54 protein-coding genes and 2 pseudogenes (1 of these 56 cut by a window edge) are annotated in these 56,566 nt (G+C 70.9%); 35 read left to right on the top strand and 21 right to left on the bottom strand.

What is annotated here, in order from left to right; all coding sequences use genetic code 11:
* From ACFHWY_RS21415 to ACFHWY_RS21350, 14 genes are all read left to right on the top strand, one after another.
* Nucleotides 1-242, top strand: the final stretch of a protein-coding gene (locus ACFHWY_RS21415) for a class I adenylate-forming enzyme family protein (protein WP_416582012.1). Its footprint begins 1,189 nt before the window's first position; 242 of the gene's 1,431 nt are visible here — the last part of the coding sequence; the start codon falls outside the window, past its left edge; the stop codon is at nt 240-242.
* Between the two features lie 96 nt (nt 243-338).
* A complete protein-coding gene (locus ACFHWY_RS21410; protein ID WP_416582011.1) occupies nt 339-731 on the top strand; it encodes an SCO5389 family protein in 393 nt (130 codons plus the stop codon).
* Nucleotides 732-946: 215 nt separating this feature from the next.
* Complete coding sequence (locus tag ACFHWY_RS21405) at nt 947-1,915, top strand: ATP-binding protein (protein WP_416582010.1); 969 nt, start codon at nt 947-949, stop codon at nt 1,913-1,915.
* A 325-nt stretch (nt 1,916-2,240) separates the two neighbouring features.
* A complete protein-coding gene (locus ACFHWY_RS21400; protein ID WP_416582032.1) occupies nt 2,241-2,873 on the top strand; it encodes a choice-of-anchor M domain-containing protein in 633 nt (210 codons plus the stop codon).
* Nucleotides 2,874-2,900: 27 nt separating this feature from the next.
* A complete protein-coding gene (locus ACFHWY_RS21395; protein WP_416582009.1) occupies nt 2,901-3,557 on the top strand; it encodes a choice-of-anchor M domain-containing protein in 657 nt (218 codons plus the stop codon).
* Nucleotides 3,558-3,705: 148 nt separating this feature from the next.
* A complete protein-coding gene (locus tag ACFHWY_RS21390; RefSeq protein WP_416582008.1) occupies nt 3,706-5,283 on the top strand; it encodes an anchored repeat ABC transporter, substrate-binding protein in 1,578 nt (525 codons plus the stop codon).
* Between the two features lie 44 nt (nt 5,284-5,327).
* The gene (locus ACFHWY_RS21385) at nt 5,328-6,245 is read left to right on the top strand and encodes a choice-of-anchor M domain-containing protein (protein WP_416582031.1); all 918 of its coding nucleotides are present in this window, start codon (nt 5,328-5,330) and stop codon (nt 6,243-6,245) included.
* Nucleotides 6,242-6,985 (top strand): anchored repeat-type ABC transporter ATP-binding subunit, encoded by a 744-nt coding sequence (locus ACFHWY_RS21380; RefSeq protein ID WP_416582007.1) that lies wholly within the window; start codon nt 6,242-6,244, stop codon nt 6,983-6,985. Before ACFHWY_RS21385 ends, ACFHWY_RS21380 begins: the two co-directional genes overlap by 4 nt.
* Nucleotides 6,985-7,911, top strand: a complete 927-nt coding sequence (locus tag ACFHWY_RS21375) for an anchored repeat-type ABC transporter permease subunit (protein ID WP_416582006.1) — start codon at nt 6,985-6,987, stop codon at nt 7,909-7,911. The genes ACFHWY_RS21380 and ACFHWY_RS21375 overlap by 1 nt, the downstream gene beginning before the upstream one ends.
* Nucleotides 7,912-8,003: 92 nt before the next feature.
* Nucleotides 8,004-8,267 (top strand): hypothetical protein, encoded by a 264-nt coding sequence (locus ACFHWY_RS21370; protein WP_416582005.1) that lies wholly within the window; start codon nt 8,004-8,006, stop codon nt 8,265-8,267.
* 74 nt (nt 8,268-8,341) lie between these two features.
* Nucleotides 8,342-9,499 (top strand): WxL protein peptidoglycan domain-containing protein, encoded by a 1,158-nt coding sequence (locus ACFHWY_RS21365; RefSeq protein ID WP_416582004.1) that lies wholly within the window; start codon nt 8,342-8,344, stop codon nt 9,497-9,499.
* A gap of 22 nt (nt 9,500-9,521) precedes the next feature.
* Nucleotides 9,522-11,174: a TIGR03773 family transporter-associated surface protein gene (locus tag ACFHWY_RS21360; protein ID WP_416582003.1), complete on the top strand. Its 1,653-nt coding sequence runs from the start codon at nt 9,522-9,524 to the stop codon at nt 11,172-11,174.
* A 571-nt stretch (nt 11,175-11,745) separates the two neighbouring features.
* On the top strand, nt 11,746-12,744 hold the full coding sequence (locus ACFHWY_RS21355) for a glycoside hydrolase family 11 protein (protein WP_416582002.1): 999 nt from the start codon (nt 11,746-11,748) through the stop codon (nt 12,742-12,744).
* Between the two features lie 189 nt (nt 12,745-12,933).
* Nucleotides 12,934-13,437, top strand: a complete 504-nt coding sequence (locus ACFHWY_RS21350; protein ID WP_416582001.1) for a VOC family protein — start codon at nt 12,934-12,936, stop codon at nt 13,435-13,437.
* Here the strand turns inward: ACFHWY_RS21350 and ACFHWY_RS21345 are convergent.
* A complete protein-coding gene (locus ACFHWY_RS21345) occupies nt 13,402-14,106 on the bottom strand; it encodes a hypothetical protein (protein WP_416582000.1) in 705 nt (234 codons plus the stop codon). The two genes, ACFHWY_RS21350 and ACFHWY_RS21345, sit on opposite strands and share 36 nt — an antisense overlap.
* Before the next feature lie 21 nt (nt 14,107-14,127).
* A complete protein-coding gene (locus ACFHWY_RS21340; protein ID WP_416581999.1) occupies nt 14,128-15,234 on the bottom strand; it encodes a branched-chain amino acid ABC transporter substrate-binding protein in 1,107 nt (368 codons plus the stop codon).
* A gap of 158 nt (nt 15,235-15,392) precedes the next feature.
* Between ACFHWY_RS21340 and ACFHWY_RS21335 the strand changes: the two genes are divergently transcribed.
* On the top strand, nt 15,393-15,893 hold the full coding sequence (locus ACFHWY_RS21335; RefSeq protein ID WP_416581998.1) for a hypothetical protein: 501 nt from the start codon (nt 15,393-15,395) through the stop codon (nt 15,891-15,893).
* Here ACFHWY_RS21335 and ACFHWY_RS21330 read toward each other — a convergent pair.
* The 8 genes from ACFHWY_RS21330 to ACFHWY_RS21295 all read right to left on the bottom strand — a co-directional run bounded on the left by ACFHWY_RS21330 (nt 15,844) and on the right by ACFHWY_RS21295 (nt 25,139).
* Nucleotides 15,844-17,169: a sensor histidine kinase gene (locus ACFHWY_RS21330; protein ID WP_416581997.1), complete on the bottom strand. Its 1,326-nt coding sequence runs from the start codon at nt 17,167-17,169 to the stop codon at nt 15,844-15,846. The genes ACFHWY_RS21335 and ACFHWY_RS21330 overlap by 50 nt on opposite strands.
* Nucleotides 17,166-17,837 (bottom strand): winged helix-turn-helix domain-containing protein, encoded by a 672-nt coding sequence (locus tag ACFHWY_RS21325; RefSeq protein WP_416581996.1) that lies wholly within the window; start codon nt 17,835-17,837, stop codon nt 17,166-17,168. Before ACFHWY_RS21325 ends, ACFHWY_RS21330 begins: the two co-directional genes overlap by 4 nt.
* A 217-nt stretch (nt 17,838-18,054) precedes the next feature.
* Complete coding sequence (locus ACFHWY_RS21320) at nt 18,055-18,612, bottom strand: hypothetical protein (RefSeq protein WP_416581995.1); 558 nt, start codon at nt 18,610-18,612, stop codon at nt 18,055-18,057.
* 51 nt (nt 18,613-18,663) lie between these two features.
* Nucleotides 18,664-19,995 (bottom strand): hypothetical protein, encoded by a 1,332-nt coding sequence (locus tag ACFHWY_RS21315; protein ID WP_416581994.1) that lies wholly within the window; start codon nt 19,993-19,995, stop codon nt 18,664-18,666.
* Nucleotides 19,996-20,172: 177 nt separating this feature from the next.
* Nucleotides 20,173-20,769, bottom strand: coding sequence for a hypothetical protein (locus ACFHWY_RS21310; RefSeq protein ID WP_416581993.1), 597 nt, complete (start codon nt 20,767-20,769; stop codon nt 20,173-20,175).
* Entirely contained in the window at nt 20,748-21,230 is a 483-nt protein-coding gene (locus ACFHWY_RS21305) for an MIP/aquaporin family protein (protein ID WP_416581992.1), read from the bottom strand. Before ACFHWY_RS21305 ends, ACFHWY_RS21310 begins: the two co-directional genes overlap by 22 nt.
* Before the next feature lie 44 nt (nt 21,231-21,274).
* Nucleotides 21,275-22,879: a xylulokinase gene (locus tag ACFHWY_RS21300; protein WP_416581991.1), complete on the bottom strand. Its 1,605-nt coding sequence runs from the start codon at nt 22,877-22,879 to the stop codon at nt 21,275-21,277.
* Between the two features lie 4 nt (nt 22,880-22,883).
* Nucleotides 22,884-25,139, bottom strand: coding sequence for an aminotransferase class III-fold pyridoxal phosphate-dependent enzyme (locus ACFHWY_RS21295; protein ID WP_416581990.1), 2,256 nt, complete (start codon nt 25,137-25,139; stop codon nt 22,884-22,886).
* A 126-nt stretch (nt 25,140-25,265) separates the two neighbouring features.
* On the opposite strand from ACFHWY_RS21295, the gene ACFHWY_RS21290 reads away from it, so the two are divergent.
* Entirely contained in the window at nt 25,266-26,447 is a 1,182-nt protein-coding gene (locus ACFHWY_RS21290; protein WP_416581989.1) for a PucR family transcriptional regulator, read from the top strand.
* An 11-nt stretch (nt 26,448-26,458) separates the two neighbouring features.
* Here the strand turns inward: ACFHWY_RS21290 and ACFHWY_RS21285 are convergent, their stop codons facing one another.
* Nucleotides 26,459-27,442, bottom strand: a complete 984-nt coding sequence (locus ACFHWY_RS21285) for a GlxA family transcriptional regulator (protein WP_416581988.1) — start codon at nt 27,440-27,442, stop codon at nt 26,459-26,461.
* Nucleotides 27,443-27,513: 71 nt separating this feature from the next.
* On the opposite strand from ACFHWY_RS21285, the gene ACFHWY_RS21280 reads away from it, so the two are divergent.
* The 4 genes from ACFHWY_RS21280 (at nt 27,514) to ACFHWY_RS21265 (ending at nt 31,943) form a co-directional block, all read left to right on the top strand.
* Nucleotides 27,514-28,887, top strand: a complete 1,374-nt coding sequence (locus ACFHWY_RS21280; RefSeq protein WP_416581987.1) for an APC family permease — start codon at nt 27,514-27,516, stop codon at nt 28,885-28,887.
* A gap of 100 nt (nt 28,888-28,987) precedes the next feature.
* On the top strand, nt 28,988-30,625 hold the full coding sequence (gene abc-f / locus ACFHWY_RS21275; protein WP_416581986.1) for a ribosomal protection-like ABC-F family protein: 1,638 nt from the start codon (nt 28,988-28,990) through the stop codon (nt 30,623-30,625).
* 347 nt (nt 30,626-30,972) lie between these two features.
* Nucleotides 30,973-31,515, top strand: a complete 543-nt coding sequence (locus ACFHWY_RS21270; RefSeq protein WP_416581985.1) for a hypothetical protein — start codon at nt 30,973-30,975, stop codon at nt 31,513-31,515.
* Entirely contained in the window at nt 31,512-31,943 is a 432-nt protein-coding gene (locus ACFHWY_RS21265) for a J domain-containing protein (protein WP_416581984.1), read from the top strand. The genes ACFHWY_RS21270 and ACFHWY_RS21265 overlap by 4 nt, the downstream gene beginning before the upstream one ends.
* 16 nt (nt 31,944-31,959) lie before the next feature.
* Here the strand turns inward: ACFHWY_RS21265 and ACFHWY_RS21260 are convergent, their stop codons facing one another.
* Genes ACFHWY_RS21260 through ACFHWY_RS21250 form a run of 3 tightly spaced genes read right to left on the bottom strand, consistent with a single transcriptional unit; the run spans nt 31,960 to nt 34,984 of the window.
* A complete protein-coding gene (locus ACFHWY_RS21260) occupies nt 31,960-34,059 on the bottom strand; it encodes a M48 family metalloprotease (RefSeq protein ID WP_416581983.1) in 2,100 nt (699 codons plus the stop codon).
* The gene (locus ACFHWY_RS21255) at nt 34,056-34,763 is read right to left on the bottom strand and encodes an RNA polymerase sigma factor (RefSeq protein ID WP_416581982.1); all 708 of its coding nucleotides are present in this window, start codon (nt 34,761-34,763) and stop codon (nt 34,056-34,058) included. The genes ACFHWY_RS21260 and ACFHWY_RS21255 overlap by 4 nt, the downstream gene beginning before the upstream one ends.
* Complete coding sequence (locus tag ACFHWY_RS21250; RefSeq protein ID WP_416581981.1) at nt 34,760-34,984, bottom strand: hypothetical protein; 225 nt, start codon at nt 34,982-34,984, stop codon at nt 34,760-34,762. Before ACFHWY_RS21250 ends, ACFHWY_RS21255 begins: the two co-directional genes overlap by 4 nt.
* A 180-nt stretch (nt 34,985-35,164) precedes the next feature.
* Between ACFHWY_RS21250 and ACFHWY_RS21245 the strand changes: the two are divergent.
* From ACFHWY_RS21245 to ACFHWY_RS21230, 4 genes and pseudogenes are all read left to right on the top strand, one after another.
* Nucleotides 35,165-35,335: pseudogene (locus ACFHWY_RS21245) on the top strand (helix-turn-helix domain-containing protein); the annotation flags it as partial.
* Nucleotides 35,336-35,368: 33 nt separating this feature from the next.
* Nucleotides 35,369-35,842, top strand: a complete 474-nt coding sequence (locus ACFHWY_RS21240) for a hypothetical protein (protein ID WP_416582030.1) — start codon at nt 35,369-35,371, stop codon at nt 35,840-35,842.
* A gap of 133 nt (nt 35,843-35,975) precedes the next feature.
* Entirely contained in the window at nt 35,976-36,893 is a 918-nt protein-coding gene (locus tag ACFHWY_RS21235; RefSeq protein WP_416581980.1) for an ATP-binding cassette domain-containing protein, read from the top strand.
* On the top strand, nt 36,890-38,548 hold the full coding sequence (locus tag ACFHWY_RS21230; RefSeq protein WP_416581979.1) for an ABC transporter permease: 1,659 nt from the start codon (nt 36,890-36,892) through the stop codon (nt 38,546-38,548). Before ACFHWY_RS21235 ends, ACFHWY_RS21230 begins: the two co-directional genes overlap by 4 nt.
* Before the next feature lie 144 nt (nt 38,549-38,692).
* On the opposite strand, the gene ACFHWY_RS21225 is transcribed toward ACFHWY_RS21230, so the two are convergent.
* Nucleotides 38,693-39,262 carry a nucleosidase gene (locus ACFHWY_RS21225; protein WP_416581978.1) on the bottom strand — a complete coding sequence of 190 codons (570 nt, stop codon included), beginning with the start codon at nt 39,260-39,262 and terminating at the stop codon, nt 38,693-38,695.
* A gap of 107 nt (nt 39,263-39,369) precedes the next feature.
* On the opposite strand from ACFHWY_RS21225, the gene ACFHWY_RS21220 reads away from it, so the two are divergent.
* Genes ACFHWY_RS21220 through ACFHWY_RS21210 form a run of 3 tightly spaced genes read left to right on the top strand, consistent with a single transcriptional unit; the run spans nt 39,370 to nt 41,572 of the window.
* On the top strand, nt 39,370-39,609 hold the full coding sequence (locus ACFHWY_RS21220) for a hypothetical protein (RefSeq protein WP_416581977.1): 240 nt from the start codon (nt 39,370-39,372) through the stop codon (nt 39,607-39,609).
* Nucleotides 39,606-40,463 (top strand): PP2C family protein-serine/threonine phosphatase, encoded by an 858-nt coding sequence (locus ACFHWY_RS21215; protein ID WP_416582029.1) that lies wholly within the window; start codon nt 39,606-39,608, stop codon nt 40,461-40,463. Before ACFHWY_RS21220 ends, ACFHWY_RS21215 begins: the two co-directional genes overlap by 4 nt.
* A gap of 26 nt (nt 40,464-40,489) precedes the next feature.
* Nucleotides 40,490-41,572, top strand: coding sequence for an NYN domain-containing protein (locus tag ACFHWY_RS21210; protein ID WP_416581976.1), 1,083 nt, complete (start codon nt 40,490-40,492; stop codon nt 41,570-41,572).
* Nucleotides 41,573-41,722: 150 nt separating this feature from the next.
* Here ACFHWY_RS21210 and ACFHWY_RS21205 read toward each other — a convergent pair whose 3' ends face one another.
* The 3 genes and pseudogenes from ACFHWY_RS21205 to ACFHWY_RS21195 all read right to left on the bottom strand — a co-directional run.
* Complete coding sequence (locus ACFHWY_RS21205) at nt 41,723-41,848, bottom strand: hypothetical protein (RefSeq protein ID WP_416581975.1); 126 nt, start codon at nt 41,846-41,848, stop codon at nt 41,723-41,725.
* A gap of 67 nt (nt 41,849-41,915) precedes the next feature.
* Nucleotides 41,916-42,563 carry an alpha/beta fold hydrolase gene (locus ACFHWY_RS21200; RefSeq protein WP_416581974.1) on the bottom strand — a complete coding sequence of 216 codons (648 nt, stop codon included), beginning with the start codon at nt 42,561-42,563 and terminating at the stop codon, nt 41,916-41,918.
* 502 nt (nt 42,564-43,065) lie between these two features.
* Nucleotides 43,066-44,457 (bottom strand): annotated as a pseudogene (locus ACFHWY_RS21195) (LVIVD repeat-containing protein); the annotation flags it as partial.
* Between the two features lie 227 nt (nt 44,458-44,684).
* Here ACFHWY_RS21195 and ACFHWY_RS21190 point away from each other — a divergent pair.
* The 6 genes from ACFHWY_RS21190 to ACFHWY_RS21165 all read left to right on the top strand — a co-directional run bounded on the left by ACFHWY_RS21190 (nt 44,685) and on the right by ACFHWY_RS21165 (nt 50,652).
* Nucleotides 44,685-45,413 carry a DUF305 domain-containing protein gene (locus tag ACFHWY_RS21190; protein WP_416581973.1) on the top strand — a complete coding sequence of 243 codons (729 nt, stop codon included), beginning with the start codon at nt 44,685-44,687 and terminating at the stop codon, nt 45,411-45,413.
* Between the two features lie 123 nt (nt 45,414-45,536).
* On the top strand, nt 45,537-46,067 hold the full coding sequence (locus ACFHWY_RS21185) for a PadR family transcriptional regulator (protein ID WP_416581972.1): 531 nt from the start codon (nt 45,537-45,539) through the stop codon (nt 46,065-46,067).
* Entirely contained in the window at nt 46,064-46,759 is a 696-nt protein-coding gene (locus ACFHWY_RS21180; protein WP_416581971.1) for an ABC transporter ATP-binding protein, read from the top strand. Before ACFHWY_RS21185 ends, ACFHWY_RS21180 begins: the two co-directional genes overlap by 4 nt.
* Nucleotides 46,756-49,050: an FtsX-like permease family protein gene (locus tag ACFHWY_RS21175; protein WP_416581970.1), complete on the top strand. Its 2,295-nt coding sequence runs from the start codon at nt 46,756-46,758 to the stop codon at nt 49,048-49,050. Before ACFHWY_RS21180 ends, ACFHWY_RS21175 begins: the two co-directional genes overlap by 4 nt.
* Before the next feature lie 353 nt (nt 49,051-49,403).
* On the top strand, nt 49,404-49,598 hold the full coding sequence (locus ACFHWY_RS21170) for a hypothetical protein (RefSeq protein ID WP_416581969.1): 195 nt from the start codon (nt 49,404-49,406) through the stop codon (nt 49,596-49,598).
* A gap of 250 nt (nt 49,599-49,848) precedes the next feature.
* A complete protein-coding gene (locus tag ACFHWY_RS21165) occupies nt 49,849-50,652 on the top strand; it encodes a TOPRIM nucleotidyl transferase/hydrolase domain-containing protein (protein ID WP_416581968.1) in 804 nt (267 codons plus the stop codon).
* A gap of 196 nt (nt 50,653-50,848) precedes the next feature.
* Here the strand turns inward: ACFHWY_RS21165 and ACFHWY_RS21160 are convergent, their stop codons facing one another.
* Nucleotides 50,849-52,945 (bottom strand): N-6 DNA methylase, encoded by a 2,097-nt coding sequence (locus ACFHWY_RS21160; protein WP_416581967.1) that lies wholly within the window; start codon nt 52,943-52,945, stop codon nt 50,849-50,851.
* Between the two features lie 95 nt (nt 52,946-53,040).
* On the opposite strand from ACFHWY_RS21160, the gene ACFHWY_RS21155 reads away from it, so the two are divergent.
* Nucleotides 53,041-53,211: a hypothetical protein gene (locus tag ACFHWY_RS21155; RefSeq protein WP_416581966.1), complete on the top strand. Its 171-nt coding sequence runs from the start codon at nt 53,041-53,043 to the stop codon at nt 53,209-53,211.
* Between the two features lie 48 nt (nt 53,212-53,259).
* Nucleotides 53,260-53,973, top strand: coding sequence for a hypothetical protein (locus ACFHWY_RS21150; RefSeq protein WP_416581965.1), 714 nt, complete (start codon nt 53,260-53,262; stop codon nt 53,971-53,973).
* Here the strand turns inward: ACFHWY_RS21150 and ACFHWY_RS21145 are convergent.
* Nucleotides 53,912-55,144 (bottom strand): serine/threonine-protein kinase, encoded by a 1,233-nt coding sequence (locus ACFHWY_RS21145; RefSeq protein ID WP_416581964.1) that lies wholly within the window; start codon nt 55,142-55,144, stop codon nt 53,912-53,914. The genes ACFHWY_RS21150 and ACFHWY_RS21145 overlap by 62 nt on opposite strands.
* Nucleotides 55,090-56,397, bottom strand: coding sequence for an FAD-binding oxidoreductase (locus ACFHWY_RS21140; RefSeq protein WP_416581963.1), 1,308 nt, complete (start codon nt 56,395-56,397; stop codon nt 55,090-55,092). Before ACFHWY_RS21140 ends, ACFHWY_RS21145 begins: the two co-directional genes overlap by 55 nt.
* Nucleotides 56,398-56,566 lie beyond the last annotated feature (169 nt).

The following is a 56,566-nucleotide window of genomic DNA, read 5'->3' as shown; positions in this document are numbered from 1 at the left end:
TCGCCGATCCCGCCGTAGCCGAGGCATACGTCGTTGGCCGGCCCGATGACGTCACCGGAGAGGCGGTGCACGCCTATGTGGTTCCCGCGGCCGGTCACTCACCGGATGCCGGACGGCTGCGTGCTCTGGTGGCGGAGGCGCTGGGGCAGGCCGCGGCCCCGCAGACGATCCAGCACATCGATAGGGTCCCGGTGGGGCCGAGTGGCAAGCCGGACAAGCGCGCCCTGGCCCACGGCGGATGAGTACCTTCCTGTGTCGATGCATTGACGCAGCGTCATTCGCGTGGTGTGCTCGGCGGTGACGACAGTGACAACCGTGATCGTTAAACGAGGAGTAGCATGTCTCTCACCGTGCCGCCGGATCTGCTGCGGGCCGCCGAGTCCGGGCCGGTCGACGATGAGTCGTTCGTGGCCTGCGTCCGTGAGTCGCTGCCGTACGCCTGGCAGACCGTCAGTCGGGTCGCGTCGGACCTGGCCGGCTCCGACGCCGCCTTCGCCGACAACGAGATCCCGCCACCGAGTGAGGCCGAGCGGGGTCAGTTGCTGCGGGCCCTGGCCAGCGACGCGATCAGGGCCAGCCTGGAGCGGCACTTCGGCGTGAAGCTGGCCTTCCAGAACTGCCACCGGGTTGCGGCGTTCCGGCCCTCCGCAGTGGACTCCGAGACCTATCGCCGGTTCACCTCGGTGCGTGGGCAGCTGCTCAACCAGTCGCCCGAGCTGCGTGACTGCTGATCCGACCGAGGCTCGGCGGGCCGGGCGGGCGTAGGCGGGCACCCGTTTCTGTTCGCCGGGCAGCGACCGGCGGCGACCGCGCGTCGCGCGGACCTTGTCCAATAGATGACCTGTTCCTGCGCAATCGGCGGGTTCGACGGCAGGCGGGCGAAACGGTCCGTTACCATGCCGACTATGGAAACGGTTACCATTAGCGACGGCTTGAGGTGGCGGCGATGAAGGTCGCGTTCGTGGGTAAGGGTGGCAGCGGGAAGACCACCCTTGCCGCGTTGTTCGCCCGTCACCTCGCCGACGGGGCCCGGCCGGTGTTGGCTGTCGACGCCGACATCAATCAGCACCTCGCGGTGGCCCTCGGTGGGCCGGCGCACGCCGCCACGGCGGCCAGATCGCTGGGTGAGCACCTACCGGAGATCAAGGAGTACCTGCGCGGCGACAACCCCCGCATCGGGTCGGCGGCCGAGATGGTGAAGACCACCCCGCCGGGCCGGGGCTCGCGGTTGCTGCGGGTGCTGGAGGACAACCCGATCTACGCGGCGTGCGTACGTGACGTGGGCGGGGTGCGGATGGCGGTGACCGGCGAGTTCACCGCCGAGGATCTCGGCGTGTCCTGCTACCACTCGAAGGTTGGTGCCGTCGAGTTGCTGCTCAACCACCTGCTCGACGGCCCGGGTGAGTATGTGGTGGTGGACATGACCGCGGGCGCCGATTCGTTCGCGTCGGGTTTGTTCACCCGCTTCGACCGCACGTTCCTGGTGTGTGAGCCGACTGTGCGCAGCATCAGCGTCTACCGGCAGTACGCCGGCTACGCCCGCGACTACGGGGTGGCGCTGTCGGTCGTCGGCAACAAGGTCGAGGACGCCACCGATGTGGAGTTCCTGCGCGAACACGTCGGCGCGGACCTGCTGGGTTGGGTGGGCCGCTCGGCGTACGTGCGGCGGGCTGAACGTGGCACGGTCGGGCCACTGGAGGAGTTGGAGGAGGCGAACCGGGCCGTGCTCGGACGGTTGACCGACGTCGTCGACCGCACCGCGCAGGACTGGGCGGCGTTCACCCGGTTGGCCCAGGAGTTTCACCGGCGTAACGCCGAGGCGTGGGCCAGCGACCGCGCCGGAGTCGACCTCACCGGGCAGATCGACCCGGAGTTCCGGGTGGAGCCCGCTGCCGCCTTCACGGTCACCGCCTGAGGGAACGGTGAAGCGGACCGGCTTGCCTCGGGCGGGGCCCCGGGTCAGCCGCGCAACGATTGACCGGACGCCGGGTCGAGGCCCTGACGCCGACCCTGGCGGGCGTTCGCTGGTGCGAAGCAGGGGACCATGGCTCAACCGGAGCCTTGGTCCCCTGCTCGTCTGGTGTCCGAACAACCTCGGCCGCGGCACCTCTATCGCCACCTGATGAAAACGAATACCATTATGCCCAGGTGGTCCGCCAGGGGCCACTGGGAGAGGAGTCTGTCTCGTGTTGACCGCAACCCGCCGTCGCGCCACGGGTGCGCTGGTGGCCGGTGCCGCGATGATCGCGGCGCTCGTCGTTCCTGCCGCGCCCGCGCAGGCCCACGGCCTGACGGTGCCGGTGGTGCTGTCCTCCGGCCACGTCGACGTCATCGAGGTGGAGTACGAGGACGGCGAGCTCGAACTCGCCGTGCACGACGACACCGTCGAGCCCGGTGTGCACCGGCACCACTCCGAGGTGATCTTCGTCGTCAAGCCGGCGGCGAAGACCACGGTGCCCGCCGATCCCGCCTTCGGTTTCCTGGGCAGTGCCGGTTCCCCGGTGTGGGTCCTGCCGCAGGTGCAGAACGAAGACCTGCTCTGGGCCGGCATCGCCACCGAGGAGTTGGAGGCGGGAGTCTTCGCGGGCGACTCGGTAGACCTGACGGTGCAGCAGCTGATCAGCGCCCCCAGCTCCGGGCAGGTGGCCATCTACACCGAGAACCTGTTCGGCCTGCCGACGGTGCTGGCCAACAGTCGCGACGGCCTGCCGGACGTGGTCGACCTGCCGGTCGGCGACCACCTGCACGCCAACTGGGCCTTCAGCAAGGCTGGTGTCTATCTGTTGAAGGTCAAGGCCAGCGCCACCCTGGCCGGCACCACGACCGTTGTCGAGTCCGACTCGGTCTACCTGCGCTTCGTCGTCCTGCCCTGACAGCCGGTAGACACATAGGAGAATGGCATGTGGAGCACCCACACCCGTCGCTGGCTCGCTGGTGCCACGTCGGCGCTGATGGCGGGAGCGCTGTCGCTCGCGGCTGCCACGCCGGCCACGGCTGCGGTCATCGAGCTGACCAGTGGGCATGTCGACGTCATCGACGTCAACCACGCCGCCGGTGGTCCGATCGTGGTCAGTGTCCGTGACGACACCGGTTCCACACCGGTCGGGCGCGATCCGTCCACCGTCGTCTTCAGCGTCCCGGCCGCGGCGTTCACGCCGGTGCCGTCGGCTTCGGCGTGGTCGTTCCTGGGCAGCGGTGGCTACGCGTACGTCCTGCCGCAGACCAACACCGCCGGGCTGCTCTGGGCTGGCTGGAACACCACCGAGGTGGCCAGCGGCGCCCTCCAGAACAACCGGGTGGTGTTCCGGCTGACCAATGTGCAGGGGCCGGGCGGCTTCAGTATCTTCACCGCCTCGGGCAGCACTCCCACGGTGTTGTTCGACAGCGGTGACGGCCTGCCGGACAGCCTGAACGTCAACCGCAACGTGCACGCACACGCCAACTGGGGCTTCGACGTGGCGGGCACCTACGTGGCGACCTTCCAGGTGAGCGGGGTGCGGGCCGCCAACGGACAGACCGTGAGCACCACCGAACAGTTCACCTTCCAGGTCGGTTGATCCGCCGTACGCCTCGTCCGTGCCGCGCCCGGTCCGCATCGCCTGCGGATCGGGCGGGGCCGTTCGTCAGGCCGCCGACGACTCACATGATAATGATTCCCGTTAGCGTGGTAGCCTGCTGCTCCGCGATCCTCGGAGGGGGGGAACCGTGCGTTCTGCGCGTTGGCTGGTCGTGCTGGTCGTGCTCGGCGTCGGGCTGGCCGGGTGCGCTCGCGTCGACGTGCTCAGCGATCGTGACGGGCGCATCCAGGTCGTGACGACGACCGGCATCCTGCAGGACCTGGTGCGCAACGTCGGCGGCGACCGGGTCGTGGTCAGCTCGCTGGTGCCCGACGGCGCCGATCCGCACGCGTACGAGCCCTCCCTGCGCGACGTGCGCAACGTGGTCTACGCCGATGTTGCCTTCAGCAACTACATGCTGCTGGAGGAGCACGCCATCATCAAGGCGCTCGACGCCAACCTGCGCGACGGGGTGCCGAACATCTCGCTGGCCGAAGGCGCTGTCAAGTACGCGGCCGAGATCATCCCGCTGGTGGAGAACATCGCTCTGGACGCCATCTGGCTCGGCATGCGGGTACGCGGCGCCGGTGCCAGCTACGGCGCCAACCGCGCCTCGGATGTCCTGCTCAGCGCGACAGCGGTGACCGGTCCCGGTGTCATGGCGGCCTACCTGACCGAGTCGTTCGGCAGACCGACCTTCTATCTCAACTCGGCCGACGGCTTCGAGGCGGCCAACGGCTACCGGGACGACACCGCGACCCTGCCGCCCGATGCGCACACGCACATGAGTTGGGCGTTCGCCGAGCCCGGGGTGTACCGGTTGAGCATGGTGGCGCACCTTGCGGTCACCCCTGACACCCGGCCGGTACCCCTGGGCGAGCAGACGTTCACCTTCGCCGTCGGGGTGGACCCGCACAGCGTCCCGGACATGCCTGATGCCACGGTCCTGCGCTCCGGCCACGCCGACCTGACCATCGACCTGGACGCTGTCGCACGCGACGAGCCCGCCATCTACCTGCTGGACGACCCGCACGGCGACGGCCACGCCCACCAGCGGATCCATGACCCGTCGCGCACCGTCATCGAGGTGCCGAACAAGGCGGTCGCCCAGGTGCCGGCCGACCGCGCGTTCCGCTTTCTCGGTCGGCCCGGAACCCAGATCCACCAACTCCCGCAGGCGGTGCTCGGCAAGCACGTGCACGGCGAGATCGACCCGCACCTGTGGCAGAACGTCCGCAACGCCATCTCCTACGTGGAGCTGATCAGGGACACCCTGATCGGCGTGGACCCGGACGGCGCGATGCAGTACCGGGCCAACGCGACCGGGTACGTCGCGGAGTTGGAGGCTCTCGACGCGTACGTGCGGGACACCGTCGCGCAGATCCCGCCCGGCCGCCGCCATCTGATCACCACCCACGACGCGTTCGGCTACCTCGGCGCCGCCTACGACGTACAGATCTCCGGTTTCGTCACGCCGCATCCGGCCGCCGAGCCGAGCCTCGTCGACCGACGGCGGCTCACCGACACGATCCGCAACCTGCGGGTGCCGGCGGTGTTCCTGGAGCCCAACCTTCGGGCCCGGTCGTCGACCCTGACCGAGGTGGCCAGGTCCCTCGACGTGCGGGTCTGCGAGATCTACGGCGACACCCTCGACGACCGGGCCGCCACCTACGTCCAGATGATGCGCTTCAACGCCGATTCGCTGCGGAACTGCCTGGCGAAATGAAGGAGGTACAGGTGAGAGTGCTCCGGCTGATGACGGTGATCCCGATGCTGGTGCTGCTCGGGACGCCCGGCGTCGTCGCGCGGGCCGGCGTCGCGCAGGCCGGTCAGCCGGCGTCGCCGGATCCGGCACTGAACCAGTCGATCGCCCCCGACCAGCCGGTCGCGGCCGGTCAGGTGGAGCTCTCCGCCGGTCACATCGACATCGGGCCACGGTTTGACGACGGGCAGTGGACGCTGCTCATCCACGACGACTCGGCTGAACCGGTGTGGCGTGACCCCGACCGGACCGTGCTGCGGGTGACCGAGGCGGCGGTCCAGACGGTTCCGGACGACCCGGCCTACGAGTTTATCGGTGTCTCCGCGGGCACACCGGTGTACGTGGTGCCGCAGGTCCAGCAGACCGACGTGGTGTGGGTGGGCTGGAACACGCAGGACCCGCAGGTGATGCAGACCATCGACCGCGGAGTGACCCTCGAACTGGCCGGGGTCGCAGGCCCGGGCACGGTGACCATGTACCTCCAGGCCGGCACGTTCAGCGCCCCTCAGGTGTTGTGGCGTTCCGCCGAGCCGCCGGGCCAGCCGATGTGGGTGGAGGTCAACACCCACACCCACGCCAACTGGGTCTTCACCGAGCCCGGTGTGTACCTGGTCGCGGTCCGGGCCACCGCCGACCTGATCAGCGGCGAGCAGGTGTCGGCTGTCCGGCACCTGCGGTTCGCGATCGGCGACACGGTCACCACCGACACGGCGTTGGCCGCGCAGCCGCCCGTGGTGGAGCCGACGTCGTCGGCGGCGACGACCGACGACGACGCCGGGTCCGCTGGCGGCCAGAGCCCGTGGCTGGTGGCCGGGCTCGCGCTGACCGCGACCGGGCTCGCGGTCGCGCTGATCGTGGTGGTGCTGCGCGGGCGCAGCGCCCGTCGCCGGGCCGAGCAGGAGCGCAGCACGGGAGCGGCGACATGAGCGCACTTGAGGTCGAGGACCTTGACGTCGATCTCGGCGGCCGTCCGGTGCTCCGGAAGGTGCGGCTACGGGTCGATCCCGGCGAGTTGGTGGGGCTGGTCGGGCCGAACGGCGCCGGCAAGACGACCCTGCTGCGCTCGGTGCTTGCCCTGATCCGGTCACGCTCCGGGCGGGTGCTGGTCGCCGGGGTGCCGAGCCGGCCGGGCCGGTCCGCGGTCGGGTACGTGCCGCAGCGGCACGAGTTCGCCTGGGAGTTCCCGATCTCGGTCGAGCAGGCTGTGCTCAGCGGCCGTACCGGGCGGATCGGGTTGCTGCGCCGCCCGAGGCTGACCGACTGGCGGGCGGCGGGCGAGGCGATCGACCGGGTACGCCTCGGCGATCTGCGCCGCCGGCCGGTCGGCGAACTCTCCGGCGGGCAGCGCCAACGGGTCCTGGTGGCCCGGGCGCTCGCGCTGGAGCCGGAGTTGCTGTTGCTCGACGAGCCGTTCACCGGGCTGGACCTGCCCACCCAGGAGTTGCTCGGTGATTTGTTCTCCGGGCTCGCGGCAGAGGGAAAGGCGCTGCTGATGACCACCCACGACCTGATCGGTGCGATGTCGTCCTGCACCCGACTCGTCCTGCTCAACCAGCGGGTGATCGCCGAGGGGACGCCCGCGGAGCTACGCGACCCCCAGGTGTGGATTCGCACCTTCGGAGTCAGCGATCGCTCTCCGCTGCTCCGGATCGTCCAGGCCGGCTGATGTCGATCACCGATTTCCTCGCCGACCTGTTCAACCCCGACCTGGCCTTCCTGCCCAAGGCGCTGGCGATCGCCGTGATGTCCAGTGTGGTCTGCGGTGTGGTCGGCTGCTACGTGGTGCTGCGCGGGATGGCGTTCATCGGCGACGCGGTCGCCCATGCGGTCTTTCCAGGGCTGGCGATCGCCTTCGTCCTGCAGGGCAGCCTGGTGCTGGGCGGTGCGGTCGCCGGCATCGCGACGGCGCTACTGATCGCCGTGTTCGCCCAACACCGTCGGGTCAAGGAGGACTCGCTCATCGGGGTGTTCTTCGTGGCCGCGTTCGCCCTCGGCATCGTGATCATTTCGCGGGCGCCCGGCTATGCCGGATCGCTGCAACAGTTCCTCTTCGGCTCGATCACCGGCATCCCTGACCGCGACCTCTACACCGTCGGGTTCACCGGCCTGGCGATCCTCGCAGTGGTGTTCCTGTTGCACAAGGAGTTGGTCGCGATCTGCCTGGACCGGGAGATGGCCCGCTCGATCGGGCTGCGGGTGTTCTGGCTGGACATCGCGCTCTACGTGATGGTCACGCTCGCGGTGGTGATCTCACTGCAGACGATCGGGAACATTCTGGTGCTCGCGTTGCTGATCACGCCTGCCGCCGCCGCGCGGCTGCTGACCGACCGGCTTGCGTTGATGATGCTGCTCGCGCCGGTGATCGGTGGCGGGTCGGCGCTGGTCGGGCTGTACCTGTCGTGGAGCTACGACCTGCCGGTCGGCGGCACCATCGTGCTGGTGGCCACCGCCGTGTTCCTGCTGGCCTGGCTGTTCGCGCCGCGGCACGGTCAGGTGTTGCGGCGCTGGCGCGAATGGCGTGCGCAGGTCGGCGCGGCGGTGTCCCAGGAAGGGGCCAGCAGCTTCAGAGGTGTCCGAACGGGTGATGGGTAGATGAAAACGAATTCCGTTACCATGTAGCGGAATCGCAGCTACGTTTACCGACTCCGTCCCCTGCAGCAGGGCGGCGCGGAAGGGAAGGAACGATGAGCACATCAGGTGCTGCCGAGGCCGCCATGTCGGTTCCCGACGATCCGCGCTTCGCCTTCCTCGGACCGACCGGATCCCGGGTCTGGCTGCTGCCGCTCACCACCACCCTCGGCTCAGGCGCGTTCACCGGCGACGGCACGACGGTCGGCACCGGGGCGGAGACGACCCTGACGGTCGGCGGCAAGGCCGAGAAGTGCCAGGCGGGCGACACCGTCACGCTGCACGCGGTGCAGACGCCGCAGACCGAACTGGACCACTGAGACTGGGACCGGCTGGGCGCAGGCTCCGCCTTGATCGCCCGGCCTGTCCCACCACCTTCGAACGGAACACTCGAATGCGTACGCCCGCCGCTCTCGCCGTCGTGCTCGCCCTCGCGGCCGGCTCAGTCCTTCCCGCGACTCCGGCCCTGGCAGCCCCGGCACCGGCCCCCACAGCACCGGCCCCCACAGCACCCGCCGAAGCGGCCCCGCTCACCTGGGGTGTCGCTCCGTCGAGCCGCAAAGGCCCGGACGGACGGTCCGCCTTCGAGTACAAGCTCGACCCAGGTGCCACCCTGACCGACTACGTGGCGGTCACCAACCACTCCGACCGTCCAATCACCCTCGACGTGTACGCCAGCGACGCGTTCACCACCGCGCAGGGCGGATTCGACCTGCTGGCCGCCGCCAAGAAGCCCGTCGACGTCGGTGCCTGGGTCACCTTCAGGACGCGGACTTTCACCGTGCCGTCGACGTCTCGACTGGACGTGCCGTTCACCCTGGCGGTACCGCACAACGCCACCCCCGGCGACCACCCGGGCGGCATCGTGGCGTCGCTGGCCGCGACCGGCTCGGATGACGAGGGAAACCAGGTAGCCGTCGACCATCGGGTCGGCGCGCGGGTGTACCTGCGGGTCACCGGTGAGCTGCAACCGGCCCTCGACGTGGAGGGCCTGACCGTGACCCACGACGGCACCTGGCACCCGCTGCGCGGGGGCACCGTCACCGCCGACCTCACCGTGCGCAACACCGGCAACGTTCGGCTGACCGGCCGGCCGGAACTCGCCGTCACCGGTCCCTTCGGGGTGGCCCGGCAGGTCGGCGTCGGCGAGCCCCTGCCGGAGATCCTGCCCGGCAGCAGCTACCGGACCAGCGTGCGCATCGACGGTGTACCGCCGCTGTTCCGGCTGCAGGCGGCTCTCGCCGTCGAGCCGGTGCCGGTGACGGACGAGGTGCTCGACCCGCCCCCGCACACGGTTACCCGGCGGGTGGGGCTCTGGGCGCCGCCCTGGTCTCAACTGGCCATCCTGCTGCTCGTCGCAGCCGCCGGCTGGCTGACCATAGCCCGTCGCCGCCGCCGGCGACGCAGGACGGCACAGCAACTCGAACGCGCCGTGGCCGCCGCGCGGGAGCAGGGCCGCGCCGAGGCCGCCGAGGACGGGAAGTCACCGCACCCGCCCGCGCCCCGGCATCCCGGCGACACCGGCAGCAACACCATCCGCGCCACCGACTGAACCAGCCAAGGAAGAGGAGCGAATGACCACGCCGCGTCAGGCAGTTACCGCAAGGGCGACAGTGCCCGGGCGTAGGATCGCCGCGGCCGTCGCCGCGTCAACGCTCGCCGGACTGGTGGCCGCCGCGGTGCCCGCTGTGGCCGCACCGCCGACGAGCGGCGGTGCGGAGGCCCGGTTCGCCGCGGCCGGTGCCGACCTCGTGTCCATCACGCTTCGCGACGGGAAGCTCGACCTGCGGGCCCGCGACGCGGCGGCCGGCGGCCAACCGGGTGATCTGGTGGACCCCGCCCGGACGGTGTTCGGCCCGGACGGCGGGACGGCCGTCAGGGTGCCCGATCACCCCGCATTCGAGTTCCTCGGCGCGCCGGGCCGCCCGATGTGGGCGCTGACCGCCGGCGACACGGAATTCGCCTCGCTGGACACGACGGGAGTCCGTCGTGCCGAGGTGCGCGCCGGTGCGGTCGAGTTGTCCCTCGGGACGGTGGACGGGCCGGGTGACTTCGTCGCGTATACCCTCGCCGGCCTGGGCGTGCCCACCCCGCTGTTCGGCACCGTGGCAGGATCACCGCGCCGCGCCGCGCTGCCGGCGTCGACCCGTACCGGTGTCCTGGTCTGGTTGTTCGGCGCGGCGGGCGACTACTCGGTGCCACTGACCGCCACGGCGACGCTTGCGGACGGAACGCGGGCGAGCAGCGATACCGTCTATCGCGTACGGGTGCCGGAGTTCGCCACGCCGGTGGACACGGGCCTCCCGACTCCGGTGCCGCAGCCGGCACCCTTGCGGCAGCCGGAGCGACCCGCTCCGGCTGCGCGGCAGGCCGCCGGACCGTCGCCGACACTGCCCGCGGCGCAGCCACTGCTCGCTGCGCCGGCCGGAAAGTCGACTGACGAGTCGACTGAGAAGCTGAACGCCGCGACCAGCGCTGGGCGTGTGGTTATCGATGACGGGCACGTCGACATGGGCCCGCAGCTGGACGGCTCCGACTGGACGATCCGCCTCAAGGACGACAGGGTGACGCCAGCGGTCTGGCGGAACCTCGCCGACGTGGTGCTGCACGTCAAGGACAACGCCAAGACCACCGTGCCCGACTCGGCCGACTTCCTCGGATCGCCCGGTGACCCGGTGTGGCTGCTGGCGCAGGCGCAGCAGTCCGGCATCGTGTGGCCGGGTTGGAACACCCAGCATCCCTCCGTGATCTCGGGTGTCCGTGGTCCGGTGAGGTGGACGTTCGCCGGTGTCGAGGGCCCCGGCCGCTTCACCCTCTTCCTCACCGGGTCGTTTGGCGCCGCCGAGGTCCTCTTCGACTCCACCAAGGCCGCGCCGCAGCGACTGGACATCCCGGCCAACACGCATGCCCACGGCAACTGGGCGTTCAGTGCGCCCGGCCTCTACCGGCTCTCGTTCGAGATGAGCGCCACCACCACGGCGGGCACCGAGGTGACCGACACCAGGACCGTGACGTTCGCGGTCGGCGAGGCCACCGATCCGAACACCGGCTTCGGCCCCGGGTCGGGCAGCGGCGACGACGGGTCGGGCAGTGGTGACAACGGAAAGCTGCCGCGTACCGGCTCGTCGTGGCGGGTGCCGGCCCTGGGCGTCGGGTTCGTCCTCGTCGGGGCGCTGGTGCTGGTGCTGGTGCGGGCCCGCCGGCCGGATCGGCAGCTGAGGAGCTGAGAAGCTGAGCGTCCAGCCTGCCGTCGACGGCAGGCTGGACGCACCCTCCGGGTGACCTCGTCATCCCGGACCGCTTCGGTCAGGATGACGCCGGATCTCGGTTCATCGAACCGCGGGCCCTCACCCTGACCGGCGTGTCGGCCTGGCCCCGGTGGTGTTGCTCGGTCTCCGGCCACCTTTTGCCGTCCGGAAGGTTATTTGAAACTTCCGCTGGTGTTGGCGCCGGTTCCTGATCTTGACTCGCTGCCAGGTCGCACAAATCTGTTCCAAGTAGTGCTGCTGAGCAGCAGCAACACTACTTGGTGCGGCCGGACCGCCGGGCTCATGTTTCCAGAAAATTTCCGGACGTTGTTGACGGTTCGCCTATAGCCGACCAATACTGTTGACCATCGATGTCGCTCAATGGTCGTCGACCATCGCGCCCTAGTCCGCCGGTCATCGAGCAGGGCGACCGATGCACCCCACCACCGCGCGGTGCAATGCCGACAGTCGACGGCGGCCGCCCGGCAGCCGAGGCCCGCCGGCTCGTAGCGCACTGCTGGCCGCCGGCCAGCCGTCATGAGGAGGAAGCATGAACGACGGCCCCGTCCGACTGAGAAGTCGCAGGCCCGGACGCCTCAGGTCACTCATCGGAGCGGCCTGTGCCGTGGCACTGGTCACGACCGGAACCTTGGCGATCGTGGCCAGCCCCGCCCACGCCCAGACCGTCACGTCGAATCAGGAGGGAAACCACAACGGCTACTTCTTCTCCTTCTGGAAGGACAGCGGCAACGTCTCCATGACCATGGGGAACGGCGGCCAGTACAGCACCCAGTGGAGCAACGTGAACAACTTCGTCGCCGGTAAGGGCTGGAATCCCGGCACGCGACGGAGCGTGACCTACTCGGGTAGCTACAGCCCGAACGGCAACTCGTACCTGACCCTCTACGGCTGGACGAGAAGCCCGCTGGTCGAGTACTACGTCGTGGACAGCTGGGGCTCTTGGCGGCCCCCGGGTTCGAGCTCGATGGGCACGGTCAACACCGACGGCGGTACGTACGACATCTACCGCACGCAGCGGATCAACCAGCCCTCTATCGACGGCACCCAAACCTTTTACCAGTACTGGAGTGTCCGGACCTCGAAGCGGGTGGGCGGCACCATCACCACCGGCAACCACTTCGACGCGTGGGCGAGCCGCGGCATGAACCTCGGCAACCACTACTACCAGATCATGGCCACCGAGGGATACCAGAGCAGTGGTAGCTCCAACATCACGGTGGGCACCGGAGCATCCAACCCCGGCCCCACCACTCCGCCACCTGGTAACGGAAACTGCTCGGTCAACGTGAGCCGTGCCAACGAGTGGAGTGACCGGTTCAACGTGACCTTCTCGGTCAGCGGCAGCAACAACTGGACCGTCAGTATCCGCACCAACGGTAGCCAGAGCCTCCAGAACAGCTGGAACGCCTCGGTCAGCGGTAGTGGCGGCACGCTGACGGCACGCCCGAACGGCAACGGCAACAACTTCGGCATCACGCTCTACAAGAACGGCAACAACACCACACCTTCGGCTACCTGCTCCGCGTGACCTGACGGACAACGGGTGGGGTGCCGGCAACCGTCGGCACCCCTCGACCCGCATCGCCGACCTGCCCGACCGAGGAATCAAGTCCATCGGCCGGGGAGTCCACCGAGAAGGTCGCGCCGGTGCGGGCGGTCAGGTCAGCGGACAACCATGGGGACAGGTCCCTTCGGCACGGACAGGAGGTCGGCAGCGGTGAACCCGTCAGAGATACCCGCGTCACCGGTACGCCAGCTGCGGCTCGTGGTGGAGGCGGACGACTACGAGGCGGCCGTGCGGTTCTACCGCGACGTCCTCGGCCTGCCGGAACAGGCGGCGTACTCCAGCGGTGATGGTGCCCGGGTGGTGATCCTGGACGCTGGGCGGGCGACGCTGGAGATCGCCAACCCGGAGCAGAAGCAGATGATCGACGACGTCGAGGTGGGGCGACAGGTGGCGCCACGCATCCGGGTCGCGTTCGAGGTCGCCGACAGTGCCGCCACCGCCGACCGGCTGGTCGCCGCCGGCGCCGAGCAGGTGGCACCACCCACCACCACGCCGTGGCACTCGGTGAACGCCCGCCTCGACGCCCCGGCCGCGCTGCACATCACCGTGTTTCAGGAGTTGCGTACGCCCGACGAGCGGGCCGCACTCGACGGCTTCGGTACCGACCCGGCTGGATCGTCACCGTCCGGCGCCGAGGACGGCGGGCCGCGGTGACCGGTGCGCCGAGCCGACCGCCACCGGCCCGTACCGCGTACCGGTCAGGGTGAGTAGACGGTGGACTCCGTGCAGGTCACGGATCACCACCGCATCGGCGTCACCCGCCCGCTCGTGCGAGGCGTCGATCCGGAGCACGGTCGCCGCCTCGCACAACATCTCGGCCGCGAACGGCACCGTGGTGCGGATCCCGACGGCCCGCTCGGCCGGCCGGGCCGGGTGCAGCAACAGCGCCATCCGCCACAGCGCGACGGCGGCGCCGGGGCTGCCCTGCCCGGCACCGGGGGCGAAATCGCGCCGGCAGCCACGCCAGATGACGGCGAGCGCCCGCAGCACCCGGTGGTAGTCGTTGCGGGGCACGGTCACCGAGAAGCGGGGCGACCCGCCGTCCTCGCATCGCGCCACCACCGCCCAGGTGAAGCCGGTGAGGGCACGGGCCAGCCGGGATGCCACTGGCTCGTGGTCGGTCTGCGCCAGCGGGACGTGTAGCTGACGTACCGGTGCGTCGCTCTGCCAGGGGGAGCGGAAAGTGGTGGGCCGTAGCTGGCGCCAGGCCAGGGCCGCCTCGACGATGCCGTGTTCATTCAGCGGTGCCTCACGCAGCCTGGTGTCCGGGGGCGGACGCCGGGTCCGACGGTGGCCGATGCTGGCCGGGCTGACGGTTGTCATTTATGGCAACTCCGGGGTATCTCAGGGAATGGGCTGGTCCGCCACCAGCGCCCTGCCTCGGACCTGGTACGCCCAGACCGTGACGGACGAGTCGACGAGCTCGCCTGATGGGGTGAACCGCACCGTGGTGGTCAGGCCGGGTCCTTCGTAGGCACTGACAAAACGGACCATGGCGCGTCGGCTGAGCCGGTCGGCTTCGATGCCGCGCAGGAAGACTGTCGCCGCGTCGTACCCCTCAGCGCTGAACGTCCCCGGCGGCCGGCCGAACTTGTCGTGGTAGTCCCGGGTGAACGAGCCGCCGACGGTCTCCGGGGGACGACAGGGGCAGGTGATGACGGCGCCCTGGGCGGCCGAAAGCCCTGCCTCCGCCACGAACCCGTCGTCCTTGACCCCGTCGCCGGCCACGAAGGTCGCCGTCACGCCAACCGCCCGGGCCTGGCGCAGCAGTCGCCCCGCCTCGCCGTAGTAGCCGCCGTAGAAAATGGTGTCCGGGGCGGCTGCCTGGATCTGGGTGACCACGTCGCGGATGTCGGCGCTACCGGGCGGCATCGTGATGCTCTGCACCACCCGGTCACCCAAGACCTCAATCACCCTGCTGGCCAGACCCTGCCCGTACGCGCCGGCGTCGTCGATGACGAACACCTTCCGGCCGGCCAGGACCGTGTCGATGTACCGGCCGGCGGCCGGACCCTGGGTGTCGTCACTACCCAGCACCCGGTGGAAGGTGCCCCAGCCGCGTTCGCTGAGGCTGGCTGCGGTGGCCGAGGCGCTGATGGTGGCCACGCTGCCCTGGTCGAGCAGCGGGTTGGCGGCCTCCGACTCGCCGGAGAAGGCCGGCCCGACCACACCGAGGATCCGCTGGTCGGCGACGACCTGCTGGGCCAGTGCCGGGGCCCGCTTCGGGTCGCCCTGTGAGTCGAAGTCCACGACCCGCACCTGACAGTGGGGCCGGCCGCGGTTGTACTGGTCGACCGCGAGACGTACACCCTCGCCGACGTTGCGACCGAGGTTGGCCGAGTCGCCACTGAGCGGGCCGAAGACCGCGATCCGGGCGGAACAGGCGTCGACGGCCGCGGTGCCGGTGGCCGGAGTGCTGACGCAGCCGGTGAGGACGGACAGCAGTGCCACCGGCGCGAGTACACCGCGCCGGATTCCGCCGAACCTGCCTGCCGCCATGCGCCCCTCACGCCGTCCGCCGTGGCTGCCCCGGCGCCGGTCAGCGCAGCCGACCCACGTGGTGCGACTCGCATTGTGGTCCGGCGTGAATGAGGATTTGATGAGGCGTCATGAGAACTGTCGCGGCTGCCAGTCGGCGCGTGTGGGTCGCGGTGGCCACGACGCTGCTGCTGACCGGCTGCGTCCGGCTGTCGGACGCGCCGACGCCGCCGGCGGGTTCGACGCTGGCGGCGCACCCGGCGGGACTGTTCGCCAGCACCTCGCGGACGCTGGGCGCCGTGGTGATCGACGGTCAGGGGTACGTGCTGTACCGGTCCGACCGGGACAGCCGCTCGCCGTCCCGGTCACGGTGCACCGGCAGTTGCCTCCAGCGCTGGCTGCCGGCGCCGGCCGAGTCCGACCTGCGGGTGGTGGGCATCAACCGGCGGTTGGTCGGTACCCTGGCACGCCCGGATGGGCAGGTGCAGCTCACCCTCGACGGGTGGCCGCTCTACGGCTACGCCGGTGACCGGGCACCCGGCGATGCCACCGGTCAGGAGGTCGACGGCGTCTGGCGGGTGGTCAGACCCGACGGTAGCGCCGCCAGCGGGACACGCGGTCCGCAAGGGTGAGCACGGCGTCGGTCCCGCCGGATGGGCCGTATTCGAGCCGTAGCTCGCCACCGTGCAGCATGGCCACCCAGGCGGTGATGGCCAGCCCGAGTCCCACCCCGTCGGTGGCTCCGGTGCGGAACCGCTGACGGGTCGGGTCCACGGACCAGTCGCCGAGCCCCGGTCCCTCGTCGCCGACCCGGACCTGGCCCTGGCTGACGGTCAGCGTCAGCTGGCACGGCCGTCGGTCGATCCGGCCGTGCCGGATCGCGTTGGTCACCAGGTTCTGTACCGCCATCCGGACCAGCGTGGGATCGCCGTTGGTAACGGCCGGTGTCGTCACGATGTGCGCGGTGTGGGGTGACTGGACATGCTCCGCGACCACCTCCTCTGCGAGCTGGTCCAACCGGAACGGCTGGCGTTCCAGGTCTCGTAGCCCGGCGACCAGTCGGGCCCGGGTCAGCAGAGCATCGACCGAGTCGGCGAGCCGCTCGGTGGAGCGCAACACCTGGCGCAGTGTCTCTGGTTGCCGGCCCGGATCCGTCAACGCGGCCTCGGAGAGTAGGCGCATCGCGGTGAGTGGGGCGCGCAACTCGTGCGCGGCGTCCGCGATGAACCGTTCCTGCTGCCCCAGGGTCTCCACTGCGGGGCGGGTGCCCCGTCGCGCCAGCAGGTGACCACCGACGCCGGTGACCAGCATGAAGAGAGCACCACCGGCGACCAGCGATCCGGCTAGCCGGCGGTGGGCCTGTTGGCCCGGGCGGGCATCGCCTACCACGATCACCGTGCCGGCCACCGCGGTGGTCACCGGATGCCGGAACGGCATCGCCAGCAGGCGCAGCCGTTCGCCGTGCCCGTCGGCGACGTCGGTGTTCAACCCGGCCCCGGTGCGCCACACGGACCGGGCCGGCCCGGTCAGCTCCGCCGCGGGAATGACCGGTAGTTGGGCCGGGTGGGCGAAGACCAGGGTGACGTCGTCGCGCAGCCCTTCGAACACGTACACCCCGGCCGAACCCTGCGCGGTCGGATCGATGCTCAGGTTACCCAGGTCGAGCGCGCCGGCGTCGTAGGAGAGCAGGGCCACGGCGGTGCTGGCCGCGCGGAGCAACTCTGCCGCCTCAACCTCCTCGCGCTGTTCCGCGTGGATCAGTAGCGCGACGCCGCCCATGCCGACGAGCCCGGCCGTGTTGAGGACCAGCAGCAGCACGGTCAGCCAGGTCCGCAACCTGCCCAGGCGGGCCGCGCTCTGCAGCGACACCGACCGTCGGCCGTCGGTCCGGTCGCGCCGGAGGCTCACTCTTGCTCCGTGGCGGCGAGCCGGTACCCCGCCCCTCGTACGGTGGTGATGATCTGCGGTTCGCCCAGCTTGCGACGCAGTTGGGCGATGATCACGTCGACGACGTTCGACGCCGGATCGGCCATCTCGTCCCAGCAGTGCTCAATCAGCTCGCTACGGCTCACCACCGAGGGATGGTGGATCGAGAGCATCTCCAGGACCGAGAACTCCTTGGGCGTGACGGTGAGCAGGACACCCGCCCGACGTACCTGCCGGCGGGCCGCGTCGACCTCGATGTCGTCCACCCGCAGGATGGTCGGTCGGGTTGCGCCGTTGCGTCGGCACAGCGCGCGTACCCGCTGGACCAGTTCGGCGGCGGAGAACGGCTTGACCACGTAGTCGTCGGCGCCGGCTTCGAAGCCGGCCACCCGGTCTCGGACGTCGTCCATCGCGGTCAGCATCAACGCCGGGACCGCCAGCCCGCGCCGCCGGAGCCGGTACAGCTGGTCGGCGGAATCGCCGTCGGAGAGCATCCGGTCCAGCACCAGGCAGTCGTACGCGTTGATGGTGAGGTTCAGCTCGGCGTGGCTCCAGCAGGCCGCCTCGTCTACGGCGAGTCCGGCGGACCGCAGCGCGACGACGACCGCGTCGCGTACCGGCCCGTCGTCCTCGATTACCAGGACCCGCATGCGCGGCGGGGACAGGGCCGGCGTCGGCTTCGACGCGGTGACCTGAGCTGCGGCGGCCGGGTCGGCACCGCACTCGTCGGGTGGTACGCCGCCGTCATGGCACTCTCCATAGCTCCAGGGTGAACGATTTGCTGGACGTGCCCAGGCTTCCTTTCCCGGTCGCCGCGTCGCATCCGGGGACCTCGCCCAGCGGTGCCTGAGCGAGCCTTGTGACGGCTCATGACCGCCGGCGTTGTCGCAGCATCCGGGACAGGATCAGGATCAGTGGCAGCAGGTGCAGCACGACCACGAGCACGACGGTCAGCGTGGCGACCTGGTTGACGGAAAGCCCCTGTAGCGCCAGCATCAACCACGCGCACCCGGCGGAGAGCAGCGCGTTGGTCGCGAGCCCCAGCCAGGCCAAGCGAGTCGAGGTGTCCGGGGCGGCGGCTGGCGTGTCGGTGCCGGCGGCGGGGGGCCTGGCCGCCCCGGCGGACCGTGACCGAAGTGGCGTGACCAACGCCGTGACCGCGATCAGGACGGCGAACTGCAGCGCCCACAGGGCGGTCGTGCCGATGCTGGCGTCGTTGGTCGACGCTGGGGCGACGACGGTCGCGGTCGCGAGCACCACGAAGGCCGGCGGCCAGGTGAAGACAAGGGCGACGATCGTCGTCTGGGCGAGCCGTCTCGGCAGGCTGACCTTCGGCTGGACCTGCTGTTCGATACCGGTGAGTACGTCGTCCGAGGCCCACCTCAGCTTGCCGACCGCGGACGGGCCGGGCGTCGATCGTGACATGCGGTAAGCGTAGGACTCGTGTCAAAGGAGACGCCCGACCGGCGGTCCGGTTCAGAGTTGTTGGTCGAGTACCCGGCCGAGGTGGTCCTGCGCGTAGTAGGACGTCGCGCCGAGGGCATGTGCGTACGCCTGGAGGCTCACCAACTCTGTCCCCGAGGTGGCCTCTCTCATCGTGGTGAACAACGGCTCCAGCTCCCCTTTGAAATAGGCGTTGGCCAGGTCCAGTGGGGTGGTCAGCTCACGGTCGATCAGAAACTCGACTCCCGCGCGTTGGCTGGAGTACTGCGCGTCGTTGCGGACGGCCGTGTCCACCGACTCCGCCAGCAGCAGGCGGGTGAAGTACTCGGTGGTTCCTTCGTTGAAGTCCCAGCCCAGCACGGCGCGCATCGAGCGATGGGAGAGCATGTGCATGGCCTCGTGGTACTCGGTGCCGGTGCCGAGCTGGTCGTCGCGTACGTAGATGTGGTCGTCGAGGCGTACCCCCGGGCTGGTCAGCCCCTGTTCGAAGAGTTCGGGGCTGTCCTCGAGAGCCTGCTCGATCTCGCTGTCGTCCTTCGGCTTCCGGCCGAGCACGAAGACCGCACCCATCTCACGCGGGGTCGGGTAGTGCAGCTGCTGGTCGGTGAGCCATTGCGTGGTAGGCAGGTAGCGCTGGATGATCGTAGCGGTGGTGGCGAAGCGGGCTGTGACGGTCTCGGCTGACAGGCGGGTCGCCGTGCCCCTGTTCTGAGCCTCGGTCACGTGCGAGTTGTCGACACCTGCTACGTCGTCGGGAGCAACCGATACATGCGCGCCGTTGGTGAGGGACAGCTGGATGGAGAACGGTGCGAGTTGTTGTGGCAAGATCCGGCCGTCAATGACAGTGTGATTGATGTATATGCCGGGCGGAACGGTGACCACCTTCGACGTATCGGTCGAGTCGCGGCCCTTCACCTCGGTCTCCAACACGATCTCGGCACGTTCGTCGAATTCTTGACGCTGGTTGTGCCAGAACGTCTCCAGCAACTGTGGCTCTGTCTGGTCGGCTATCTCTTGAATGCTCCGCTCGGTCGATTGGTAGGCGGGATCGCGCAGGAACTCTCGGGCCGCCCAGACCTCCGCACCTAGCAGATTCACGGCGAGCACCAGGGCCTGGCCGTCAGCCGCAGCCCACGCGGACTCGTCGATATCGGTGCTGCTGATGATGCTTGGCGTCAGGTATTCGAACTGCCCGGTCAGTCGCGCGCCGACGTTCTGATCGCCTTCCTTTGCATACGTCGGGATCTCGTAGTCCCATTTCAAAGCCTTGTGAGCGGTCCAACCTCTTTCGAACGGCATTGTGTCTCTCCGTCTCCGTATCGGTGGGGGTGAGAGGCGCCGACCGGGATCGTTCTGCCGATCCACTGCCCGGTCACGCTACGCGTAGACGATGAAGCCTTCCGCGTTCTGTAAGCAATGCGGCAGCTGAGCGTCGGGGCAGCCGGGGGTCGAGGGTGGACAGATCCGCGAGCCGACGGGCGCCACCGTGCAGTGACGGGCGCCGTACGCAGACGACGCCCGTGCCGCCAGCGCTGATCCGGCTCAGTCGAGGCGGTACACCCACGCCCCAGCTATCTCCTCCCGGGTGATGCCGAGGCCATCGACCGGTCGGGTGGGCAGGCCGTCCCAGGGTGTGCCGGCCAACCGTTCTGGCAGGACGACCACCGACCGGATGCCGACCTGCCGGAGGAAGGCGATGCTGCCCGGATCGGGGAAGGCCGTCGTGGCCGTGCGGATGTGTTGCTGGCTGGCCGGCATGAAGGTGACGGAACCGTTGGCGACACGGGGAAACCCGTCGGTGGACCAGAGCATGATGTCTGATTCGGACACACCGTTGGTGGGGAGGACCAGAATCGGATCGGTTGCCGCCCGGATCGCTGGTGGGGCGGCCGGCACGGTGGGGTGCGGTGTCCGGTTGACGCCCTCGACCAGGACCAGCAGCAAGGGCAGCAGGAGTACGAAGAACGTGTTGGAGTGCCAGAGGTTGAGTGGGCCGGTGACCAGAGCATGCCCGGACCAGGCGACCTGCCACGCCTGCAATGGGGGATCGCCTAGGTCGCCTGGAATGGTCGTCCACGGCTGTTTCAGCGTCGGCCAGGTGAGAAGAACGGCGAACGTCAGGCCAGCGACCGTCGCCAACGTCCATTCATGCCGCAGCAGGCGCGACGCCTACCGAAAGGTCCTCGCCAGCAGTTCTTGTCCGGGTCGGGACTGGAGCCGCGATTCTGCCTGGTCCGGGTCAGCTTGCTCGCGGTCAGTGGACGGTGCTCCGAGGAGCCTTCGACGTATTGCCTACCGCCGAGCAGTGGGAAGACGATGAACACCCAGAGTTGCCCGAGCGCGTTCCCGCCCTCGAAGATCGCCGGGCCGAAGGCGCGGGCGGGATTCACCGCTGCCCCGGTCAGCCCGACACCCAGCAGGTTCGCCACGCCCAGCGCCAGCCCGATCGCCAGGCCGGCGAAGCCCGACAGGTCCGCGCTGCGCTTGCCCACCACCAGGACGAACAGGAACGTCAGAACGGTTTCCAGCAGTATCGCTCCACCGGCGTTGATGTTTGTGCCGTAGCCGTTGGCGCCCAGTACACCGGTCTGGTCGGTCACCCCACCTGAACGCACCAGCCCCCAGAGCAGGAAGGAGGGCGGGCTCAGGTGGGATCGGCGCGCCGGTTGAGGCGTCGGTACACCGGGGCGAGCCGCCGGTGCAGCTTCCGGTAGGTCTGGAAGATGTCGTCGTAGGTGGCCCGGTTGGCCGGTGTCGGCGTGAAGACCCGGTCGGTACGTATCAGCGCGGGGATGTCGGCGAAGGTGAGCTGCCCGGTACCGACCGCGCCGATCCAGCCCGCGCCCCGGGCGTTGACCGCGAGCGGCTGGGCATCCCGCCGGATCTCGACGCCGAGCACGTCGGCGAAGATCTGGCACCACGAGTCCGACATCGCGCCGCCACCGGTGATGGCCATCGAGGCGACCGGCGCGCCGAGGAAGCGGTCGACCGCGCCGGTGAGCCAGCGGGTGTTGAGGGCGACCCCCTCGAAGACCGCCCGCAGCAGGTCCGACCGGGTGGTGTCGAGCGCGATGTTGAGGAAGCCGGCCCGCAGGTTCGGATCGTCCACGGGAGCACGTTCGCCGTACAACCAGGGGGTGTAGAGCACGCCGCCCGCGCCCGGCGGCACCGTCGGGATGATCGTGTCGAACGCGTCGAAGATGGTGCCCTCGTCGCGGCTGACGCGCCCGGCGCCGAACAGCGGATCGTCGTACTCGACGATCTTGTCCCGCAGCCAGGTCAGGTTGGCCCCGGCGGTGGCCTGGAGGGCGGTCATCAGGTAGCGGTCGCCGATGGCGCAGGGCACCGAGGCGATGCCGGCGGTGACGTCGGTCTTCTTCCGGGGCACGTGGGCCGCGATCCACGACGAGGTGCCGACGTACAGGTGTGGTTCCCGGTCGCCGGTGGTGCCGGCGCCGATCGCCGCCGCGGTGTTGTCGATCGCGCCGGCGACGACCTGGACGGACTCGGGCAGCCCGAGGTGCGCGGCGGCGGCCGGGGTCAGCGTGCCGATCACGTCGGTGCACGCCACGATCGGCGGCAACTTGTCGGCCTCGATGCCGCAGTCGGCGACCAGTGTGGGGGAGTAGCGGACGTCGCCGGGCCGTCGGTTGTCGGTCAGCCATGAGGTCAGGATCGAGTCGACGGTGGCCACCGTGCGCCCGGTCAGCTTCAGATTGATCCAGTCGAGGACGTTGAGGAAGGCCGCGGTCCGCGCGTACACCTGGGGCAGGGTGTCGCGGACGAACAGCATGTGGGCGGCGGGGTCCTTGCCGGTGGGGGACGGCATCCCGCCGGTGAGACGCAGCCAGCGCGCGATCCGGCGCACAGACATTCCCTGGTATGCGGGAAAACCGCCGAACTGCCGGCGCAGGTGCGCCGCGCCGCGCATGTCGAGCCAGCTGATGCAGCGGGTCAGCGGATCACCGTCAGCGCCCACCGCGATGGTCCCCTCACCCTGGGTGGAGGCGCAGACCGTGCCGACGGCCCGCAACTGCTCGGGGTGGGCCCGGCCCAGCTCGCCCACGACCTGGCCGAGCGCCGTCCACCAGGCCAGAGGGTCCTGTTCGGCGCCGCCGCCGGGCAGCAGCCGCAGCGGGACGGGTCGCTCGGCCCAGCCGGTGACCGTACCGTCGGCGGCGACCAGGGCGGCCTTCATCCCTGAAGTGCCCAGGTCGATCGCGAGGATCTGCGGTGCGGTGGCGGCCACCGGGTCAGACTCCCTCGACCAACGCGAAGACCTGGTCGAACCGGGCCAGCGCATCGTCGACGACCTCGTCGGTGTCGGCCATCGAGGTGTACATCCGGGAGCCGGCGAGGGTGATGATGCCGTGCGCGGTGTAGGCAGCGCCCATCTGTTCCATCAGCCGCTTGCGGGCCTTGTTCTCGCGTAGCAGCTTCACCGGGTTGCGCATGTCCAGCAGCATCACGCCGCTGCACTCCAGGTGCACGATGGAGCCCTGGTTGTACGCGACGTACGGAAGGCCGTACGAGTCGATCAGTCGTTGCAGGCCCCGGGTGAGCCGGTCACCGGCGCGGCCGGCGATCACCGGCGCGTTGGTCCGGGCCATCTCCTCGATCGCGAAGTAGCCGGCCGCGCAGGACAGCGGATTGGCCGACAGCGTGCCGCCGACCTGGATGTGCGCCCCACTTCTGCCGTCCAGCCCGGAGCCGAAGACCGCCATCACGTCGGCCCGACCGCCGACGCCGCCGGCCATCGGGTAGCCGCCGGAGACCGCCTTGCCCAGCACCGTCAGGTCGGGGGTGACGCCGAAGTAGCCGGCCGCGCCGCCCAGTCCGAGCCGGAAACCGGTGACCACCTCGTCGAAGATCAACAGTGCGCCGAACTCGTCGCACAGCTCGCGGACCTTGACGTTGAAGTCACGCGGCACCGGGCGGGTGCCGGACTCCGGGCCGACCGGTTCGACGATGACCGCGGCGGTGCCGCCACGCAACCGGTTCTCGATCAGCTTGCGTCTGAGCTGGCCCAGCTCGTGCGGGAAGGACTCACGGGTGCGGCTGGTCGCGCCGAACGGGATGCCCTTGGCGTTCATCCGGTACGTGCCAGGCACCCGCAGCCCGTAGACCATCGTGTCGGACCAGCCGTGGTAGGCGCCACCGACCTTGATCACCATCTTCTTGCCGGTGAAGGCGCGGGCGCCCCGGACGGCGGCCATCACCGCCTCGGTGCCGGACCCGAGGCATCGATACATCTGCACGTGTGGCATGAACCGGTGGATGATCTCGGCGAGCTTGAGTTCGTACTCGTGGAACAGACCGGTCACCGGCCCACAGGCGCGGACCACCTCGGCGACCCGCTCGTTGACCGGAGCGTAGTTGCTGCCCAGGATCGTCGGCCCGCCGGCCTGGAGGAAGTCGATGTAGGTGTTTCCGTCCCGGTCCACCAGGTACGCGCCCTCGGCCTTGTCGACGGCGAGCGGAAACGGGTAGCTGAAGGCCAGGTTGTGCTGCACGCCGCCGGGAATGCGGCTCCGGGCCCGGTCGGTGATCTCCTTGCTGGCCCGGCACTTGGTGTCGAAGTAGTGGAGCACGTCCAGCAGCGCGTCGTGGCGCAGCCCGCGTAGCGGCTGGGCGGTCAACGCCCTCAGTCGGCGCAGCACGTCGTCGACGTCCGGGTACGCGCTGATGGCGTACCCCAGGCGAGCCGATTCGACGCCCGGTGCCGCAGCCGTTTCGGCGGTGGGGCTGGCGGCGTCGACCTCGGTGGCTGCCGCGTCGGCGCTCGGCAACCGTTCGTCGGCGGGTACCCGCACCGGCTCGACCGCCTCGGTGAGCTGCGCGGCGATTCGCTTCTCGTCGGCCCGCAGCTTGCCGAAGGCGATCTCCCGGATCGCGGCCGGAATGGTGTGCACCTTCCCCGCCTCGCTGGTCAACGCCAGCAGGTACGCGACGGAGACCTTCTCCAGCAGCGCCATGTTGAACACCGCCCGGTCCGGGTCGGTGCCCACCGCGACCACCCCATGGTTGGCGATGATGAACGCGTTGTCGCCGCTGGCCACCTTCTTCTGCACGTTACGCGCCAGGAACCTGGTGCCCGAGGGGGCGTAGTCGATGATCGCCACCTCGCGTCCGAGGAAGCGCACCTGCTCGTCGGTGAGGGCCGGGATCGGTTTGCGTAGGAAGGCCAGTGCCGAGGCGTACGGCTGGTGGGTGTGCACGATCGCGTTGACGTCCGGGCGTTCGCGGTAGACGTTGGCGTGCATCCCGCACTCGATCGACGGCTCCAACCCCGCGCCGGAGTCGTCGGGCATGTGTCTGCCGTCGAAGTCGACGAGGCAGACGTCCTCGACCCGCATCCGGTCGTAGTCGTAGTTGCTGGGGGTCACCGCGTACAGCCGGTGTCCGGGTATCCGGACCGAGACGTTGCCCTCGGTGGCCTTGAGGTAGCCGCGGGCGAGCATCGTCGCGCACATGTCAACGACGTGCTGGCGGGACAGGCGGTGCTGCACGGCGCGCTCTCCTCGGTCGGGCCCAACGGCGTCGGGTCCATCGTCGCGCGGGTGTTCGGTCGAAACACCGTCCCGTCGGCAGCGAGAACACGGGCCTTTCCTATCCCGTCGTGACAAGATCGCGGGGTGAGTGAGCCGGTGTCCGTGACGCCCTGGCGGCGGCTGCCCACCGACCTGGCCACCGCGATGTGCCCGCACCTGCCCGCCACCGTGGCCGCCGTGGCGGTCGCGGTCACCGAGGCCACGCCCGCCTTCGCGGCCATCGCCGACGACAAGTTCACCCGGGACGTGCACGCCGCCGTCCAGGTGGCGCTGGAACGCTTCCTCGACCTGGTCGGCACCGCCGAACCGGCGCTGCCGCCCCGGTTCCGGGAGGTCTTCGTCGCGCTGGGCGCCGCCGAGGCACGCGAGGACCGTGGCCCCGAGGCGTTGCTGGCCGCGCTACGGATGGCGGCGCGGCTGCTGCTGCGCACCGCGTCGCAGTCCCTGGCTCGGCTGCGGCCGGTCGACACCGACGACCTGATCGACCTCTCCGACGCGGTCAGCGCGTACGTCGCCGAGCTGGCTGCGGCGAGCACCGACGGTTACGCCCTTCAGGTGCGCGAGCAGGCCGGTGAGGGCGACCGCCGTCGGCAGCTCGCGGAGCTGCTGCTACGCGGCGAAGCCATGCCCGGCACCGTCGAGGCGGCAGCCGCCCGGATCGGCTGGCTCGAGCTGGACGTCGTGGTGCCCGTCCTGCTGCCGCCCGACCAGGCCCGCGACGCGCGGTTCCGGTACGGTCCCGACGGCCTGGTCGTCGAGCGCGCCCGGGACGCGGTGCTGCTGCTGTGTGCCGGTCCCCGGGCGCTGCGCGGATCGCTGGCCGACGCGCTGGCCGGCCGGTGGGCCGTGGTCGGACCGGCACTGAGCTGGGCCCAGGCGCCGGTGGCGGTCCGGCTCGCCGAGCTGACCGCCGGGCTGCTCGGACCCGACCCGGGGCCGGTCTTCGCCGACGACCACCTCGTCGCGTTGGCGCTGCGCGGTGAGCCGGGCGCGCTGGCGGTGCTCACCGCCCGCCGCCTGGCGCCGCTGGCCCACCTGCGTCCCGCGCAGCGGGAGAACCTGCTGGTGACCGTGCACAGCTGGCTGAGGCACTGGGGCTCCCGGGCCGAGGTCTCCGCCGAGCTGTTCGTCCACCCGCAGACGGTCAGCTACCGGCTCAAGCGCCTGCGCGAGCTGTACGGCGCCGACCTCGACGACCCGACCGCCCGGTTCGAACTCCTGGTGGTTCTGGCCAACCACCTGCACACCCCGGCCCGCCACCCGTAGCGGCCCCTTGCTTACCCCGCACGCGCTGCCGGGGCGGCGGCCCGGCAGCGGAACACGTGGCGGTAGGTCTGCGGTGTCATGCCACTGATCCGGCCGAAGTGCTGGCGCAGGTTGGCGCCGGAGCCGAAGCCGGTGCGGTGGGCGATCCGCTCCACCGGGTCCTCGGTGGTCTCCAGCAGTTCCTGTGCCAGCCGCACCCGCTGCTCCAGCAGCCACTGCAACGGGGTGGTGCCAAGGGTGTCCCGGAACCGCCTGGCCAGCGTCCGCGGGCTCAGGTTGGCCTCGCGGGCCAGGTCGTTGACCGACAGCGGCCGGTCGAGACGGCCACGCGCCCACTCCAACACCGGGCTCAGGTCGGCGGGAGAGGCGCCGCGTACCGGAGGCGCGGGATACTGGGTATGGTCGGCGGCCCGCTGCGGTGCGACCACCATCCGCCGGGCCACCTCGTTGGCTACCGCGGCACCGTGGTCCTGCCTGATCAGGTGCAGGCACAGGTCGATGGCGGCGGCCGTACCCGCCGAGGTGAAGATGTCGCCGTCGGCCACGTACAGCACTCGTGGGTCGAGGTCGACGAGCGGGAACCGGCCGGCGAAGTCCTGCGCGTTCATCCAGTGCGTGGTGGCACGGCGGCCGTCGAGCAGCCCGGCCCCGGCGAGCGCGTACGCGCCGGTGCAGATACCGACGATGCGCTTGCCCCGGGCATGGGCGATCCGCAACGCCTCGACCAGGGCGGGCGGCGGGTCGATCTGGGTGGCCCGGGCGCAACCGGGTACCAACAGCGTGTCGGCCTCGACGAGGTCGTCGAGGCCGTACGTCGGGTCGAGCCACGAGCCGCCGGTGGTCCGCAGCGGACCGGGCTCGGCAGCACACAGTCGCATCTCGTACCAGGGGTCGACGATGTCCCGCCGGTCCGTGCCGAACACCTCCTGCGGCACCGCCAGCTCGAAGATCGGCAGGTTGTCGGTCACCGCCACCGCGACGACGTGCGTACGCATGGCAGAAATCTAACGCAGCGCGGCGCCAATCCACCTGTCCGCCCTGTCCGCCCACGGGCGACGGTGATCCCATGACTCAGACCCACCCCACCCTGGTGAGCGGCGGCCGGATGACCGCCGTCCAGGGTGCCGCCCTCTACGTCGGCGCCGTGCTGGGCACCGGGGTGATCGCGCTTCCCGCGCTGGCCGCCGAGGCAGCCGGCCCCGCCTCGCTGCTGGCGTGGCTGCTGCTGGTGATCGTGTCGGTGCCGCTGGCGGCGACTTTCGCCGCGCTCGGCTCCCGTCACCCGGACGCCGGCGGCGTCTCGACGTACGCGCGAATGGCCTTCGGACCCAGGGCGGCGGCCGTCGTCGGCTGGTGCTTCTACTTCGCGGTGCCGCCGGGGGCCTCGGCGGCGGCGCTGTTCGGCGGTGCGTACGTCGAGGCCGCGCTCGGTGGCGGCACAGCCACCGTGGCGGTCACCGCGATGTTGCTGATGGCGGCGGTCACCGTCACCAACCATTCCGGCGTGCAGATGGCGGGACGGGTGCAGCTCGCTTTGGCCGGTCTGCTGGTCACCCTCCTGCTGCTGACGGTGCTGCTGACCCTGCCGCACGCGTCCGTCGGCAACCTGCAGCCGTTCGCCCCGCAGGGCTTCACGGCCATCGGTCCGGCGGCGGCGCTGCTGATGTGGAGCTTCGTCGGCTGGGAGGCCATCACCCATCTGACGGGCGAGTTCCGTCGACCGGCGCGGGACCTGCCCCGGGCCACCGCCGCCGCGGTCGTCGTGGTCGGTGCGCTGTACCTGGCGGTGGCCTTCGCGACCATCGCGGTACTCGGCTCGGCGGCGGCGGAGTCGGATGCGCCGCTGGGTGAGCTGCTCGCGGTCGCGCTCGGCGGCGACGCCCGCTGGCTGGCCGCCGGGGCGGCGCTACTGCTGACCTTCGGGGCGATGAACGCCTACTACGCCGGTGCGGCGAAGCTCGGTGCGGCGCTGGGCCGCGACGGGGCGCTGCCCGGCTGGCTGGCGCGGGGAAGCGTGGCCGGCGAGGTACCGCGCCGCAGCCTCGCGGTCACCGCCGTCCTGGCCTTCGTGGCGCTGGCCGCCGTGGTGGCCGCCGGGCTCGGCACCCGGCCGCTGGTGCTGGTCGCCACCGGCTCTATCATCACCGTCTACGTGATCGGTGTGGCGGCGGCCCTGCGCCTGCTGCCCCGGCGCAGCCGGGCCTGGTACGCCGCCGCCGCGACCATCGGGGTGGTGCTGCTCCTGCTGCTGATGACCGGCGTCTACCTGGTGTGGCCGGTGGCGGTCACCGGGGCCGCGCTGCTCTACCTCCGGCTACGTGGCCAGATCGCTCCTGAACCGCACCGGGCAGTTGTTACGCTTGGGGCTCGCACGGAACAACCGCGTGGTGGGAACGAGGAGCGCGACATGCTGTCGGGGGACGACGACATCTCGGGGTGAGCAGCCCCGCCGCCTGTGGGGCGGACTGTCCTGTCGTAGCCCTGTCTGCCTGACCGGGGCCCCTGTGGCGTGTCCCGGCCTCCTTCCCGAGGTTTCTCCGATGTCTGGCGTGTGCGTCGTCTGCACCAGTCTGTCCTTTTCCTGGCCCGACGACACTCCGGTGTTCCGGGACCTGTCCTTCACCGTGCCGCCAGGTCGCACCGGTCTGGTCGCCCCGAACGGCGCCGGCAAGTCGACCCTGTTGCGCCTGATCGCCGGTGAGCTGACGCCTGGCGGCGGTGGCGTCACCGTCGAGGGGGCGCTCGGCTACCTGCCGCAGAGCCTCCCGCTGGCCGGTGACCTGACCGTGGCCGAGGTTCTGGGTGTCGCACCGGCGCTGGCGGCGCTGCGGGCGATCGAGGTCGGCGACGCCAGCGAGGAGAACTTCGCCGCGGTCGGCGACGACTGGGATGTCGAGGAGCGCAGCCACGCTGAGCTCGACCGGCTCGGCCTGGGCGAGGTGGCCCTGGAGCGGCCACTGCACACCCTCAGCGGTGGGCAGGTCGTCTCCCTCGGCCTGGCCGCGCAGCTGCTCCGGCGACCGGATGTGCTGCTGCTCGACGAACCGACCAACAACCTCGACATCGACGCCCGGCACCGGCTGTGCGCGGTCCTGGAGAACTGGTCCGGCTGCCTGTTGCTGGTCAGCCACGACCGGATGCTGCTGGACCGGATGGATCGGATCGCCGAACTCGACGGCGGGCAGTTGCGCCTGTTCGGCGGGAACTTCACCGCGTACTCCGAGGCGGCCCAGGCAGCTAGGGAACTGGCCGAGCGCAACGTGCGCAACGCCGAGTTGGAGGTCAAGCGGGAGAAGCGGGAGATGCAGCAGGCTCGCGAGCGGGCTGAGCGCCGCGCCGGCAACGCCGCCCGCAACCTCGGCAGCGCCGGCCTGGCCCGGATCGTCGCCGGTGGCCTCAAGCGCAGTGCGCAGGAGTCGGCCGGCCGGGCCCAGCAGACACACGCCAGCCGGGTCGGCGACGCGCAGTGCCGCCTCGATGAGGCCAGCCGGGCGCTGCGGGATGACCAGACGCTGGCCCTGGAGCTGCCGGAGACCGACGTCCCCGCCGGCCGCACCGTGGTCGAGGGCCAGCGGATGCAGGTGCGGCACGGTGGCCGGGCGCTGTTCGCCGAAGACGGCGTCGAACTGGGCATCCGGGGTCCGGAACGGATCGCGTTGACCGGGCCGAACGGCGCCGGCAAGTCGACCCTGCTGCGCCTGCTGCTCGGCGAACTGGAGCCGGAGGGCGGGCAGGTGCGTCGGGCCGACGGTCGGGTGGCGTACCTGTCGCAGCGGCTGGACCTGCTCGACGTGGACCGTACGGTGGCGGAGAACCTCACCGCGTTCGCGCCGGACCGTCCGCAGTCGGAGCGGATGAACCTGCTGGCCCGGTTCCTGTTCCGGGGTGCCCGCGCCCACCTGCCAGTGGGCGTCCTCTCCGGTGGGGAACGCCTGCGCGCCACCCTCGCCTGCGTGCTGTACGCCCAGCCGGCGCCGCACCTGCTGCTGCTCGACGAGCCCACCAACAACCTCGACCTGGTCAGCGTGGGTCAGCTGGAGAACGCGCTGAACGCGTACCGGGGCGCATTCGTGGTGGTCAGCCACGACGAGCGCTTCCTGCACGACGTCGGTGTGCGGCGGTGGCTGCGCCTCGACGCCGGCGACCTGCGGGAGATTCCGGCACCCGAGCCCGAGTGAGGGTGTCCGGCGGGCGAGAACCGTCCGACCGGGCCCGGGACAAGATTGGCGGCCCAGGGGGCCCGGTGGCGGGCACGGTGGCGGTAGGGTGGGTGTTACTGACGCTGTGTGATCGGGAGGCGGCCGTGGCGTCGAGTCACCTACCCGTCCCGGAGCCTCGAGCTGCTGGCCAGCCGACGCACCGGACGGTGCCCGGCCCGCCGTCGCGCCGTGCTGGCGCCGCGCCGGTACCGAGCCGGGGTGTCGGGGTTTCCCCTCCCGTCCACGATGCCGGGACGCTGGGCCTGGTCGCCCGGCCTGGACGCGACCACTGGTGGCAGGAGCTCGGCGAGAAGGTCCGCGATCGGATGGTCGCCAGGGTCGGCCCGGTGGTCGAGTGGTGGGCGGACTGCGACCACACCGACGTGCAGCGTCCGTACGCGGTCGTGCTCGGCGTACGTGGGCTCGCGGTCGCCAGGCCGACCGTCAACGATCGTGGCGGGCCCGCGCAGCTGGTCACCGTCGTCCCGTTCGTGCCGTCGTCGCTGCGACACGCGGTCGTCGTGCAGAAGCCCACCCGGTTGGTGGCCGGGCGTCCGGAGCTGACGGCCGGCCACCCGGCCCCCTCCGCGGTGGGGGAGGTGCTGTTGCCTCGGCGCATGCGCGACCTGCTCGGTAACCTGCCGGCGGAGGCGCAGGCGCGTCTGCAATGGCCGTTCGTCAACGGCGACGTGCTCGACGGAAGCGACCGCTACTACTGTGGCGGCAGCCACGAGCTGGACGTCTGGGCCTACCTGGCCGGTCGCAGGTGGGTGACGTTTGTGTCCGGTCACGGCGTCGGGCTGGCCGGGCCGGCGCACCGGGCGTCGTGGCGGCTGATCTGCCGGCAGGCCGAGGTCGCCGGGCGATGAGACGCGCCACGGACGAGCCGGACTGCTACGCGGTGCTGGGCGTGGCGCCCGACGCCACTGTGGCCGAGATCCTCCGCGCGTTCCGCCGGCAGGCGCTCGTTCACCACCCCGACCGTGGCGGCGACGCCCACGCCTTCCGGCTGCTCTGCCGCGCCCGGCAGGTCCTGCTGGATCCGGGGCGGCGGACCGCGCACGACCGGCGCCGGGCGGCCGAACCGGCGCCGGGCCGGTCCGGGCAGCCGCCCGGCCCGGAACAGGACGCCGCCGGTCCGTTCGAGTGGGCGCAGGGTGCCGGGCCGGGCAGCGAGGAGCGGTCGTATCGGAGCGCCGGGCGGCGGGCGTACCACGCCCCGTTCTCGGCATACCAGGCCGGCTACTCGTGGCGGCGCAGTGACCGGTTCGCCTGGTGGCGGGGACCGACCCGCTGATCGTGTCGGTCCGGGTTCACCTGCAGACCTTGCCGACCACGGCGGGGCCCAGACCGGCCGGCACCAGGAGGCGCTGGCCGGCATTGACGGCGGTCCTCCTGCCCATGTCGTTGATCTCCTGCAACCGCTTCACCGTGGTGCCGTGCCGACAGGCGATCTTGGTCAGGGTGTCGCCGCGCTCGACCACGATCGTGTCGACGCGCAGGATCGGGGACCGCAACGCGAACGAGGGGAAGGGTCGCGGCCAGGACGAGGTGGGCAGCGGGTCGGTGGGCAGCAGCGGTGCCCACGTGGTCGGTTTGGGCGTGCTCGGCCAGTTTCCGGGGATGTTGGCGGCGGTCCGTGGGTAGCGCTCCGAGCCGTCGGAACCAATCAGCGTGATACCCCATGCTCCGGCCAGGACCAGCAGCACCGTCACGGTGAACGTACGGACGGTCCGCTGCCGTTTGACCTCATCGGCGATGAAGTCCGGCAGTCCGCCGGCGATGTGTACGCCGGTGGTCCGCCCGGCCGGGGCCGAAACGGTCCGCAGCAGCAGCGGCACCGGCTCCCGGACGTCCACCCCGCGGCGCGCCAGGTCCCGGCGAAGCGCCCGCACCGCCGAGCCGTCGCGGGCGGCGGCGGCCACGAGTTCCTCCAGGTCCTGGCCGGTTCGCTCGCCCGGGACGAGTACGTATCCCCTGGTCCAGCTCAGCGCCCACCGCGCCCGGCCGGCACCGGCCAGCGCCTGGCCGACCAGCGCGTACAGCGCCTCGGTGAGTTGCTGTTCGGGCTCGGGTGCGTCGGTGAGCCGGCGGGTGAGTTCGGCCTGCTTGCCGTGTTCCAGCAGGCCGAGGACCGTGCTGAGGGTGGGCCGGGCGGCCATCCCGGTGCCTCGCGCGGCCTCCAGCAGCAGGCTCGCCAGCTCGACGGCGAACGCCTCGGCGACGACGTCGGCCCAAGTGGCCTGCGGCAACCCGGTCGGGCGGCTCGGTGCCCGCGCGAACATCTTCTGCTGCACGCGCAGCATCGGCGCCCGGCCAGCCAGCAGCGGCCCCGCGTCCACCGGGCCGGGGTCGCCGGCGGGCAGGGTCTCGATCATCCTCAGTCGGTGGGCCAGAGGCGGGTGGGAGTCCAGCCAGGAACGGTTCGTCTCGACCGGGAGCTCCTGCAGGCCCGCCAGCCGCTCCCGGACCACCGGATCGTCCAACATGACGGCGAACGTCCCGAACAGATCGTCCGGCACGAAGCCGAGCCGCTGCACGGGACGGACGAACATGTTCAGGAACCCGTTCCAGGCGTGCCCGAGCGCGTGGACCCTGCGCAGCGCCTCGGCCGTGACGGCCGGTCCGACCATGGCCGCCGCGCGGGCGTCGGCCTCCAGCTCCTGGTGGCGGCGCACCGCGAGTGACACCCACAGAAAGATCTTGGTGTACGCCCCGACCACCGCCTGGTAGAACCAGGCGTACCCGCTGATGCCCTGACCCGACTGAACCGTCATCCGCAGCCGGAAGAGCGCGGAGTGCAGCGATGCCGCGCCCCGGTAGGTGACCGCGCCGAACCGGGTGTGCCGGCCGGTGTAGTGGCCGAACTCGTGACAGAGCACCGCCCGCAGCTCCGCCGGCGTCAGCTGGGTGAGCAGCGGCACGCCGAGGTACATGGTCCGTTCGCCGACGGCGAAGCCGAGCAGCCGCGCTTCCTCCGACACCGCCGCGTTGACCTCCGGGGTGAGGTAGATGCGGGTCGGTGGCCGGGCGGCCAACTGATCGGCCAGCTCCTCGACCAGCCGCCACAGCTCGGGAGCCTCACGGCGGGGCACGATGACCGCGCCGGGTGGTGGCTCCTCCGCCCGGCTGACCGACGCGACACCGTAGAGCAGCGCGCAGACAGCCGAGATGCTGCCACCGACCACGAGCGTCCAGCTGCTGCCGCTGGTCGGCGAGGTGAACGCGGCCCAGAGGGTGAGCACGACGAGCACCGTGTTCACGGTGACGAGGATGAACGCCAGTACATAGACCCCGGCGAGCAGCGCGACCGCGAGCAACCCCCGTAGCCAGCCCAGCGCCGCGCCTGTGGGACCCGGCTTCCAGGCGCGGCTGTCGTGCGCCGCCGTGCCGCCCCTGCCGCCGGCGCTCACTCCTGTGCCGCCAGGCGCTCGGCCAGGGCGGCGCGTGCCCGGTCCAGCGTCTGCGGATCGGCCTCGACGGCCGCCCGCAGCCAGGACTGCGTGTCGAGCAGCGCCCGGACCAGCTGGTCCTGCCCGGCACCGATCCGCCTCGCCTCGAATCGACCCGGCCAACCCGCGCCCATCCCGGCCACCAGCGGCGCTCGTCCGTCCACCTCGTTGGCCCCCATCCTGAGCGCCTCCCTCAGCGTCTGACGTGCCTTGGCCACGTTGGCGGCCACTCCGCCGCGGGTCATCCGCAGCGCTTTCGCGATGTCCTGCTGCGACCGGCCTTCCAGGCAGAACAGCACCAGGGTGATCCGTTGGCGGGGCGGCAGCGTGGCGAGCAGGCGGAGCACCTCGCGCGCCTCTGCGGTCTGCTCCGGGCCGGCCTGCACCGGCACCGGAAGGTGGAGCAGTAGCTGCTGGCCGGTCCGCCGCTTGCGGTACGTCTTCCACAGGCGCTGGACCATGACCCGGTGAATCCACGCCTCGGGCGTGTCGTAGGCGGCGATCCGGCCCCACACCCGGTACGCCTCGACGAACGCCTCCTGCGTGGCGTCCTCGGCGTCCGCCCGGTCGCCGCACAACATGATCGCCTGGGCCAGGATGGCCGAGTACGTGCCTGCGAAGAACGTCGTGAAGTCGCGTCGGTGCCCGGCCGATTCGGCGTTCACCGGCCGACCTCCGACGCCGGCAGGATCGGCGCCCGTCGCACGATCACCGCGGTTCCGTCTGGCCCAGTGGTCTCCACCACCCCGCCCGGTCCGGCCACCCACAGCAGGACGGCCATGTTCTCCGCTCCCGCGCGGGCCCGCGCGGGCCATGTGTAGAGCGACACCAGCGAGTAGGCCAGCCGGGCACTCACCACCACAATCACCAATACGACAGTGTCCATCACGTGCCGCTCCTTCCTCCGCTTGCCAACCTCGACATTCGAGTACAGCCAGCCGGGGCCGGAAGGTTTACTCGGGCGCTCCCACGCCGCCGGGCACCAGCGGGTCGACGCACCGGGCGGGGGTGGGCCTTGTCGAATGGTTGAACAAGTGTTTAATCTGGTGTCGTGACGTCGGTGGACATGGGGTCGGGGGAGCGCGGAGGCGAGTTCGCCTCCGCCGACCGGATCCGCGACGCCGCCATCCGGCGGTTCGCCCGCGACGGCTTCCGCGCCGGACTGCGCACCGTCGCCGCCGACGCCGGGGTGACCGCCGGCCTGGTCATCCACCACTTCGGCTCGAAGGACGGGCTGCGCCGCGCCTGCGACGAGCGCGTGCTGGAGGTCATGCGCGAGGAGAAGACGAAGGCCCTGACCGACGGCACCGCGGCGATGCTGCTGGCCCAGATGGCCGAGGTCGAGCAGTACGCGCCGATGGTGCAGTACCTGCTGCGCAGCATGCAGGCCGGCGGGGCGTTGGCGCTCAAGCTGGTCGAGCACATGATCACCGACGCTGAGGCGTACCTGTCCGCGGGGGAGGCCGCCGGGGTGGTCCGGCCCAGCCGGGACCGCGCGGCCCGCACCCGCTACCTGGCCTACCAGGCCACCGGCAGCATGCTGCTCTGGTTCACCCTGCACGGTGCCGACGCGCCGGCTGAGGAGTTCGCCGCCCTGTTCCGCCGCTACATCGAGGAACTCGCGCTGCCCGCGCTGGAACTGTTCACCGAGGGGCTGCTCGTCGACCGGTCGATGCTCGACGAGTACCTGATGTACGTACCGGATCCGCCGCCGGCCGGCGACCCGGACCGCACTGCGGGCTAACCACCACGCTCCCGGCGTGGCTCCCTTCATCCGCGAACCACGCGAACCACCGCTGCATCTCCGGTGGAGATGCTCCGCGACCACATCGGACTCCAGGCTGCTGCCTGGGCTTTTTCGAACGAGGTCTACGACCATGACTGCTGCCATCGACATCCAACACATCGACAAGTCATTCGGGCGGGTCAAGGCGCTGGACGGGCTCGACCTGCGGGTCGAGACCGGTACCGTGCACGGCTTCCTCGGCCCCAACGGCGCCGGCAAGTCGACCACCATCCGGATCCTGCTCGGGCTGCTACGGGCCGACGCCGGTCGGGCCCGGATGCTCGGCGGCGACCCCTGGGTCGAGGCGGTGACCCTGCACCGCCGGCTCGCCTACGTCCCCGGTGACGTCGAGCTGTGGCCCAACCTGACCGGCGGGGAGGCGATCGACCTGTTCGCCCGGCTGCGGGGCGGTACCGACCCGGTCCGTCGCGACGAGCTGTGCCAGCGTTTCGACCTGGACCCGAGCAAGAAGGGCCGCACCTACTCCAAGGGCAACCGGCAGAAGGTGGCGTTGATCGCGGCACTGGCCAGCGATGTGGAGCTGCTGCTGCTCGACGAGCCCACGGCCGGGCTGGACCCGCTGATGGAGGCGGTGTTCCAGGAGTGCATCCGGCAGGCCAAGGACGCCGGGCGGACAGTCCTGCTCTCCAGCCACGTCCTCGCCCAGGTCGAGGTGCTCGCCGATCAGATCTCGATCATCCGGCAGGGGCAGATCGTGGAGACCGGCTCGCTGACCGAACTGCGTCACCTCACCCGTACCTCGGTCGATGTCGTCACCGCCGGCCAGGCCGACAACCTCGCCGGCCTGGCCGGCGTACACGGGCTGCACACGGAGGACGGCCACGTACGCTTCGAAGTCGACGGCGACCAGCTCGCCGCCGTCGTCCGCGAACTGGGCGGACTCGGCGTGCAGGGACTGACCGTCCGACCGCCCACGCTGGAGCAGTTGCTGCTGCGCCACTACGGTGACCAGCTCGTCCAAGACGGCACCGCGCAGGTGGCGTCATGACCACCGCGACCGTCAGCCGCCCGGCGCCCGCCTCTACCCATCGGTCCAGCGCCGTCACCGGCACCGGCACCCTGCTGCGGTTCATGCTGCGCCGCGACCGGATCCGCTTTCCGGCGTGGACGCTCGGCCTGACCCTGCTGATGACGTACTTCGCCACCGCGCTGAACACCATGGTGCAGAGCCCGGAGGACCTGGAGGGGCTGAGCGCCTTCAGCGGCAGCCCGGCCGGCGCACTCTTCGGCGGGCCGGGTTTCGGCTTCGACGAGGTGACCGTCGAGCGCTTCCTCGCCGGACAGTACGGCCTCTACGTGATGATCGGCGCCGCGCTGATGGGCCTGCTCACCGTGGTGCGGCACACCCGGGCCGAGGAGCGTTCCGGCCGGGCCGAGCTGGTCCGGGCCAACGTGGTCGGCCGGTACGCCCAGCTCACCGCCGCGCTGACCCTCGCCGCCACGATGGCGCTGCTGGTCGCGCTGCTACTCGGCGCGACGTTGACCAGCCGTGGGTACGACTCCGGCGGATCGCTGCTGTTCGGTGCCGCCGTCGGCGCGGTGACGCTCGCCTTCGCGGGCATCGCCGCGGTCACCGTCCAGTTGTCGGAGTACCCACGCGCCGCCTCCGGCATGGCCGGTGCCGCGCTCGGTGCCGCATTCGTGCTGCGCGGGCTCGGCGACATGGCGGCGGTGCAGGGCAGCGGCCCGTCGTGGCTGTCCTGGCTGTCCCCGATCGGCTGGTCCCAGCAGACCGCGCCGTACGTCCACGACCGCTGGTGGCCGCTGGCGATCTCGCTGGCGTTCGCGACGGCCGCCACCGCGATCGGCTTCGGGTTGTCGGCCCGCCGGGACTTCGGTGCCGGCCTGCTGCCGCCGCGTCCGGGCTCACCGCGGGCCGCGGCGTGGCTGGCCGGCCCGTTCGCGCTCGCGTTCCGGCTGCACCGGGCCAGCCTGATCGGCTGGACCGCCTCGCTGCTCGTCGCCGGCCTCGCCTACGGATCGTTCACCCAGCCCATGCTCGACGGCTTCGAGAACGCACCCGAGGACATGGTGGCCCTGATGGGCGGTGCGGGGAATCTGCTGGACGGATTCCTTGGCATCATGGGCCTGACGATGGCGCTCGCCGTCGGGGTCTACGCGGTGCTGGCGGTGCAGACGCTGCGCGCCGAGGAGGCCGAAGGGCGGACCGAGCCGGTGCTCGCCACGTCTGTGAGCCGCCGGGCCTGGCTCGGTAGCCACGTGGCGGTGGCGGCGCTCGGCGTACCGTGGCTGCTGTTCGTCGCCGGCCTGGGCATGGGGATCGGGGCGGCGGTGAGCACCGGCGACGTGGGGCTCCTCGGTGACCTGCTGCTCGGCCACCTAGCGCACACCCCGGCGGTCTGGCTGGTCCTCGCCGCCGCCGCCCTGCTGTACGCGGCGGCCCCGAGGGCGTTGCCGGTGATCTGGGTGGTGCTCGGCTACGGGCTGATCGCCGGGTATTTCGCGCCGGTCCTCGACATCCCGGAGGGCGTGCTCCGGCTGTCGCCGTTCGAGCACGTCGGCGACTACCCATTGGAGCAGATCAGCGTGGTCGCGGTCGTGGTCCTGACCGTGCTGGCCGGCGGGTTGGTCCAGGCCGCCGTGACCGTGTTCCGTCGACGCGATCTGGCGGGCGGCGCCTGACGCGCGGGCCCGTCGGGTGCCGGTTCGGCATCTCGACGGGCCCGTCGGTGACGGCGCCGGGGCCTGTCGGTCAGAACGCGCTGACTACGAGGCCGGACTGGCACTGGCAGGTGGTGAAGAGGGGCTCGTGCAACGGTGCCTTCGTCAGAGGTTGTTCCCCCGCACCCAGCCGGCGAGCAGCCGGGCGCAGGCGTCCACCGACTCCTGCCAGGTGCGCTCCGCCCCGGCGCCGGCCTCGTCGCTGACCTGCTTGATCAGGCGCACCGGTACGCCGAACCGCCGTGCCGTCGAGGCCACCGCGTAGCCCTCCATGTCCACCAGCTGGGCCCGCCGGGCCAACGCGGCGCGTACCTCGTCGTCGGCGATGAACTGGTCACCGGTGGCCAGCGCCGGGCCGTCGCCAAGGGCCAGTGGCGCGCCGATGGTCTGGCCGGTGAGCCGGTGAATGAACTCCGTGTCCAGGTCGTGCTGCAGGACGCTGCCGATTTCGTGGGTGCCGTGCCAGCCGGGGTGCAGCGCGCCGGCGGTGCCGAGGTTGATCACTATCGATGGCAGCGTGGAGTGCGCCAGCGTAGCCGCTACTGCGGCTGCGGCGTTGACCTTCCCCATACCGGTGAGCAGCACCGGGAGTTCGGGGTCGAGGTGGGCGGCCTCCTCGGCGAGAGCCAGGACGAGCAGCGGACGGTCCGGGCTGATCGTTCCTCGAAGATCCATCGGGCGATGGTAGCCGTCGCCGCGGCGACCCCTCCGACATCGCCGAGGCCAAACTTGCCTGGCGACAAACACTGTGGTCAGAATGACCACATGGCGGTCGACGCGAGGTGAGGACGCCACCGGAACGTGCCGGTGACCGTCCGGCCGACGGCGGCATCCGGACCGCGGACGGTCCGGCCCTACCGACGGCGCTCTTCGACCCCGCCCGGCTGGCCGCGGTGCGCCGCACCGGGCTGCTGGACACCGGCCCCGAAGAGCCCTTCGACCGGTTGTCCCGCCTCGCGGCCACGATGCTGGGCACCCCGTTCGTCCTTGTCACTATCGTGGACGAAACCCGCTCGTTCTGAAAGAGCGGTGTCGGCATCGACAGCGCCGACCCCGTCGACCGACAGAACATCGTCGAGCAGTCGTTCTGTCAGTACGTCATCGGGACCGACAGCGAGCTGATCGTCACCGACGCCCGCGTGGACGACCCCACCCGCGACACCCCTCCATCGAGCTGATGGGCGTCGTGGCCTGGGCCGGGTTCCCGTTACGGTCGCCCACAGGCCAGACGCTCGGCACGTTCTGCGCCGTGGACACGGTCCCCCCGCAGTGGAGCCAGCAGGACATAGAGGTGCTACGTACCCTCGCCTACGCGGCCTCCGGTGAGATCGCGCTACGGGACGCCCTGCACGAGGCGCAGGCGGCGGTGCAGCGCGCCGATCTGGTCGCGGTGCAGGCGTCGAATTCGGCGTTGACGTTGCAGGAGAGTCTGCTGCCACCCCGGCTTCCGCAGATCCCCGGCGTCCAGGTTGCCGTCCGCTACCGCCGTGGGGCGGGCGGCGAGGACGTCCTCGGCGACTCCTACGACGTCTTTCCGTCCACCGGCAGAAGCTGGGCAGCGATCGTCGGCGACGTCTCCGGCAAGGGCCCGGAGGCAGCCAAGACCACCGCCCTGGCCCGTTACACCCTGCGGGCCGCTGCGGTCCTCAGCTCCGTGGCCAGCCAGAATCTCGCCACCCTGAACACCGCCCTGCTCGAGTGGTACACCGATGACAGTCAGTACCTCACCGCCGTCTACGCGACGATCCGGGTCACCGGCACCGGCGCCAGCGTCCAGGTCAGCTGCGGCGGTCACGATCCGGCACTGGTCCGGCGGGCCGGCGGAAAGGTCGAGCCGGCCATACTCGTTCTGCGCGTCGCCACCTCACCGTCCTGACCGTCGAAGCGACGTAGGCTGCTCGGGTGGAGCAAGAAGATCGAATCGCGCTGTTCCTTGACTACGAGAACCTGGCACTGGGTGTGCGTGACCACCGGGGTGGTGCGGTCTTCGACTTCCGGCCCATCGCCGACGCGCTGGCCGAGCGCGGCCGGGTGGTGGTGCGGCGGGCGTACGCCGACTGGTCGTTCTTCGACGAGGACCGGCGGATGCTGACCCGGTCGCACGTCGAGTTGATCGAGATTCCGCAGCGGATGGGTGCGACGCGCAAGAACGCCGCGGACATCAAGATGGCGGTCGACGCCATCGAGTTGGCCTTCGAACGCGACTATATCTCCACGTTCGTGCTCTGCACGGGCGACAGCGACTTCACCCCTCTGGTCCACAAGCTCCGCGAACTCAACAAGCAGGTCATCGGTGTCGGTGTGGAGAACTCCACCTCGGCGCTGCTGCCGCCCGCGTGCGACGAGTTCCTCTACTACGACCGCCTGGAGGGCGTCGACATCCCGCCGACGCGGGCCCGGCGCGCCCGTCCGGCCCGACTATCGGGTCCCGAACCGCAGCCAACCGAGCAGGTGGAGCCCGGGCAGGTGGAGCCCGAGCAGCGGCCGGCCGAGGAGCCCGCACGTGACGTCGACGCCCTCGCCGTGCTGGTGGCCCAGACCGTGGCCGGGCTGCAGGGCGGGTCCGGCGGTGCGCTGACCGCGTCGAGGTTGAAACGCACCCTGCTGCGCAAGGATCCGACCTTCAGCGAGTCGGACTACGGGTATCGCACCTTTGGCGAGATGCTGCGCCACCTCGCCGAGCAGCGGGTGATCGAGCTGGCGGCAGGCCCCGCCAAGGGCGACCCGGAGGTTTCCCTGCCGGAACACGGCGACCGTGAGGTGGCCTTCGCGCTGCTCCGATCCGTGCTACAGGATCTCGGCGGCGAGGTGGCACTGTCCGGACTGAAAAACCAACTGCGGCGGGTGCGGCCGGACTTCAGCGAGAAAAAGCTGGGCTACCGCAGCTTCCTCCAGTTCTGCAAGGCGGCTGCGACCAGTGGCGCGGTGGTCCTGCGGTGGAGTCCTGAAGCGGACGACTACCTTCTCAACGCCCAGCCGGACTGAACGGCCGCACCGTCGATCACCGACCGCATGCTCCGGGCGATCCGCTCCGGGCCGCCTCTGGTCTCACTGCACGATGGCATCCTCGACTGACGCCGTCCCCGCCCCGCCGGACGTGGTCCCGGCGGGGCGGGGAGGTCGCTGCGTGTGCGGTTACCAGGTGGTCAGGCCGAGGCCGATCGTCCTGGTGAGCGTGGCGTTGTCGTCGTCACCGTCCAGCGACCAGATCATCGCCCCGCCCAGGCCGGCCCGCCGGATGTAGAGCGTCTTCTGCAGCACAACCGCCGGATCGTCGTACGTTCAGAAGGTGGTGCCGTCGAAGAGCCAGGCGTGCCCGGCCCGCAGGTCACGGTGCACGGTGCACGGTGAAGCCTTCGCGGGCCAGGTTCTTCAGCTGCCTGTAGTCCTCGTACCCGGGCGCGTGGGTGGCCGGCGCGGGGCCGGCCGCGGGCTGGAACAGGCCGTTGCCGCCACCGGTGACGCCGGTCCAGCCCTGGCCGTAGCACGGAATGCCGAGGACCAGCTTGTGTCGGGGTGCCAGCCGCCGCACCGTGGCGGCAGTGACGACGACCGAGGAGTCGCCGGGCACGACGACGCCCGGCTCCCGGTAGAGCAGGCGATGCGTCGCGGTGTCCCGCTGACCCGGCGGCGGCACCATCGGCACGAGCAGCGACAGGCCGTCGATCCGCTGCGGCTGCGCCGCGGCCAGCCCCGCCGCGAGGTAGCCGCCGTACGAACCGCCGCTCACCGCGTAACGTCCGGCGACTGCGACGTCGACGATCGCGTGCACGACGGCGAACACGTCGTCGGTCCCGCCGCCCCAGTCGGGCGCGACGGTGCGACCCATGCCGGGCAGTTCGGGGTAGAGCCGCCGCCAGCCGGGACGGTCGGCGAACAGCGGCTCGTGCACCCCGATGGCACACCTGTTGTCGACGCCTATGCCGTGCAGCACGACCAGGGTACGTTCGGCGTCATCCGCCCCGAAAATCGTCATAGTGGACAGCGACCCCGCGTACAACGAGGAACGGCATGGCCGAACAGTACCCACGCCAGCCCGGCCCTCGTCGATCTAGGGGCGAATCTCGTTAGTCGATCTTCGGTAGCGGCGATAGGCCCTAGATCGACGGGGTGGGCCGGCGTCGGCCGGAGACGGGCTCCGGCCCAGCGGAGGGCCGCCGGGCCGGAGCGTGCTGCTGTCGGAGCTCAGGTGCGGGTCAGCTTGTCCGTACCGAACCGTTGATCCTGCTGTCCCGGATGGTGGCGCCGATGGCGTCCACCGAGCCGTTCACTCGGCTCTCCACGATCGACACCACGGAGGCGTTGACCGCGTGGAGCGAGCCGTTCAGGTTCGAATCGAAGACGATCAGCCCAGCACCCGGGTTGACTTTGATCGCGCCGTTCTGGGTCACGCCGTCCATGCAGGTGACTCCCGTCTTGATGGTCATGCTGCCGTTGTGCCGGCCCCGCAGGACGGTGGTGCAGGCCGGGTAGCTCGGTTGCGTCTGCACGTTCAGCTCGGTGAAGGCCACCGCGCGGGCGTTGTTGGTCAGCGGGTCGTCGAGCTTGAGGACGTCGAAGCCCTTCTGGATGTCGTTCGAGTAGATGTATCCGTTGTGGTAGTACGTCGACCAGGCCCCGCCGAGAATGCGGCGGGTCTCCGAGAGTGGGCCTCGCTCCCAGAAGGCGATCTCGACCGGGTTGGCCGAGTCGGTGAAGTCGATCACCGAGACGCCGCCCTGGTACCAGGCCTGGACCATGATGTCGCGGCCCATCGCCGGGATCAGCGACCCGTTGTGCGCCACGCAGTTCTCCAGGCTGGTGTTCGCACGGGGGATCTTGAAGTAGCTCCTGAAGACCAGCTCGCGGTCCGTACCGGAACCCACGATGTCGTAGATCCCGTTGGCGCCCTGGTCGGCCCGGTAGCTGCTGGTGCAGATCGCGCCGCTACCGCCACCGAGCTCGTCGGTGAAGATCACCTTCGTGCCGGCGTTGTTGAACGTGGCCGAGTGCCAGAACGCGAAGTTCGTGTCCCGGACCTGGCTCAGGATCACCGGGCTCTCCCGGTCGGAGATGTCCATCAGGACGCCGTCGCCCATACACGCCCCGGCGGCCAGATCCAGCTCCGGGTACGTGGTGATGTCGTGGCAGCCGCTGGTGTTGGTGTTGCCGGCGGCACCCGGGAACAGAACCGGGGTCGCCACCACCGAGGCGCTGGTCGGGGCGGCCAGTGGCACCTCGATGATCGAGATCTTGTCGTGCGGCGGCCTGCAGTAGAACGCGTTGTTCGAGGGGCTGTACGACTGGACGTAGACGTAGACGCTCCGGTCGTCCTTGCTCGGCACCAGCGTGAGGGTGTGCGAACCGCAGTCGGTGCGGACCGACTTGATGTACTGCGGGTTCGCCTTGTCGCTGATGTCGAAGATCCGGACGCCCTCCCAGGAACTCTCCTGGGTCGTCGAGCCGCTGTCGCTGCTGCACGAGTCGTCGCTGCGCGCCGAGTCGACCGCGAGGAACAGCAGGTTGCCGAAGACCGACGGGTCGCCCTGCGCGCCGGGGCAGACGACCTGGCTGACGACCTGCGGTGCGGTGGGGTAGCTGATGTCGAGGACGTTGAATCCGTTGTAGTTGCCGGCGAACACGTAGTCACCCTGGAACGCCAGGTCCGAGTTGTAGGAGCTCTCGCTGGCGAACCCGCCGAACTTGGGGATGTTGGCGATCTGCTGGAGGTTGGCGGAGCTGACGATCTCGTCGACACCAGGGATGGCGTTCGTCGTGGTGTCGGCGGCGCTGCTCGCCGGTGCCGCCGTCACGCCGGCGAGGAGAAGGGCAGTCGTCGCGGCCAGCTTGATGGCCAGCTTTCGACTCCCACGTGGGGTTGGTGGGGACATGTAGGACACCCTTCGTCATGGGTGGTCGGGGTAGCGGGACGATAACCGTGGGCAGTGCGTGGATCGCTGCCCTAGTGGTCACGGTTCAGCAACACGACCGGTGGCGGGTGGGCGCAGACTGCCGCAGGTAGGGCATATTCGAGCCTTTCGGCCCCCGGGCCCTCTTGTGACGGGCCGGTCCCGCGCTAACATCCCCGCCAGGTCGGACACACGGCGGGAGTCGCGTTGTGCTAGGTGTACGGATCCAGGGGCTTCTCCGGCGACCCCGGAGGATCCTGCTGGTCGAACTGGCCGTGCTCGCGGTGCTGGCCATCGGGTTGGTGGCCGTCGCCTGGTGGCCCGACGGCGACTCGACGTCGGAGGCGACGGTGGGCGGCCCGGCACCGATCGAGCTGCCCGGCCTGCCGGACAGCACGGCGCCGGTGCTGATGCCAGGGCGTCCCGGTGAGCCGGCGCAGTCCCTGCCGGCGAACGAGATGTCGGCGATGCCGCGGGCGCCGCACAACAACGCTGACATCCGCTTCGTCACCATGATGATCCCGCACCACGAGCAGGCGTTGGTGATGGCCAGGTTGGTGGCGGAGCGGGGCGCGAGCCCGAAGATCAAGAGCATGGCGGACCGGATCCTGGCGGGCCAGGAGCCGGAGATCAAGGTGCTGGAGGCGTGGCTGGCCGATCGGGGTCTGGACCGCAACTCCGGTGTTGATCATTGGCACAGCATGTCCGGTATGCAGTCGGCCGATGCGTTGAACCGCCTCACCGCCGCCCGGGGTGTCGAGTTCGACCAGATGTTCGTCGCCATGATGACCGACCACCACCAGGGCGCGATCGAGATGGGCAGGGAGGCACTGACCCTCGGTGCCGACGTGATCATCAACGAGATGGCCGGCAGCGTCGTCGTGGAGCAGAGTGTCGAGATCAACCGGATGCGCGAGGCGCTGAACGGTCCGAACTAGACCGTCCGAGGGTTCCATGCCGGCCGCGGACGTCGACACCGGTCGGGCTGTGGTGTGTGCCGTCATCGCCGTCGAACAAGCAGCTATGCACAGTGTGTATAACACTGGTGTATAGTCGCTCCCATGTCACTTGGCTATGTCCTGTTGGGCCTGCTTGAGCGGGGTCCGAGGCACGGTTACGACCTGAAGCGGTCCTACGACGACCAGTTCGGTTACGGGCGGTCGCTGCACTACGGCCAGGTCTACGCGACCCTGGCCCGGCTGTTGAGAAACGGCCTGGTGGAGGTCGAGTCCGAACCCGGAGACGGTCCGGACCGCAAGCGGTACGCGATCACCGGTGCGGGGGTCACCGACGTGCAGCGGTGGCTGGCGCAGCCGGAGCAACCCGAGGCGTACCTGCAGAGCAAGCTCTACATCAAGATCGTCCTGGCGCTGCTCACCGGCCGGGACGCGGCCGACCTGCTGGACGTCCAGCGGTCCGCGCACCTGGAGCAGATGCGGACGCTGACCAACCGCAAGTTCGCCGGCGACCTGGCCGACCAACTCGTCTGCGATCACGCGCTGTTTCACCTGGAAGCCGACCTGCGTTGGCTGGAGCTGACGGCGGCCCGGCTGGACCAACTCCGCGCCCAGGTGCGGGAGGGGACGCGATGAATGCCTCGAAGACCGACGGTCCGCTGCTGGTCGCGACGGACCTGACCAAGACGTACGGGTCGACGCCGGCGCTCGAAGGCGCCTCGTTGCGGGTGCACGCGGGGGAGGTGCTGGCGTTGATGGGGCCGTCCGGCTCCGGCAAGTCCACACTGCTGCACTGCCTGGCCGGGATCGTCGCGCCGGACTCGGGTCGGGTCAGCTATGCCGGTGACGACTTGTCTGCCATGTCGGACACGCGGCGGAGCGCGCTGCGCCGCACGGACTTCGGCTTCGTGTTCCAGTTCGGCCAGTTGGTACCAGAGTTGACCTGCCGGGAGAACGTGGCGCTGCCGCTACGGCTGGCCGGCGTCCGGCGGCGGGAGGCCAACCGGCGCGCGGCCGAACTGATGGAGCACCTCGAGGTTGCCGACGTGACGGACAAACGCCCCGGCGAGACCTCCGGCGGGCAGGGCCAGCGGGTCGCCGTGGCCCGCGCGCTGGTAACCGACCCCCGGGTCATCTTCGCCGACGAGCCGACCGGCGCCCTCGACTCGCTCAACGGCGAGCGGGTGATGCAACTGTTCATCACGGCTGCCCGGCAGACCGGTGCGGCGGTGGTGCTGGTCACCCACGAGCCGCGGGTGGCCGCGTACTCCGACCGGGAGGCCGTGGTCCGCGACGGCCGCGTCCGCGTCCCGGAGCAGGTACGGTGAGCGCCGCCGACGGGCGGGCCCGTCGCGGCCGGCTGGCCTGGGTCGGTGACCTGGCCCTGGGGGTGCGCCTGAGCGTGGCCGGCGGCCGATCCGGCTGGACCAGACTGGCGCTGATCTCGACCGGCGTCGGGCTGGGGGTGGCACTGCTGCTGACGGCCAGCGCCCTGCCCACCGTCGGCGCGTCCCGCGACAACCGGAGCAGCGCGCGGATGCCAGGTCCTGAGGTGGCCGCGGCCGGACCGGACACCCTGCTGTACGCGGTCGTCCGGTCGCAGTACCGCGACGTACGGATCGAGGGTCGCCTACTTCGGCCGGAGGGTGATCGGGCGCCGGTGCCGCCCGGCCTCGACCGGCTACCGGCTCCCGGGGAGATCACTCTCTCGCCGGCTCTGGCGCAGCTGTGGAACTCCCCGGACGGTGGGCTGCTGCGGGAGCGATGGGGCGGCCAGGTGGTCGGGGTCATCGGCCCGGCCGGGCTCACCGGGTCGCGCGAGCACTTCTTCTACCTGGGCACCGATCAGCTCAGCAAGGACCCGTACCATACGCAGCGGATCAGCGCGTTTGGTGGCGCTCCGGGAGAGTCGGACGGCCTGCCGCCGGTGCTGCTGGTGCTGACCGCCCTCGGCCTGGTGGTCCTGTTGCTACCCGTGATGATCTTCGTGACGACCGCGGTGCGGTTCGGCAGCGAGGCCCGGGACCGGCAACTGGCCGCGCTGCGGCTGGTGGGCGCGGACGTCACCATGACCCGCCTGGTCGCGGCCGGCGAGACTTTGGTCGGCGCGGTGCTGGGGATGGGTCTCGGCATACTGGTCTTCCTCGGTGTGGGGCCGCTCGTCGGCGAGCTGGTCCCGGACCGGTTCAGCTTCTACCGGGCCGACCTGCGCCCGGTGCCGATGCTGGTCGCGTTGGTCGTGCTGCTGGTGCCCGTGTCGGCCGTGGCGGTCACCCTCTCGGCGTTGCGGCAGGTGCTGATCGAGCCGCTCGGCGTGGTCAGGCGGGGTGTCGCACGAGGCCGCCGGTTGTGGTGGCGGTTGATCCCACCGGTGCTGGGCCTGCTTCTGCTTGCTCCCCTCCTCGGCGGGTTGCCGCAAGGCGGTGGCCCGATCGTCGAGGCGCAGATCACCGCGGGGCTCACCCTGCTGCTGGTCGGCATCGCGTTGCTGCTGCCCTGGTTGGTGCAGGCGGTGGTACGCCAGTTGGGTGGCGGCGGTGTCGCCTGGGAACTCGCGGTACGCCGGTTGCGGCTCGACAGTGACACCGCCGTGCGGGCGGTTGCTGGCATCGCGGTCTCGGTCGCTGGCGTGATCGCTGTCCAGGGCGTGTTGGGTGCGGCCCAGGCACAGCTCTCCACCACCCCGGCACCCGCCGATCGGTTCCAGGCCACCGTGTATGCGACGTCCGCCTCCGAAGATCAGTTGCGGGACCTGCCGCAGGCCCTGGCTGAGCTGCCCGGCGTCCGTGCGGTCGGCGGCGTCTCCCACCTGGGTGGGTCGCCGGAGACCGCCGGTCGGCGGATCGTGCTGGGGGTCGCCGACTGCGTGGCCCTGGCACAGTACGCCGAGCTCGGCACCTGTGCCGATGGCGACAGCTTTGCCGTTGGCGGCCAGGACGGTGCTGTGGCCGGTATGCCGCTGACGTTCGAAGATCGGGTGCAGGGAGCACAGTGGACGGTGCCGGCCGACATCCGCCCGGTGCAGCTGTACTCGGCCATGGTGGGGTCGATGGACTTTCTGGTCACTCCGGCGGCGCTCGACTTCATCGTGCCGGCACCGGACACCGTGCACCTGGGGCTGGAACCCAGCGACCCGGACGCGCTAGAGCGGGTGCGTAACGTGGCGGCCCGGACGGATCCCTTCGCGGCCGTCCAGTCCGTCGAGAATCAGCACACCTCCACCCTTCTGGCCAGCGTCCAGCAGGCGGTGCAGGTCGGTGCGGTCGCGTTGCTGTTGCTCATCGGTGCCAGTCTGCTGGTCAACGTCCTCGAACAGCTGCGTGAGCGGCGGCGGCTGCTGGCGGTGCTTGCCGCCTTCGGTACCCGCCGCCGGACCCTGTCCTGGTCGGTGCTGTACCAGGTGGGGATTCCGGTGGCGCTGGGGTTGGCGCTGGCCGTCGTCACCGGCAGCGGACTCGCCGCGATGCTGCTCTCCGTGGTGGGCGAGCCGGTCGGGTTCGACTGGGCGGCGACCGCCGGGGTTTCCGGCGCCGCCGCGCTGATGGTGCTGGCCGTCACGGCCGCCAGCCTGCCGCTGCTCTGGCGGTTGACTGCGGCTGAGGGGTTGCGCAGCGAGTAGCGCCCTCTCGGCATGGCCACCGCGGCCTGCACCGCCCCGAGCGGGTCGCCGACCGAAACTATGCACGACTGTGCACTTGTTGTATCTCAACCTAATCCGCAGCGGGTCCACGCCACCGGCAGCTCGTCCGCGGGACGATGACCCAGGCCCCGGGCGGATGGACCGGCACCAACAATCCGCCGACGCGGTTCACCCTGAACGGAGCAGCCTGCTCCTGACCTGACCGGCCCGTTGGTGCCCGCAACTGTCAGCCGGACACCAACGGGCCTGAGGGCCGGCCGGCGGACGGGCCGGCGCCCGCCCCGGCCGGCGAGCTGGTCGACGAGATTCAGGTCCGGGCGGAGCTGGGCATCGTGGGCGACCGGTACTTCGGCAAGGCGGCGCACCGCGAGGCGGGTGTGACCGTGATCGCGGCGGAGTCGCTGCCGCCGGGCGTCGGCCTGGCACACGGCGACGCCCACCAGGCCATGAACGTCGCCGCGGTGGCGATCGCGGCCCGGTGGTCCGTGCCGGACGCCGGCATCTGGGAGCTGCCGCCGCGGCAGTGAACGCAGCAGCATTCGTCGCGGTGCGACCAGGAGCAGCGTTCCCAGGCGACCCGCACCAGGACGCAGGTGCGGCGCAGCGGGACACGGCCGCTGACGCCGGCCCGGCCGTCGAGGTCGTCAAATCCCCCTGGCCGGTCGAGGCGTCGGTCAGCGATGATGGCGAGGCCGTCGGAGGTGCACGCCGACGACCCGGCGCCGGGCGGCTGCGCGGCACGAACCGGCGGCCCGACGACCGGACGGGAGACCCATCATGGATGTCACCGAGCGTCGTGAGCTGGCCCGGGTCGGTCTCGACGGACCCCTGGGCGGCAATGCCGCCGCCGCGCGGGCCACTGCCGGGGCGCTGGCGCAGGTCGAGTCCGCCGTGGCCGTGGTGCTCGTCGAGGGCATCAGCGACCAGATCGCCCTGGCGGCGCTCGCGGCCGGCCGTGGCCGGGACCTTGTGGCTGAACGGGTCGTCATCGTGCCGATCGGCGGGGCGCACGCGATCGGCCGTTTCCTGACCATGCTGGGTCCGCTGGGCCCGGAGGTGCGGCTCGCTGGCCTCTGCGATCTGCAGGAGGAGGAGATCTTCCGGCGTGGCCTGACCGAGGCCGGTGTCGGCGCGCCGCGCACCTGCGCCGAGCTTGAGAACCTCGGGTTCCACGTCTGCCTCGACGACCTGGAGGACGAGCTGATCCGGGCCGTCGGTCCCGCAGGCGTGGAGGCCCTCTTCGACTCGCAGGGCGATCTCCGTTCGTTCCGGTCCTTCCAGAGCCAGCCCGCCTGGCGTGGCCGGGAGCACGACGCGCAACTGTGGCGATTCGTGCGCAGCAGCTCGCGCCGCAACCTGCGCTACGTCCGCCTGCTCGTCGAGGCGGCAGTGGCCCGGGACACCGTGCCCCGGCCGCTCGACGCGCTGCTCACCGCCGTGGGCGGGGACGGTCTCTCGCCCGGCCACACCTCGCCCGCCAGCAGCGGCGACACCGCTCCCGGCGCGACGGAGCGGGCGTGGAACTCCACCGACCCGAACGGGACACCTCGCAAGCCGATGCGTATCCGGAGGCGTGGGTGACGCTCGGCGTTGCCGCCGCACGGGCGGCAGACATCGAACTTTCCGAACCAGGAAGCGGTGACTTCGTACCTGGAGGAACCGCGCACCCTGACCTCGGCGAGCCGTTGGGCAAGATTCTGGCCGGCGTCCGGGCTTGTCTGCCGGGGAGGGTGCGCTGGACTGGGTGAAGCCTGCAGGGCCGGGTGGTCGGGTCTGGTCAGGGCGCGAGGCCGAGGGCGCCGGTTGCCAGGCTGTCGCTGAGCTCGCGGGCCAGGGCGGCTCCGGTCGCTGCCGCGCCGTCGAGGATGGCGCGGAACACGACGAGCTGGTGGAAGGCGCGACCGTACGTCTGTTGTTGCTCCAGCGGCAGGACGGGGATGGTGAGCCGCCGGATGTCGATGCGTAGGGCGCCGTTGGCGGTGCTGGCGGGGCGGCCGGCGATGCGCGCGTTGTCGGTGCGGGAGATGACGCCGGCGACGAACCACGGGTCGAAGCGGGTCGGGTCGACGCGGATCAGTTGGGCGCCGGGCCCGAGTTCCGCGCCGACCTGGGCGGGTGTCGCCACCCGGGCGCTGATCCGGTGGCCGATGACGGGGACGAGGATGTCGCCGGGGCGTACCGTCGGTCCGGGTTCGTCGTCGTCGGTGCGGGTGGTCGAGCCGGTGGCCGGGCCACCGGCCAGGATGTCGGTGGCGGTCAGCACGGCGGTGCCGGCGGTGGCGCGGGTGGATCGGGTCCGGGAGACTGCGCGCCGGACGGAGATGCTGCCGGATCGGATCAGGTCGGCGATGTCGGCCTGCGGGGCCTCGCGCAGCGGTGGCCGCGCCGCCTGCCGTACTGCCGGCAGACCGCCTCGCAGCTGGTCGAGGAGTCGGTCGAAGTCGTCGAGGCGGGCGATGGTCCGGGTCGGGTCGGTGGTCAGCTTGCCGGCCTGCGGCAGGTGGCGTTGCGGTGTCAGGTCGACCTGGTCGTCGAGCATCTCGATGATGGGCACGCTGCGGTGGACGCCGGGCTCGTCGGTGTAGTCGTCGGACTGGTACGCCGCCCACGCGGTGCCGACGATCTCGGTGAGGCTCCGGCCGGCCGATGTGGCGGTGGTGTCGACCACGAGCAGGTCGGGGCTGCGTGGGTGCTGTGGATCCGGTGGGGTGAGCACCCAGACGTGCAGGCCGATGCCGGCCGGCGGCATCATTCCGGCCGGTAGGGCGATGACGGCGCGCAGTGCGCCGCGGCGGATCAGTTCGGCGCGGACCCGGCGGCCGGCGGGGCGTGAGGCGGCGGCCGGCGGCATGAGCACGACGGCGGTGCCGTGTGGGGCTAGGTGGGCCAGGGCGTGCTGCACCCAGGCGAGTTCCGGTTCGGTGCGTGGGGGCAGGCCGTAGGCCCAGCGTGGGTCGTAGGCGAGCCGGTCGTGGCCCCACTCGTGGATGCCGAACGGGAAGTTCGCCACGACCACGTCGGCCCGCAGGTCGGGCAGCGCGTCGGCGAGCAGGCTGTCGCCGACGTGTATGGCTGGGGGTGGTGCGTCGTGGCCGGCTCGGTGGGCCCGCAGCTGCACGAACCACAGCCGCAGCAGGGTGATCAGGGCGTACTGCGGGTTGACCTCCTGTGCGTGGCAGCGGGTGACGGTGCCGGCCCGCAGGGCCCGGTCGGCGGCCATCCGCAGGATCGATCCGGTGCCGCTGGTGAAATCGAACGTGTGGGCTCCGTGGCCGGCGAGGGCCAGTAGCACCTCGGCGACGGTGTCCGGCGTGCCGGCCAGGCCGGACAGCGAGTGGGCCGAGGTGGCGTACTGGCTGTGCAGGTATTCGAAGGCGGCTTCCGGGCCCTGCTCGGCGCCGAGTTGGTCGACGGTGCCCAGCAGCGTGGTGAGCTGCGCGGTCCACTGCTTCGGTACCAGGTCGCCGACCAGCTGGGCCAGCTCGGGGTGCAGGGTGTGCAGTCGGGTGACGAGCTGCCGGGCGGTGGGCAGGTCGCCGCCGGGGGTGTCGGGCGCTGCGGCGCGGGCGAGGAGGAGCGCGCCGGCGATGCTGAGCACGTCACTGATCTGCGATGTCGGTTGGAAGCTCTCGATCTGCCGCCAGGCCCACTGTTCGGTGGTGGCCCGGTGCAGCCGGCCGTGCCGGCGGAGCCACTGCTCGACTTCCCCGGCGTCGAAGGACGGGCTGGCCGGGGTGCCGCCGACCGGTGCTGGGAAGTCGACGTACCGGCGACGCCAGTTGCTCACCGCGGCCCGGCCGACATCGGCCAGTCGGGCGATGCCGCTGGCGGTCAGGGTGGCCTTGCTGGGGGCTGTGCCCGGCTTTCGACTCACACGTGAACGCTATCATGGTAATTAAGCTTGTGTGCATTGTTCACAGGCTCTATGTTTCTCGGCAGTTCCGCTTCACAAGCCTGGTTGGAGGACCGATGCCACGTCGTGGGCGCAGCACCACCATCGGAAAGATCGCAAAGGTCCATCAGGACCGTCGGGTCTCCGAGATCCGGGTCCTCGGCGAGTTGCTGCGGTGCGAGCAGGCCCCCACCTCCGGCCGTACCTCGCCGCCGCACGACACGCTGGTCCGCACGGCCACCCGCTGACCGCGCTCTCACCACGTCACGACGATCGAAGGAGGACCATGAACACCCTTGTCCGTAACCACGATGCCGCCCGCGCCATCCCCGTGCTTTCCGCCGGTCGAGTTCGTCGTGGACGGTGTGCGGCGATTCGGCTCCGGCTCCGGCTCCACCCACACCACCACACCCCAGGCGTACGCGCGAGTGCGCCTTGACTCCGTGCTCGGCGCGGCGATCGCCGACGCGTACGTGGCGGCGCCGGTCCGCGACGAACGGGCCTACGCCGCGTACGCGGCGTTCTGCCGGGAGACCCTCCAGCAGTATCACCTGCTGGTGGGCCGGCCGGAGTTCGGTGGCCTGGGTGTGGCGGTGCGGATCGTCGACGAGGACCCGTACGCCGACGTCGAGTCGATGGTCGAGGACGTGCGGCACCGCCGCCTGAAAATTTTCGCCAGCGCGGCCAGCGGCAACCCGCATCCCTACCTCAGCGACGGGGAGAACGACATGTTCCGGGCGGTGCACGACGTCTTCGGTCACGCGGGAAGTGGCCGTGGCTTCGACCGGCACGGCGAGGAGGCCGCCTGGTTGAAACACAGCGCCATGTACTCGCGGCTGGCCGCGCGTGCCCTGACCACCGAGACGCGCGGGCAGAACTGCGCCCAGATCTTCCGTTACGGGGCGGGTCGCTTCGCCGAGCAGAAGGCCGCGCTGCTGCCCCGGCTGTTCAGCGATCCGCGCCTGGTCCGCGTCGTGGGGAAGGAGGTGAGGCCGGTCGCCCGGTGCTGAGCCGGGCGATCTCCCGGCGCAGCTGCGCCACGGCCGGATCCGCTGGCCCGTCGGCCCGCTCCCGGCTGTGGAGCAGCGAGTTGAACTGCCGCAGCGCCCGATCGTGTTCGCCGAGCGCCACATGGGCCCGTGCGGCACGCAGTCGCAGGTCGAAGACCGTCGAGTCGTCGTCGCCGTGCTGCCGGGCCCGGTGCTCGGCGAGCCGCCGCCACTGACGGGCGGCGGCCCTGAACTCCCCGGCGGCCGCTAGATGTTCCGCGTGCCGCGCGGCCTGCCCGGGGTCGATCGCGCTCGGCCCCGGGGTGGAACCCGCCCGGAAGCGGGCCTGCTGCGGGACGCGTCCGACGATCGCGGCGTACGCCCGCACGGCTGCGGCGGAGTCGTCGAGCACGCCGGGGATCGGCGGCAGGTCCTGGCAGAGCGGCACCAGCACGGGGTAGACGTCGGCGGCGGTGGCCGGCCGGTCGTCGGGGTGTCGCGCCAGCAGCGCGTGCACCAGGTCGTCGAGCACGGCCGGTGTCTCCGGCCGCAGCTCGGCGGGGCGTGGCGGGGCAGTCTCCAGCTGGTGCCGCACGGTGGTCGCGGTGGTCGCGTCGTCGAACGGTGGTCGGCCGGTCAGCAGGTCGAAGAGGGTGGCCCCGAGCCCGTACAGGTCGGTGCGGTGATCGGGCTGCTCGCCACGGATCTGTTCGGGGGCCATGTAACCCAACGTGCCGAGGGCCTGCCCGGTCTGGGTGATCTGCGAGTAGCGGTCGTCGTCGGGCATGACGGCGAGACCGAAGTCGAGCACCTTGACCGCGCCACTGCGGTCCAGCATGGCGTTGCTCGGCTTGATGTCCCGGTGCACGACACCGAGTTGCCGGGCGGCGAGCAGGACGCTGCTGATCTGCGCACCGATGGCGGCCACCCAGCCGAGAGGCAGCGGACCCTGCTCCGCGACCAGGTCGGAGAGGGGCATTCCGTCGATTTTCTGGAGCACCACGTAGGGCTGGCCACCGTGCTCGCCAAGGTCGTGGACGGCGGGTACGCCCGGGTGGTCGAGCCGGGCGGTCAGCAGCGCCTCGCGGCGGAACCGGCGTACCAGGTCGGCGTCCATCCTGGCGGCGTCGACGAACTTCACGATGACCGGTCGGTCGAGCAGCGTGTCCCGCGCGGGCCAGACCTCGGCCATTCCCCTGTGGGCCAACGGGAACCGGCCCAGCCGGTATCGGTCTTTGAGGCTCGTGCCGGGCACCACGGCCTGAGCATAGTCGCCGGTCGGCCCTCGACCGCGCACGCCGGTCCGCCCCGGCATGGTCGAAGTGGTGAACGATGGCAACGAAAACGCGCCGGCCAGGTCACGACGTTCAGCCGCTCGGCCCGCAGGTGGGCGGTGAGGAGACTGCTCAACGCGGGAAGGTCGGCTCCCGCCGCCGGCCGAGCGGGTGATTCTGTCCGGCGCACGTCACACCTCCGACGCACGGTGCCCGGTGCCCTGCCCGCCGCCGTGCGTGGCGGGCTGCGGGTGCTGTGGTTGGCGCGACCAGCGGGCGGCGTCGAGGGCCCGCTCGAAGGTGACCGCCAGGTGCAGCTCCCTGCGGCGACCCCGGCCGCGGGAAGCCGCACCCGGGCCGCCTCGATCAACGCCGGTGGGCCGCAGACGAAGAACGCCTGCCCCGGCCGGTGGTGGTAACGGGCGACCGTGAGCAGGTCTCCCTGGGCGGCCGGTTCCACCGCCGGATCGTGGCAGAACGTCGGCACCACCGTCAGCCAGCGCCGGTGCGCGTCGGCGAGCTTGTCCAGCGCCACCGCGTCGTAGAGGTCGAACAGCGTCCGGGCACCCACCACCAGCGTCACCCGCCGATCGCCCGGCGACACCACGACCTGCTCGACCATGGCCCGCAGCGGCGCCAGGCCGGTCCCGCCCGCCGCCAGCAGCAGATCGGCACCGCCGGCCCTGGCCAGCGACAGCCCGACGTCGGCGGGTGGCCCGAGCCACACCGTCTCCCCCGGCATCACCTCCCCGACCAGCAGCGGCGACACGACACCCCGCGCGACGGCACGGACGTGGAACTCCAGCCGCCCGTCCGGGCGGGGCGCGTTCGCCGGGGACAGCCACCGCCACCTGCCGGGTAATCTCGGCGTGCCCACCGGCAGCGCCTGACCCGGCTCGTACCGCAGCCGCCGCACCGGCCGCACGGTCAGCACGACCACACCGGCCACCGGCTCTGAACGCGACTCGACCTCACCCACCATCACCTGCGGCCCGTCGCCCAGCGCCCCGGCCGCCCGCTCCGCCAACCGCAACGCCCGCCGGCCACCCCGCTCCCACCGCACCGCCGACGACGGACCCCAAGCGGTGCCGGCGAACCGGCCCACCGTGTCCACGAACGCGGCACTGACCGCGGTGTCGTGGTATGCCTGAAGCCCGAGCCGCTGGTACATCCGCCCCAGCACCGCCAGGGCCGCCCGCCGCCCGTCCGGCTCATCCCGACCCCAGGGCCCCGGAGTAGTCCTTGAATGTCCGGTTGGTTATGGGATGCCGTGTAGTGTCAGGGTTGCGGTGGGGATGGTGTGGGCGCGGCGGGCGCTGGCGGTATTCACCCAGCCGGTG

Source organism: Micromonospora sp. LOL_024 (assembly GCF_048060415.1).
In the GTDB taxonomy this organism is placed as follows: Bacteria; Actinomycetota; Actinomycetes; order Mycobacteriales; family Micromonosporaceae; genus Micromonospora.
The sequence above is the reverse complement of the archived record's forward strand: the minus strand, read 5'-3'. Positions and strand labels throughout refer to the sequence as shown.

Bases quoted from the DNA above. Each gene is read 5' to 3' on its own strand.
- abc-f (WP_416581986.1), top strand. From the start codon at position 28,988: ATGTCTGGCGTGTGCGTCGTCTGCACCAGTCTGTCCTTTTCCTGGCCC.
- ACFHWY_RS21360 (WP_416582003.1), top strand. From the start codon at position 9,522: ATGACCACGCCGCGTCAGGCAGTTACCGCAAGGGCGACAGTGCCCGGG.
- ACFHWY_RS21165 (WP_416581968.1), top strand. From the start codon at position 49,849: ATGGATGTCACCGAGCGTCGTGAGCTGGCCCGGGTCGGTCTCGACGGA.
- ACFHWY_RS21155 (WP_416581966.1), top strand. From the start codon at position 53,041: ATGCCACGTCGTGGGCGCAGCACCACCATCGGAAAGATCGCAAAGGTC.
- ACFHWY_RS21235 (WP_416581980.1), top strand. From the start codon at position 35,976: ATGACTGCTGCCATCGACATCCAACACATCGACAAGTCATTCGGGCGG.
- ACFHWY_RS21410 (WP_416582011.1), top strand. From the start codon at position 339: ATGTCTCTCACCGTGCCGCCGGATCTGCTGCGGGCCGCCGAGTCCGGG.
- ACFHWY_RS21355 (WP_416582002.1), top strand. From the start codon at position 11,746: ATGAACGACGGCCCCGTCCGACTGAGAAGTCGCAGGCCCGGACGCCTC.
- ACFHWY_RS21400 (WP_416582032.1), top strand. From the start codon at position 2,241: ATGATCGCGGCGCTCGTCGTTCCTGCCGCGCCCGCGCAGGCCCACGGC.
- ACFHWY_RS21345 (WP_416582000.1), bottom strand. From the start codon at position 14,106: ATGACAACCGTCAGCCCGGCCAGCATCGGCCACCGTCGGACCCGGCGT.
- ACFHWY_RS21320 (WP_416581995.1), bottom strand. From the start codon at position 18,612: ATGTCACGATCGACGCCCGGCCCGTCCGCGGTCGGCAAGCTGAGGTGG.
- ACFHWY_RS21375 (WP_416582006.1), top strand. From the start codon at position 6,985: ATGTCGATCACCGATTTCCTCGCCGACCTGTTCAACCCCGACCTGGCC.
- ACFHWY_RS21370 (WP_416582005.1), top strand. From the start codon at position 8,004: ATGAGCACATCAGGTGCTGCCGAGGCCGCCATGTCGGTTCCCGACGAT.
- ACFHWY_RS21405 (WP_416582010.1), top strand. From the start codon at position 947: ATGAAGGTCGCGTTCGTGGGTAAGGGTGGCAGCGGGAAGACCACCCTT.
- ACFHWY_RS21200 (WP_416581974.1), bottom strand. From the start codon at position 42,563: ATGACGATTTTCGGGGCGGATGACGCCGAACGTACCCTGGTCGTGCTG.
- ACFHWY_RS21365 (WP_416582004.1), top strand. From the start codon at position 8,342: ATGCGTACGCCCGCCGCTCTCGCCGTCGTGCTCGCCCTCGCGGCCGGC.
- ACFHWY_RS21225 (WP_416581978.1), bottom strand. From the start codon at position 39,262: ATGGATCTTCGAGGAACGATCAGCCCGGACCGTCCGCTGCTCGTCCTG.
- ACFHWY_RS21230 (WP_416581979.1), top strand. From the start codon at position 36,890: ATGACCACCGCGACCGTCAGCCGCCCGGCGCCCGCCTCTACCCATCGG.
- ACFHWY_RS21265 (WP_416581984.1), top strand. From the start codon at position 31,512: ATGAGACGCGCCACGGACGAGCCGGACTGCTACGCGGTGCTGGGCGTG.
- ACFHWY_RS21380 (WP_416582007.1), top strand. From the start codon at position 6,242: ATGAGCGCACTTGAGGTCGAGGACCTTGACGTCGATCTCGGCGGCCGT.
- ACFHWY_RS21270 (WP_416581985.1), top strand. From the start codon at position 30,973: ATGGTCGCCAGGGTCGGCCCGGTGGTCGAGTGGTGGGCGGACTGCGAC.
- ACFHWY_RS21280 (WP_416581987.1), top strand. From the start codon at position 27,514: ATGACTCAGACCCACCCCACCCTGGTGAGCGGCGGCCGGATGACCGCC.
- ACFHWY_RS21140 (WP_416581963.1), bottom strand. From the start codon at position 56,397: ATGTACCAGCGGCTCGGGCTTCAGGCATACCACGACACCGCGGTCAGT.
- ACFHWY_RS21335 (WP_416581998.1), top strand. From the start codon at position 15,393: ATGAGAACTGTCGCGGCTGCCAGTCGGCGCGTGTGGGTCGCGGTGGCC.
- ACFHWY_RS21185 (WP_416581972.1), top strand. From the start codon at position 45,537: ATGTCACTTGGCTATGTCCTGTTGGGCCTGCTTGAGCGGGGTCCGAGG.
- ACFHWY_RS21145 (WP_416581964.1), bottom strand. From the start codon at position 55,144: ATGGCCGAGGTCTGGCCCGCGCGGGACACGCTGCTCGACCGACCGGTC.
- ACFHWY_RS21285 (WP_416581988.1), bottom strand. From the start codon at position 27,442: ATGCGTACGCACGTCGTCGCGGTGGCGGTGACCGACAACCTGCCGATC.
- ACFHWY_RS21385 (WP_416582031.1), top strand. From the start codon at position 5,328: ATGCTGGTGCTGCTCGGGACGCCCGGCGTCGTCGCGCGGGCCGGCGTC.
- ACFHWY_RS21240 (WP_416582030.1), top strand. From the start codon at position 35,369: ATGCGCGAGGAGAAGACGAAGGCCCTGACCGACGGCACCGCGGCGATG.
- ACFHWY_RS21325 (WP_416581996.1), bottom strand. From the start codon at position 17,837: ATGCGGGTCCTGGTAATCGAGGACGACGGGCCGGTACGCGACGCGGTC.
- ACFHWY_RS21250 (WP_416581981.1), bottom strand. From the start codon at position 34,984: ATGGACACTGTCGTATTGGTGATTGTGGTGGTGAGTGCCCGGCTGGCC.
- ACFHWY_RS21180 (WP_416581971.1), top strand. From the start codon at position 46,064: ATGAATGCCTCGAAGACCGACGGTCCGCTGCTGGTCGCGACGGACCTG.
- ACFHWY_RS21395 (WP_416582009.1), top strand. From the start codon at position 2,901: ATGTGGAGCACCCACACCCGTCGCTGGCTCGCTGGTGCCACGTCGGCG.